This window comes from Phenylobacterium sp. (assembly GCF_036495085.1).
Classification (GTDB): Bacteria; Pseudomonadota; Alphaproteobacteria; order Caulobacterales; family Caulobacteraceae; genus Phenylobacterium.
The window spans coordinates 1-54,440 of sequence record NZ_DASXNL010000008.1; the positions used below are offsets into that span (position 1 = coordinate 1).

Genomic DNA, 54,440 nt, shown 5'->3' on the forward strand with positions numbered 1-54,440 from the left:
GGTGCCGGAAGCCCAGACGGTGATCACGGAAGCGGCGACGTACGCCACCACCGGTCACGCCACCAAGGTCGTGGTGGTCGGCCATACCGACACCTCCGGTTCGGCGGCATACAACGTCCGTCTGTCGGAACGTCGCGCCAAAGCCGTCGCCGACGCCCTGGTCGGCGGTGGTGTCCCGCAAACCGCTCTGTCGGTCGACTGGAAGGGCGAAACCCAACCGGCCGTCGACACCGGCCCGAACGTGAAGGAACCGCTGAACCGCCGTTCGACGATCGACATCAGCTTCTGATCTCGATCACCGAAGGTTCGGTGCTAAGTTGCGGAAGCCCGGCCGAAAGGCCGGGCTTCTTGCATTTTCAGACCACTCACCCGGGAGTCCTCTAGCTTGGGAGGAAAATGCGGGATCCCTTGCATCCCGCGCATGTCTTTCCCAATAGTCCCGGCGAACGTGTGGGACAGTCATGCCTTTCGACGACTTGGACGCGACAAAATTTGCGGATGAGCGGCAGGCGGTGGCGGCCGCCCTGGCGGCGCGTCCGCTGGGATCTGACGACCGCGAGGCCGTGAAGCACGAGGCCGTGGCCCTTGTCAGAGCGGCCCGGCGCGGCGCGCGCCGCCAAGGCGTCGTCGAGAGCTTCCTGCAGGAATTCAGCCTCTCCACGCGCGAAGGCCTGGCGCTGATGTGCCTGGCCGAGGCCCTGCTCCGCACGCCGGATGAGGAAACCCGCGACAAGCTGATCGCTGAAAAGATCGCCTCGGCCGACTGGGCGAGCCATGCGGGCGCCTCTGAGTCACTTCTGGTCAACGCCTCGACCTGGAGCTTGATGCTCACCGGCAAACTGATCGACCCGGACGAGGAGGCCAGGGCTGACCTTCCGGGCTTTGTCCGCAGGCTGGCCGGCCGCCTGGGAGAGCCGGTGATCCGTCGCGCGGTCGGCGCGGCGGTTCGGATCATGGGCGAGCAGTTCGTGCTGGGCGCGACGATCGAAAAGGCGATCAAGCGCGCGGCCCAGGAGGGGGTCACCTGCTCTTTCGACATGCTCGGCGAGGGCGCCCGCACCGAGGCAGACGCCGACCGGTATGAAGCGGCCTACGCGGCCGCCCTGAGTGTCGTCGCAAAGCACGGGGCGGCCAGTGTCCATGGCGGCCCGGAAGTCGGCCACGGTGTCTCCGTCAAGCTTTCGGCCCTCTCACCACGCTATGAGGCGCGTCAACCCGAGCGGGTCTGGGGCGAGGTCTATCCGCGGATCAAGCGCCTGGCGCTCCTGGCCGCCAAGGCTGACATCAACCTCACCCTGGACGCCGAGGAGGCCGATCGCCTCGCGATATCGCTGGAGATCCTCGAGCGGCTGGCAGGCGAGGCGGACCTCGGCGGATGGACTGGGCTGGGCCTCGCCGTCCAGGCCTATCAAAAGCGCGGGCCCAAGGTCATCGAAGCCGTGGCCGGCATCGCGCGGACAAGCGGGCGGCGGCTGATGGTGCGGCTGGTCAAGGGCGCCTATTGGGATTCGGAAGTTAAGCGCGCCCAGGTCGCAGGCCTCCCCGGATATCCCGTCTACACCACGAAGGCCGCGACCGATCTCTCCTACCTGGTCTGCGCCCGAGCGTTGCTGTCGGCGGCCCCGGCGCTTTACGGTCAGTTCGCCACCCACAACGCCCACACCCTGGCCGCTGTCCGGCTGATGGCGACGCAGGCCGGTCTATCGCCGGAGTTCCAGCGCCTGCATGGCATGGGCGAGGCGCTCTACGCCGGCGCCCGCGAGCGCTACGGCGCATTCCCGTTGCGGGTCTACGCACCGGTCGGCAGCCACGAGGACCTGCTGCCCTACCTTGTCCGCCGTCTGTTGGAGAACGGCGCCAACACCTCGTTCGTCCATGCCCTGCTGGACGAGCGGACGCCGGTCGAGAAGGTGGTCTCCGACCCGATCGCGGTCATCGAGGCCTCGGGCGGCGGGCCTCACCCGCGCATCCCACTGCCGATCGACATCTACGGTCCCAGCCGCCGGAACTCCGGCGGAATGGATATCTCCATCGCAGAGACACGGGCGCGTCTGGCGGGCGCCATCGTCGCGTTGCCGTTGCTGGAGGCGGCGCCCGTCGTGGCGGGCGCAACGCCGGCGCGGCCTGGCCGTGCTCGCGTCTCGCCGTCGGATATTGCACGAACCATCGGGGAGGTCGCTGACGCTACGCAGGCTGACGTCGACGCCGCCTACGCCGCCGCCGTGAAAGCTCAGCCAGCCTGGAACGATCGGGGTGGAGAAGGCCGTGCGCCCGTGCTCCGGGCCATGGCCGACGCCCTCGAAACCGATCGCGATCGGCTCATCGCCATCTGCGTGCGCGAGGCCGGCAAGACGGTGGCCGACGGCGTCGCCGAGATCCGCGAAGCGGCCGATTTCTGCCGTTACTACGCGAGCCTCGCCGAACGGCAATTCGCGCATCCGGAGACACTCAAAGGCCCGGTCGGCGAGACCAACCAGCTGTCTCTGCACGGTCGCGGCGTCTTCGCCTGCATCAGCCCGTGGAATTTCCCGCTGGCCATCTTCACCGGCCAGATCGCCGCTGCCCTCGCCGCCGGCAACGCTGTGCTGGCCAAGCCGGCCGAGCAAACGCCGCTGATCGCGGCGGCGGCCGTGCGGCTTTTCCACGCTGCGGGGCTGGACCCGGCCCTGCTGCACCTCCTGCCGGGCGATGGGGGGACGATCGGCCAGGCGCTGGTTCAGCACCGGTCCTGCGCCGGCGTCGCCTTCACTGGCGGCACTGACACTGCCTGGGCGATCAATCGCACCCTGGCCGCTCGGCAAGGCCCTATCGTGCCGTTTATCGCTGAGACCGGCGGTTTGAACGCCATGTTTGTGGACACGACCGCGTTGCGCGAGCAGGTGATCGACGACGTGGTCGCCTCCGCCTTCGGGTCCGCCGGTCAGCGCTGCTCCGCGTTGCGAATGCTGTTTGCGCCGCATGACACAGCCGACGCCCTGATCGAGGGCCTGGCGGGCGCCATGGATGCGCTGGTGATCGGCGATCCCGCCGACCCGCGCACCGACATCGGCCCGGTGATCGACGAGGACGCCAGAAAGGCGCTGGCCGCCCATCGCGAACGCTTGAGCGCCGAGGCCAAGGTCCTTCACGAACTGGCTTCGCCGGCCGGCGGCCATTTCTTTGCGCCTGTCCTGGCGGAAATCCCGTCGGCGGCTTTCCTGCAGAAGGAAGTCTTCGGACCGATCCTGCACGTCGTTCGCTATGACCCCCACGACCTCGAAGCGGCGGCGGGCCCCCTGGCCGCGGCCGGCTACGGCCTGACGCTCGGCGTGCACAGCCGCATCGAGGCCTTCGCAGATGAGGTCCGTGCTGCGGTTCCGGCCGGCAACGCCTACGTAAACCGCTCGATGATCGGCGCTGTCGTCGGCGTCCAGCCGTTCGGCGGCGAAGGACTTTCGGGGACGGGCCCCAAGGCCGGCGGCCCCCACGCTCTGCTTCGCTACGCTGTCGAACGCTCGGTCAGCGTGAATATTGCCGCTCAGGGCGGCGATCCGGCGCTGCTCAACCTCAATCCTTAAGGGCGCGGAGGGCAGTGGCGGCGCGAGATCAAGACCGCTAAGCTTGGCCTTTCTGCCGGGCACCCGGTCCAGGAGCGGCCCATGCCCATGCTATCGCTGCAGAATCCGGTCTTCGCGGCCTATGCCATCGCCGCCAGCCTGATGATCCTGAAGGCGGTCGCCATGTCCTGGCTTACCGTCGTGCGCATGATACGGTCCAACGGCGGCTTCCGTTCGCCCGAAGACATCCGCAAGACCCCGCTCAATCCCAATCCGGACCCAGCCCAGCTGGCGCCCGACGAGCGGGTCGAGCGCATCCGCCGCATTCAGATGAACGACCTAGAGAACCTGCCGTTCTTTCTCGTCGCTGGGTTTCTGTTCGTTTTCACCCAGCCGTCGCCGCTGCTCGCGCAGTGGTTATTCTATGGCTACGTAGCGACGCGCCTTGCGCATTTCCTGGCCTATCTCTCAGCGCAGACCCACGACATGCGAGCGGCCCTATGGACTCCGGGATCGCTGATCCTGATATACATGGCCGCCAAGACCCTGATTGTCGCGCTGGGCGCCTGAGCCAAGCTGCCCGACAGGATTCAAGCTAGAAGAACGGGACCTCAACCGGGTGGGGTGGTTGTCGGTGTCGCCGATTGCCTTCGGCCCAGCCGCTCCACCTTTCACAGTCTCGTGACCTGGGCTGAGGCAACGGCCGCCAAGCCCTTGATCTGTCGAGGGCGAAGCACGTCATTAACCTTTGGTTTACAAAAAAAACTGGGCGCCGATGAGCCGCCTCATTGACGAGTCATTAGGACGGGTGCCCCATATGTAGGTTGCTCGGGCGTGTCGCCCACAACATGTGGGGCTGGGAACAGGCTTTCATTGGGTCTGGTTTCTAAAGGGGCATGGGTCAGGGAATGAGTGAAGCGGCGAAAGTTGGGATTGCCGAAGGAATTGAGCCGGTTGCCGGCCGATCGGAGCGGCCGCAGCTGCAGCTGGTCCGAAAGGTCGAGGTCGATCGCTCGCGCGACGCCCTGCTGACCGATTTCGGCAAGACCACGCTGGAAGACCGCTACCTGCTGGCAGGTGAATCCTACCAGGACATGTTCGCCCGCGTGGCGACGGCCTACGCCGATGACGCCGACCACGCCCAGCGGGTCTACGACTATATTTCGAAACTCTGGTTCATGCCCTCGACGCCGGTGCTGTCGAACGGCGGTGCGGGCCGCGGCCTGCCGATCTCCTGCTTCCTGAACGCCGTGCCCGACAGCCTGGAAGGTATCCAGAGCGTCTGGAACGAGAACGTCCACCTTGCTTCCAACGGCGGCGGCATCGGCACCTACTGGGGCGGCGTGCGCTCGATCGGCGAGAAGGTGAAGGGCGCCGGCCAGACCAGCGGCATCATCCCATTCATTCGGGTGATGGATTCTCTGACGCTGGCGATCAGTCAGGGCTCGCTGCGGCGAGGCTCGGCGGCCGTCTACCTCGACATCCACCATCCGGAAATCGAGGAGTTCCTGGAGATTCGCAAACCCTCGGGCGACTTCAATCGGAAGAGCCTGAATCTCCATCACGGGATCAGCATTTCGGACGAATTCATGGAGGCGGTGCGGGACGGGGCCATGTTTGGTCTGCGCTCGCCGAAGACCAAGGAGGTCGTGCGCGAAGTCGACAGCCGTTCGCTGTGGCAGAAGATCCTCGAGATCCGGCTGCAGACCGGCGAGCCCTATCTGATTTTCGCCGACACCGTGAACCGCGCGATGCCGCAGCATCAGCGCGAGCTTGGCTTGTCGGTTCGGCAGTCGAACCTCTGCTCCGAGATCATGCTGCACACGGGCAAGGATCATCTGGGCGTCGAGCGCACCGCGGTCTGCTGCTTGTCTTCGGTGAACGCCGAGACATTCCTGGAGTGGCGCGACCACCCGACCTTCATCGAGGATGTCATGCGCTTCCTCGACAACGTGCTGCAGGACTTCATCGACCGCGCCCCGCCGGAGATGAAGAACGCCGTCTACGCCGCCAAGCGCGAGCGGTCGGTGGGCCTGGGCCTGATGGGCTTCCACAGCTTCCTGCAGGCGCAGAACGTGCCGTTCGAGAGTGCGCTCGCCAAGAGTTGGAACATGCGGCTCTTCAAGACCCTGCGCCGACAGTGCGATGCGGCCTCGCGGACCCTCGCCGCCGAGCGGGGCCCCTGCCCGGACGCCGAGGAGCGCGGGATGATGGAGCGCTTCAGCCACAAGCTGGCGATCGCGCCGACCGCGTCGATCTCGATCATCTGCGGAGGGACCTCCGCCGGCATTGAGCCGATCCCGGCGAACATCTACAGCCACAAGACGCTGTCGGGCACGTTCGCGGTCAAAAATCCCTATCTGGAACGCCTGCTCGAGCAGACTGGTCACAACACAGCTGCGGTCTGGGACTCGATCCTCGAGAATGAGGGCTCGGTACAACACCTCGAATTCTTGGGGCAGGACGAGAAAGAAGTTTATAAAACCGCGTTCGAGATCGATCAGCGCTGGGTTGTCGAGCTTGCAGCGGACAGGACACCTGATGTCTGCCAGTCGCAATCAATAAACATCTTTCTACCGGGCGATGTAGACAAGTGGGACCTGCACATGTTGCATTGGTCTGCTTGGGAGCGCGGGTGTAAATCTCTGTATTACCTCCGATCCAAGTCGGTGCAGCGAGCTTCGCACGCAGGCGGGGAGGCGCAGGTGGCGGTAGATCTGTCCGGGGCGGCCAAGACCGATTACGAGGAATGCCTAGCTTGCCAGTAAGGGTTTCAGCTGAGTTGGAAGCCTAGCGCCTCAATAAGGGTTTCAGCCGAGGGCTTTGCTCAAATGGGCGAGCTATTTCTCAGAAACCGGTAGAGGTGACTGATCCCCTCAACGGCCTGCGGCATGCCTTTTGCATCCGGAGAATTGACTCGAAAAGACGTGGGGGCATCCCTACGCTCTGGACGGGGAACCGCGGTTCGGTTTGTGGCTTTCGCTAACGCGACGTCGCAGATCAGAAGAGTCTGCGGGTGGGAGAGTGAGCGATGCGGCCGCTGGCTATTCTGGCCACCGTCCTGACAGCCGCCGCGGCGAGCTCCGCCGGCGCGCAATCGGTCTCGACCAATGCGTCTCTGATGCAGACGCCGGCCGGCCGGGGCGAGGATTCCGCCGCGCTGGCCCTGCTGAACACCGCGGCGTTTGCGCCGAAGACTGCGGGAAGCGACGTCGATCCCGTCAGCAGTCTGGTCGAGCGCGAGGGATACGAAGCCGGCGCCGGACCGATGCGCTGGACTAGCAGCGCGGTGCAGCTTTCGCCAACGTCGCGTGGCGGGCCGGTCGACCACTTGCGCATCAGCGTCGGCGGCCCTCTGCGCGGACCGGGCGGCCAGGCGCTCAGCCCGACCAACGCCCAGTATCAGCCCGACGCCTACGAGGTCGCCTTGACCCGCGACTGGCCGGCGGCCCTGGCGTTCGACACCAAGGACTTCGGTGTCGCCCTGACGCCGCATGCCGGCGTCGGCGTCACCAACCTGGGCGGATCGGCGGAAGCCGGCGCGACCCTTCAGCTGATGCAGCGCGACGCGAACGCCGCCCAGAGGCTGAAAGCGCTCGGCATCAGCGATGGCGCCAGCTTCGGCGACCAGGGGCGCTGGTACCTGTTCGCCGCCGCCAGCGGCCGCGCGGTCGGCCTGAACATGCTCCACAATGACACGGGCTGGGACCGCGCCGGCTGGACGACCGACCAGACCTCGACCCTGATCGGTGACGCTCAACTCGGCGTTGGCTGGCGCAAGGGCGCCGTACAGACCTCTGTGGGCTACATCCATCGCGAGGTGAAAGGCCAGCATATGCTCTGGGGCCAGGACACCCGTCCCGACGACCTGCTCGCCTTCTCGCTGTCTATCCGCCCGCAACGCTAGGGCCCTGCCGGCGCCGGAGCGAAATCGTCAGCTCTCCCAGCCTTCCTTGAATGGCATACGCGCGGCCCAGAGCGCCGCGAGGCGTGGCTCGCCATCGACGGCGCGCACGACGCCGCCCAGTCGCGGGGCGGCCTCGTAGAAGACCCGGCGGCGCGGCCCCCAGCGGGAAACCACGGTCATGTAGAGGTCGAGCACCGAAATCTCCTCGCCCAGCATGAAGCGCCCGACGGGCTCGATCTGGCTGCCCATGATTCGCCAGCACTCGGCGATGCGCGCCGCGGTGCGCTCGCGCAGCAGCGCCTCATGATCCAGGTCTGCGGCCAGGCGCGAGGGCGCATCGCGGATCCAATAAAGCGCGTAGATCTGGGCCGAGATGAAGGCCATCCAGCGCAAGAACCTGGGCCGCAAGGCTGAACCGATCGGCGGTCCAAGGGCCGAGCGCGGATGGCTCTCGGCCAAGTGGATCAGGATCGCCGCGCTTTCGGTCATCAGCTCGCCCGACGGCAGAATCAGCGCCGGGACCTGACGCATCGGGTTGACGCGCGCCACCTCCTCGTTGGCGGCGCCTTGGTCCCGGCTGGCCGCCTCAACCACCCGGTAGGGCTGGTCCAGCAGGGTGAGCGCCGCCTCGACGGGAACCGAGCCGGCGCCGGCCGCCCCATAGACCACGTAGCCGCCGTCCATAATCGTCCCCAGGCTTGTTAACAACATCTTGGGTAAGGGTACTAACTTGTCACTAGATATGGTTGCCGATCGGTGGCTAACTTCCTATCTCAGCATCCGCAAGCGTACGGGATTCCGCAACCGTGACCTCGTCCAACATCCGCACCCTTCCGGGCCTGCTCACCCCATCGGCGGCCTACAAGCCCTTCCGCTATCCATGGGCCTACGAGTTCTGGAAGAAGCAGCAGCAGGTCCACTGGATGCCCGAGGAGGTGCCGCTGGGCGAGGACTGCAAGGATTGGGCGACCAAGCTCAACGACCGTGAGCGAAACCTCCTGACCCAGATTTTCAGATTCTTCACCCAGAGCGACGTCGAGGTGAACGACAACTACATGGAGCGTTACGCCCGCGTCTTCAAACCCACCGAGGTGAAGATGATGCTGGCGGCGTTCTCCAACATGGAGACGATCCACATCGCGGCCTACGCCCTGCTGCTCGAGACGATCGGCATGCCGGACTCAGAGTTCACGGCCTTCCTCGACTACCAGGCGATGCGCGACAAGCACGACTACATGCAGCAGTTCGGGGTCGACACGAACGCAGATATCGCCCGCACTCTGGCCATGTTCGGCGGCTTCACCGAGGGGCTGCAGCTGTTCGCCAGCTTCGCCATGCTGATGAACTTCCCCCGCCACAACAAGATGAAGGGCATGGGCCAGATCGTCTCCTGGTCGGTCCGCGACGAGAGCCTCCACTGCGAGGGAATGATCAAGGTCTACCATGCGTTCAATGCCGAGACGCGCTGCGTGACCAAGGCGGTGGCCGACGACATCGTCGACTGCTGCAAGACGGTGGTAGGCCTGGAAGACAAGTTTATCGACCTGGCCTTCGAGGCCGGCGAGGTCCAGGGCATGACGCCGGACGACATCAAGAAATATATCCGCTTCATCGCCGACTGGCGCCTGCGCCAGTTGGCCCTGCCGGAAGTCTATGGGGTGAAGGAAAACCCGCTGCCGTGGCTGCAGTCGATGCTCTCGGGCGTCGAACACGCCAATTTCTTCGAGGCGCGCAGCACGGAATACTCGAAAGCCGCCACTCGCGGGCAGTGGCACGGCAATGAAGGCGTCTGGGCCGCCTTCGACCAGATGCAGACGAAGCGGGCGGAGAACGTGCTGCCGGCGGAGTGAGCCCTGCCGAGGTCGGCGCACGGGTCTCGGGGCGCAGATCGCCGTCGGCGCAAAATGTCGGGGCGACGGTCCTTGACCCGTCCTCGGGTCGCCGGCGCGATGGCGCGCCTTCAGGAGAGACCCATGCGCTTCATGTTCATCATCAAAGCCGCCGGCGCCGGCAGCCCAACGCCGTCCCTCATGGCCGCCATGCAAGCGATGGCGGAGCGCGAGGTGAAGGCTGGACGGATGATCAGCGACGGCGGACTGATGCCGCGCGCGACCGGCGCGGAGGTGCGGATCCGGAAGGGCAAGCTCACCGTCACCGACGGTCCGTTCGCAGAAACCAAGGAGGTGATCGGCGGCTACGCCGTCTTTGAACTTCCCGACATGGCCGCCGCGATCGCCAGCGCCCGCGACTTCATGAGCCTGCACCAGACGCATATGCCCGGCTGGGAAGGGATTTGCGAGGTCCGCCAAGTGGCCGGATCACAAGTCGAACAGATCCGCCTTGGCGCGCTGTAGGTGTCCTCCCGCACCCTAGACGTGCCGTAGATCCGTCGCACGAAGGCTCGGCGTTCGATGAGGCGTTGGCGCGGGCGCGGGGCCCTGCGCTGGCCGCACCATAAATGCGCCAGGTCAGTTGTGTCGGCGAACTGCTTTCCGAACGGCGTTCGAGTGCGCAATGTAGGGGGCTTGAGGAATCGCGCGCGCCGAACGCGCGGGCTCGGGGAGGACAGAACTATGAAGACAAGCCCCTGCATCATGGCGCCCTTGGGACTGGCGCTGGCGCTTGGGACGACCCTGGCGCCGGCTGCGCCGGCCGCGCCCTATGCGCCGCCCCGCACGGCGTCAGGCCAGCCCGACCTGGGAGGCTACTGGTCCAACTCGACCCTGACGCCGCTCACTCGCAAGCCGCAACTGGGAGAGCGGCTCACCTTTACACCTGATGAGGTGAAGAGGCTCGAGGACGAAGAGACCAAACAGGTCGAGGTCGGCAACAAGCCGACGGACCCGAACGCGCCTGTCAATGCGCCGAACGGGCTCGAGAGCAAGCCGGAGTTCGTCGCCGCCGGCGGCGATGTCGGAGGCTACAATCGCGGCTGGCTCGATCCGGGCCACACCGTGATGCGGGTCGCGGGCCAGCCGCGGACTTCGCTGATCACCACCAGGAACGGACAGCCGCCCCCGCGCAAGGGCGGCGGGGCCGATGACTCACCGTACGGCGGAGGCGGCGGCGAGGGGAGCCGTGGGCCGCTCGGGTCCTTCGACAATCCTGAGAATCGGCCGATCGGCGAGCGTTGCATCATCGGTTTTGGGCGCAACGCCGGGCCGCCGATGTTCCCGAACGGCTTCTACAACAACGATTACAACATCGTGCAGACACCTGACGCCATCGCCATACAGGTGGAGATGGTCCACGACACGCGGATCATCCGGCTAAACGCCAAGCACCGGAGCGACGGCATCAGGCCGTGGTTCGGCGACTCCATCGGCTGGTGGGAAGGCGATACCCTGGTGGTCGAGACGACGAATATACCGCAGCAGGAGGCTTTCATGGGCGCGTGGAAGGACCTCAAGGTGACCGAGCGCTTCACTCGCACCGCCAAGGACCGCCTGCGCTACCAGTTCACGGTCAGCGACCCAACGTCGTGGAACGAGCCCTGGGGTGGCGAATACGAATTCGCGCCATTGAAGGGCGTGGTTTACGAGTACGCCTGCCACGAGGGGAACTACGCTCTGCCCGGCATCCTCGCCGGCGCCCGGGCGGCCGAACGCGAGGGCGCGGTGACGAAGGGCGCCAAGGGCGCGTCCGACTAAGGCGGATCGGCTTAGCGGCCCGCGCCCAAGGGGTGCCCGCAGCTACTGGAGCTCGTCCTTGACGCTGTTCCTGAGGGCCGCCGGCACCTGCGATTCCGCCGCCTCGATCGTCTGCGGACCTGACGCGGTCGTGCGCGTAATGCGGTAGCGGAACTCGTGGGGTGCGAGGCTGGAGGCCGATCGGCCGCCGCTCCGGAACAGCGCCTCGACTGTCGCCTGATCAGCGGGCGACAGGCTCTCGAACGGCAGGCTGCCGCGGCTCGTAAGTCGGGAGCCGGGCAGGCCGAAGCCGCCTATGCCGCCAATCCGCTCGATGGACAGATCGCCCATACTCCGAGCCGCCTTCCCTGCGTCCGCCGTGGGGCGCGGCCTACAGCCCCACCTGCTTCCATCCACTGTCGACGGCTGCGCCGATAGCAGCATTGCCGGGATAAAGTTGAGCAGCAACAGCACGCGTGCGATCGGCGAAGTCCTTCATCGTCATGTTGGGGTGGGCGCCGGACCCCGTCAAAGCCTTGTACCAGACCTGGCCGACCTGCTCCCAGCTTTTGCCCCCTGCGGCCTTGCAGGCGGTGCAGAAGGCAAGGTTGGGCGGTCCGCTCGAGTAATGGGGATCCATCCCAGGCGTGATCTGGGAATACTTGGTCGGCTGCGGCGCCAGGCAGTGCGCGGCGGCGGGATCGGCCATGTCGCGTAAGCACGTCAGGCCCTTGGCGATCGCCGCCGGCCCCATGATGTCCTTGCCAATCAGCCAGTCCGCCTGAGTCACTGTCTGGCTGGCCTCCCATTGCCGGAACATCGAGCCGAAGCAGTCGGAGATGCTCTCGTTCAGGCCGCCCGAGTCGCCGGTGTAGCTGAGCTGCAGGCTGTGCTGGGTGACGCCGTGGGTGAGCTCGTGGCCGATGACGTCGTTGCCCCTGGAGAAATCGACGAAGATCGAACCGTCGCCGTCGCCATAGGTCATCTGCGAGCCGTTCCAGAAGGCGTTGTTGTACTTCTGGCCATAGTGGACCGATGAATTCAGGGTCATTCCGGCGCCGTCCACGGAGTTCCGGCCAAAAACGTCCTGGTAGAACTTCGCCAGCGACGTGGTCTCGGTGAACACGTGCTTGACCGTGACGTCGCTGGAGGCGCCAGGGTTGGCGATGTTCACGCCCGGCAGGGTCTGGGTGTGATGGCTGGTGAAGAGGGCGATCGTCGGCGCAGCGGGCGGCGGGGCCGGAGCCGGTCCCGCGATCGACTGGGCCACCTGCGAAAGCTTTGCGGCTTGCTCGCGAAGCTTGCGGAATTCGACATCGATCGCGGCGGTGTCCGCAAACGACTTGCGTTCGGCCGCGTTAAGGGCGGGGTCTTCGGCTAAGCGGCGCAGAACGTCTTGCGGGATGATGTGACAGGTGCAGGCCATGGTCATTTCCTTCCTCGCGGGCGAGCAGATTTGAGACGCGACGGAGAACTGAGCTGCAGCACCGAGCCGGAACGCATTGGGCGGGGATCGCGAAAGCGATCTCCTGCGGCATAGGCCGGCCCCGCGGGCACTACGGCCAAAGAGCGCCACTCCTGGGTAGTGTCAATTCACAAAGACTATCAGAACGTGTGATCGCGACCACGGGTCAGCGTTAGACGACTTGCCCGGCGGTCAGGCGATGATCGCCCGGACTAGGGCCTTGGCACCGGCAGAGCAGGGTCGGGGAGGTCGGAGGTGAAGGTCGAGGTCATGCCATTGCGTGCCAGGATGGCGACAGACGTCGACGAACGTGGCCCGGTGTTGGCAGTCACCGTCCAGGTCCCCTGGTAGTATGTTGCGTCAAAGGGGCCGGCGGCGCCCGGCTGTCCGGCAAGGACCGACTTGGCGACTGCGATGGCCTGGGCCTGGGTCGAAACGGTGTGCGGCGTAGCGCGACAGCCCGCAAGCTGCATCGCCAGGACAGCGCCAAGCCACGCTGTTCGTCGAAACATCGTCGGACGCCTCCCCACCTGGCCCGAGGGTGATGCGACCCTGCGGGCGAGGGCGAGTCAAGAGCAGCTTTAGAGCGTCGGGTCCGGGCTCGCGCGCACCAGCATCTTTCCAAAATTGCCGCCCTGCAGCATCTCGATGAAGGCGGCGGGCACAACCTCGAGACCTTCGCGGATATCCTCGCGGTAGCGGACGTCGCCGGAGGCGACCCAGGCCGACATGTCACGCAGGAAGGCGTGCTCGTGTTCGGCGACGAAGTCGCCGACGAAGAGGTCGCGAACGCTCACGCCGCGCTTGCGGAATATCGCCTCGCCGCGACGCATGAGAGCGGCGCGGGCGTCGACGCCCGCCTCGTCCCCGTAGTGGGCGATCAGGCCGCAGATCGTCATGCGAGCGCCCCGATTGAACAGCGGCAGGACCGCGTCGAACACCGCCCCGCCGACGTTCTCGAAATAGACGTCGACGCCCCCGGCCACGGCGGCGCGCAGGTCCTGTGGCAGGGTCGGGCTCAAGTGCGAGACACCGGCGTCGAAGCCAAGCTCTTCGACGACGAAGCGGCACTTCTCCTCGCGGCCGGCGATCCCTACGACACGAGCTCCACGCAGGCGGGCGAGCTGACCGGCGATCTGACCTACCCCACCCGAAGCGGCCGAGACCACCACAGTCTCTCCGGGCCTGGGGTCGGCCATCAAGATCATGCCGGCGTAGGCTGTGAGGCCGAGCATGCCGAGCACGCCCACCGCCTGCGAAATTCGCCCCAGAGTCGGATCAAGCTTTCGTGGGATCATGTATGCCGGCCGCTGGACGCCCTCGCCCATGAGACCGTATTCGGCCCAGCCGTTGGTGTTGAATACGAGGTCTCCGGCCTCAAATCCCTCCATTCGGCTCTCGACGACTTGGGCCACGGTGCGGGCGTGGCAGGGTGCGCCGGGCGGCTCGACGCCACGCCGCTTGTAGCCCCACTGATAAGGATCCAGCGAAACATAGATCGTTCGAGTCAGCGCCTGGCCGGGCCCCGGCTCAGGGATCGGGGCCTCGCGCAGCTCAAAGGTGTCCGGCCCAGGCCAGGCGGGGAGCGGGCGGGCCGACAGGGTCCAGTATCGGTTCACCCGCTATCCCGGCTTCTTGAAGCGCAGGAGGAACTGGTCGGTCTTTCCCCGGATGGCGGGGTCGAAGACGAACTTCGAGTGATCGTCGGCGGGGTTGGCGAGGATCTTGCTCTCGCCGTCGAGTTTGAAGCCGGCCGCCAGGACCTCGGACTTCACCGCGGCCTCATCGATCCTGTGCCTGGTGTCGGTGTCCGCCAGGCCGGAGCCGGGCGTCGCGGCGTGGTCCAGCACCACGTACACGCCGCCGGGCTTTAGCGCGGCGAAGACGTTCCTGTTGAACGCCGCCACGTCGGCAGGCCCCATGAACCGGTCGTGGAGGTCGTGGTAATTTTGCCGGATGAAGACGGCGTCCAGGCCGGGCGGCAAGGCCGGCATGTCGATCGGCGGCTCGGTGACCGTCACGTTGGCGTAGGCCGGGTCGGAGGTCAGGCGGTGCAGGATGCCGACAACCTCCGGATGGGCCTTGACCACCTCGGAGGGCATGACCGCATAGAGCTTGCCCTTAGGCCCGACGGACTGGCTCAGCGCCCGGACGAACCGGCCGGCTACGATGTCGGCCACCTTGTCGCCGGGCTTGACGCCTATGAAGGCTATGACATCGGGCCCCTTCATGGCGGGATCTGTCAGGGCGTCCGCCTGGGCCTGGACAGGTTGCTGGGCGAAGGTCGGCGGGGGTAGCCCCAGGACCAGTGTCACCGCGGCTGCGGCCGCCAGGATGGTCATGCGCGACATGGACGTGGCTCCCGGACACGGATCGTGGTGGGATGCGAGCCCGTCGCACTCCCGAAGTCAAGGACGGGACTTGCTGTCCGCCTTGCCGGGCCGCCGCAGCCACGGCGTAGCTTTGCGCCCCTTACGTGGACATCGCTTCCGGCTCCGACGCCGAGGCGCGGGCCGATCTTGTCCGGCTAGCCTTCGATGACCCACTCGGTGACATAGGCCTGGGCCTTGCGGGCGAGGGCGGCCGGCCCTGAGAAATAGAACTCGCTGCCGAACCAGCTCCGCCGCTCGTGCCAGACGAGCGGTGCGGTGTCCTCCGTCTGCAGCATTTCGAGCAGACGATCACGCTTCTTGGCGGGAACGAAGGCGACGTACGTTGCTTCAGCCATTTGGCGACTACCCGGTCTAAGGCCCCCTTGCGCAGCAGAGTGGCTGAGTCGCATCTTCGCGAAAGCCAATCATGGTCAACAGCGCGTGAGCACGCCCGCGCAAAGGGTGGCCAATCGGCGCGAATTCCTTGCGGCTTGCTCGCCTGCCTAACGCAGTTCGTCAGCTCGTTGCTGAAACCATTCGACTCGAAACGCCGTTCTTCAATGAGGGGCTGCGTGTCGCTCAGGCTCGGAAACTTACGCGCCTGGCGCACGGGTGACCGTTATCAGGGGGGGCAGTTGGTATTTTTCCTCGCACTTATCCTTGGCGCCATATCGGTAGCCCTCTTGTTCTACACCCTGCGTCGGACCCCGAAGCAGGATCTGGCGGACTTGCCCGACACGCCGCCCTTGCGGCTCCAGGGGCGGCGCTGGTGCGACTTCGAGATCGCTGGTGAGAACCACTATCAGGCCGCATTGGCTGCGATCGGCGGTGTCGCGCCGCCAGGGGATGTGCAAGGCGCCAACTACTTTTGCGACGCCCTGCTGGTTCCTGAGATGGAGAGCCCATCGGCCTCCGACGCGGTGACCGTGGTGATCGATGGCCTGCGCGTCGGTCACCTGAAGAGCAAGGACGGCGCCGATTATCTTGCGCGGCTCAAGGACCTCGGCGTCGCCTCTGCGGTGGCGGCGTGCCCCGCCTACGTGTTCGGCGGCTCCATCGACGAAGATGGCGTGCGTGCGCCCTACGTGGTGAGGCTCGGGCTGGCCTGGCCAGTCCAGCTGGAGGCCAAGGTCGAGCCGCCGCCGCCGTCGCCTAGGGTGGCGGCGCGTCTGCGCGGCGAACCGCTCAGCGAGGAGGACGCCTGGCACTATCCGCCGGTCCGGACGATCCCTGAAGCGGAGTTTCTGCAGATGATGTCCGGCGGGGTCGAGGACCACGCGGTCTGTTTCGCCGGCTGGTCGGCGGAACGGATCGACTACATGGGCGCCGTTGCTCGATCGGTTGGCCTGCGCGTCTGTGAATCGGTGGAGGACAAGCCGACGCTGATGGTTGTCGGGCCAAGCCCGCCCGACGAGGACCTCGATCGCGCCAAATCTCGGGGCGTGACCCTCATTAGCGGCGATCAGCTGCAAGAACTCGTGGCTCAGATCACGTCCGCCGCGCAGTGAGGCTCTCCGTCTAGCGACCAGCGAACGGAAAGCGTCGCGCAGGCCGTCGCCGCCGACCTTGTCTCGTGTTCCGCCGATGTGAGAAAAGCGGCGAGGGGAGCGCGACATGAAGAATCAAGAGAGCCACGACGGCCTGCGCGCGGTGACGCGCCGGAGCACGCGACAGGGACGTGAGAAACCGGGAAGCACCAGACTAGGAAGCAACAGGCTGGAAATCTTGTTGCTCGCGTTAGGCGCGGCGTTGCCATTGGCGTTCGGTGGGGCGCTGACGGCCTCGGCGCAGGGCGGTCAGCTCCCTCGTGGCGCCGCGGCGGTGGACGGCGCCCGTCAACTGGCGGCCGACAAGGAGCCGGGGACCTGGATGTCCGCCGGCCGGACCTATGACGAGCAGCGCTACAGCCCGCTGACCGGGGTCAACAAGGCCAACGTGAAAGGCTTGGGCCTGGCTTGGTACGGCGACATCGATAGCGAGCGCGGCCAGGAAGCGACACCGGTGGTGGTCGACGGCGTCCTCTACGTCACGACGGCGTGGAGCATGGTGAAGGCTTTCGACGCCAAGACCGGCGAGAGACTCTGGGAGTACGACCCCAAGGTCGACCGCGCGACCGGCCAGATCGCTTGCTGCGACGTCGTCAACCGCGGTGTCGCGGCCTGGAAGGGCAAGATCTACCTGGGGGCCCTGGACGGGCGGCTGATCGCGCTGGACGGCAAGACCGGGAAGGTCGCCTGGTCGGTGCAGACCACGGACCCGAAGGAGCCCTACACGATCACCCAGGTCCCACGGGTCGTGAAAGGGATGGTGATCATCGGTAACGCCGGGGCGGAATACACCTGCCGCGGCTATGTCTCGGCCTATGACGCCGCGACGGGCAAGTTGAAGTGGCGGTTCTACACTGTTCCCGCCAAGCCGGGCGACCCGACCAACACCCCGCTGCTCGAGAAGGCCGCTAAAACCTGGACCGGCGAGTGGTGGAAATTCGGCGGGGGCGCGACGGCCTGGGACACCATCCTCTTCGACCCCAAGACCAACCTTGTCTACTTCGGCACCGGTAACGGCCTGTCGTGGAGCCAGGAGATCCGCTCGCCTGGGGGTGGCGACAACCTGTTCGTCTCCTCGATCATCGCGGTCAACGCCGACACTGGAAAGTATGTCTGGCACTACCAGGAGGTGCCCGGCGACGAGTGGGACTATGACAACACCAACCCCTTGATGACGGCCGATCTGAAGATCGGCGGGGTGGCGCGCCATGTCCTGATGCAGGCGCCGAAGACCGGGTTCTTCTACGTCTGGGATGCGAAGACCGGGAAACTGCTGTCGGCCGAGAAATTCGCCCCGGCCAACTGGGCCACGAAGATCGACTTGAAGACCGGCCGGCCTGTGGAGAATCCGGCCGTCCGCTATACCGACACGAAGGCGGCCGTGGTGCAGCCGGCCCCGCTGGGTGCGCACAACTGGCATCCGATGTCGTTCAGCCCGCGGACCGGCCTCGTCTATATCCCGGTGACCGAGAACACGACAGGCTTCGCCAGCGCCAAGCCAGAGGGATTCAAGCTCGGCGACCGAGTCTACAACACCGGAACCGTGTCGTTCTCGGACGAGATCACCAAGCTCTACGCCCAACCGGGCGCGCCGCCGCGGGGAAACATCAAAAGCTACCTGCAGGCCTGGGACCCGGTGGCGCAGAAGGAGGTCTGGCGGGCGCCGGACACGGACTACGGACCCCACGGGACAATGGTCACAGCCAGCGACCTGGTGTTCTCGGGCGACTGGAGCGGCAGGTTCAGCGCCTACGACGCCAGGACGGGGGCAAAGCTGTGGTCCGCGCCGACCCAGGCCAATGTCGTGGCCGCTCCTTCGACCTACACGATTGATGGCGAGCAGTACGTCGCGATCCTGGTCGGCGCACGCGGCCTGCCTCCCGGCCAGGTCCGGACCAGCGCGCTGAGCGCCAACAACTCGCGCATCCTGGTCTTCAAGCTAGGCGCAAGGTCCAGCCTGCCGACTGCAGCCGTGCAGAGCGCCGACGCCGCACCGCGCACCCTGAACCCGCCGCTGCTCACCGGCACCAACGAACAGGTGATCGACGGCCAGGGGGCATATGGCCGGATCTGCGCCGGCTGCCATGGCGCGGGCGGCGTCGCTGACAAATCGATCCCCGACCTGCGCTACTCGCCGGTGCTGAAGAGCCTGGCCGAGTGGAACGAGATCGTGCTGGGCGGCTCACGGAAGTTCAATGGCATGGTCTCGTTCAAGTCGACGCTTGCCGAGGGCCAGTCCGAGGCGATCTTCCACTACATCGTCAGCCAGGCGAACAAGGACAAGGCGGCCGCGGAGGCCGCGGCGAAGGGCGGCGGCGGCCGCTAAGCAGGACTTCACCTAAGGGTCGCGGCAAACCCGCCGTGACAAAAAAGCGGAGCTGGCCGAAGTGTCACCCGTGCGCGCGGCGGCGGAGGGGCTCGGTGCAGAGACTGCGTGGCGCGGCCGCTCGGGAGGCGCGCAATTCGGTCTCCATTTGGTCGGCGGGCATGGGCTTGGCGAACCAGTAGCCCTGCATCCGCTCACAACCGGCGGCGCGCAGCAGGATCGCCTGAGCCTCTTCCTCGACGCCCTCGGCGACGATGAGGACGCCTAGCGCGCGGGCCGCGTGCAGCATGGAGCCGACCAGCTTCGCAACGCGCGCATCCTTGGCGACGTCACAAATCAGGCTGCGATCGAGCTTCACGGTCTGGATCGGCAGATGCATCAATGCGCGCAGGTTCGAATAACCGGTGCCGAAGTCGTCCAGCGCTATCCGCACGCCCTTGGCCGAGAGCCGCTCGATGTGGCGGCGCGAAAGCGCCAGGTCGCGCAGCAGGAAGGTCTCGGTGATTTCGACAGTCAGCGCCGTGGCGGGAAGATCGGTGCCGGCAAGACGGCCGATCAGCTTGCGCGAGAAGCTGGGGTCGAGGAGGTCGCGGGGCGAGACGTTGAACGAGACCACCTCGATTAGGCCCTCGGCGACCCAGGGGGCGGCCTGCGAGCAGCCGGCCTCGAAAACCGCCTCATCGATGCGCCCGATCAGGCCAAGCTCCTCAGCCATCGGCACGAAGGCGGCCGGCGTCAGCAGGCCGTGCTCGGGATGGCGCCAACGGGCGAGCACCTCGACGCCGACGATGCGTCCATCGGCTGAGTCGACCACCGGCTGGAACCAGGGCTCGATCTCGCCGGCGGGGATGGCGCGGCGAAGCTCCTCCTCCAGGGTGCGGCGATGCTGGCTTTCGGCGCGCAGCTCGGCGTCGAAAGCCGACCAACGGCGACCGCCCTGGGTCTTGACGCGATAGAGCGCCATGTCTGCGAATTGCTGCAGATCTCCGGCGTCGGAGGCGTCGTCGGGGTAGACCGCCACGCCGACCGAGGCGCCCGGCGAGACCTGGCGCCCGTAGATCAGGTGGGGCTGGGTGAACAGGCTAACCAGTCGTTGCGCGCGCTCGGCGACCTTCGGATCGTCGGAGATCACCGCGAACTCATCGCCGCCTAACCGGGCCACGAGGTCGCCGGGGCCGGCGTCGGAGCGGAGCCGCTCGCCCACTTCTGCCAGGAAGAGGTCGCCCGCGTGGTGGCCGAGCGTGTCGTTCAGGTGCTTGAAGCGATCGAGGTCGACGACGAACAGCGCAAGGCGTCCGCCCGCCTCCCTGGCCGTCTCCAGGCGTTCGCAAAGCGCTGCGGTGAAGGCGCCGCGATTGACCAGGCCGGTCAAGGAATCGGTCTGGGCAAGCCTGAGCGTCAGCTCGCGTTCAGACTCCAGTTCGGCGACCCGTGCGGTCAGTTCCGCAAGTTGTTGGACGCGATCGGGCACGGATGGAAAAGCCTCAGGCTGAAGACTATTCGCCCTTATGGCTCCGGCGCGGCGAACGCCCCGTTAAACGACATGCCTAACGGGAGATGTGCCCCCGCTCGGTTTTCCGGGCCCCTATTCAGCAGGCTCGGCCATGGCGAGTGCAGGAACTTCGATCTGATTCTCCCACTTGGCGACGACCGCGGCGGCGACGGAGTTGCCGACCACATTGGTGGCCGAGCGGCCCATGTCGAGCAGGTGGTCGACAGCCAGGATCAGGAGCAGCCCTTCCTCCGGCAGATTGAAGTAGGCCAGGGTGGCGGCGATCACCACTAACGATGCCCGCGGGACGCCGGCCATGCCCTTGGACGTGACCATCAGCAGCAACAGCATGGTGATCTGTTGGGCGATTGAGAGGTGCACGCCATAGACCTGCGCGATGAACAGCGTCGCGAAGGTGCAGTACATCATCGAGCCGTCGAGGTTGAACGAGTAGCCGAGCGGCAGGACGAAACTGGCCACCCGCTTGGAGACGCCCCACTTCTCAAGCGCCTGCAGCGTTCCGGGATAGGCCGCCTCCGAGGAGGCCGTGGAGAAGGCCAGCAGTGCGGGTTCGCGGATTGCGGCCATCAGCTTCAGCGCCCGGGCGCCGACGATCGCGCTCACCACGGCGATCAGCAGTCCCCAGAGCAGGCCCAGCGACACGTAGAAGCCGCCCACGAACCTGGCGTAGGTCGCCAGGACGCCGATGCCCTGGGTCGCGATGGTCGCCGCCAACGCCGCGAAGATCGCGAAGGGCGCGGTCCTCATGACGTAGCCGGTCACCTTCAGCATGATCGATGCGATCTGCTCAACGAGGGCCGACACCGCATGCGCCCGTTCGCCCAGCGCCGAGACGGCGGTGCCGATGAACACCGAGAAGATGACGATCTGCAGGATCTCGTTGTCGGCCATCGCCTGGATGATCGAGGCCGGCACCAGGTGGGTGACGAAGGCCTTCAGCGTGAACTTGCTCATGTCCACGGCCGAGGCGGCCCTGGTGGCGTCCGGCATCGGCAGCGACAGGCCCGCCCCCGGCTGGAGCAGGTGGACCATGATCAGGCCGATGGTGAGGGAAACGATCGAGGCGCAGATGAACCAGCCCAGCGCCTTGATCCCCACGCGGCCGATGCTGGCCGAATCCTCCATGTGGGCGATGCCGGACACCAGCGTCGAGAACACAAGAGGGGCGATGATCATCTTGATCAGGCGCAGGAAGACATCGGTGATGATCGACAGGTTCTCCGCCACCGCTTTGGCGGAGGCGGGAGACGCGTACTGGTTGACCGCCCATCCAACGGCGATGCCCAGCACCATGGCCGAGACGATGAGGATCGTGAAAACGCGATTCATGGGAGGTCCGCGGACTTTGCTTCGGGCGCCTTTGTCGCCGGGAAGCCTGGCTTCGTCCATCCCGCCGCTCCTGTGACCCGCATCACATCAACCGGCGCCGCAGACCTCTACAAAAACGGTCATCGCAACCCGCGATCGCTGAATTCGAGGACATCTGCAATGACTCGCATCGGTATCGGCGCCGCCCTCATCGCGGTCAGCCTGCTCTCCGTCACCGCCGCCCAGGCGGAAACGGACACCATGGTCGTTCACATGGGCGATCTGAATGTCGCCAGTCCGCAAGGCGCTGAAGCCGCCCTGCGTCGCATCAAGAACGCTGCGATGCTGTTCTGCGGCGACTATGACCAAATCACTTTCACCCGCCGGATCGAGCACCAGCGCTGCGAAATGCAGATGACCGACCAAGCCGTCAGTTCGCTGAACGCCCCCACGGTCACAGCCCTCTACAAGGGCCGATCGACCATTCGACTGGCCAGCCGCGACGCCCACTGAGCCCTCCCCCCAATGGGCATTGCGGTCAGGGCGTCCGTCGGCGGTCCAGCTCGTGTTAGAGTGATGGACGGCGCGCCGACGGACGCCCTTCGTCCTTCGCCGCCCCGCGATGGGTGTGGCATGCCATCTTCGTTGACCGAGGCTTTGAGGGACGTTGTGGCTGCCTTTCAGGGCAGCGAGATCCTGGCGTCGCTCCCGGAAGCGACGCTGACCGCCCTGGCCCGTTCAGGAGCCGCGGTCGACCTGGCGGCGGGCGCGATGCTCTGCCAGGAGGGAGATCCGGGCGACGCCGTCTACATCGTGCTCGAGGGCGAGATTGAGGTGCGCCGAAGCTCCGCCGGCGGCCGGGAATTGCGCTTGGCGGCGCTTGGACGAGGGGCGGTGGCGGGCGAATTCGCAGCCCTCGACGGCGGCGCCCGCTCAGCCGACATGGCCGCCACGCGTCGCAGCCGCCTGTGGCGTATCCCGCGCTCCGCCTTGCTGGACACCCTCGAGGCCGAACCCAGGGCCGCCGTGGCCCTGCTCGTGGAGCTGACCGGCCGGCTGCGACGCACCAACGCCGCCCTCGAAGATCGCGCCACACTGGACCTGGGCGGGCGGCTGGCGCGGGAACTCCAGGCCCAGAGGAACGCACGTGGGCTGGTCGCTCTGACCCAATCGGAAATGGCCCGCCGCGTCGGCGCCTCGCGTGAGCGCGTCAACCGCAAGCTCAGCGAATGGAGCGCCAAGGGTTGGGTCGAGGTGACCCAGGCCGGTGTCCGACTGCTCGACGACAATCAGCTCGCCCAGCTCGTGCGGCAGCAATTCGACGACTGACGCCGGTCGTCGCGCGGGCCGCCACGCACTCGCAAGCCGGGAATGCTGCAGCTATAAGGCGGCATGAAATCGAAGACGGACGCAGCCGGCATCGTGGATCGGCTGGAACACGAATACCGCAAGTCGGTCGAGGCCCTGAGGGGCGCCCTGAAGGATTTCCTGGCCGGAGGAGCGCCGCCAGATCCGGCGCTGCGCGCCGCCGGGGCCTTCGCTTATCCAGAACTGCGCCTGAACTGGCCGGCCGGCCAGCCCTTCCCGCGGATCGGCCGCGCCTATGCGCGGATCGGCGCGCCGGGTCGCTACGTTACGACCGTCACCAGGCCCGACCTTTATCGCGCCTACCTGATAGAGCAGCTGACCCTGCTGGCGCAGGATTTCGACGTGGAGATCGAGGTCGGCCGCTCCAACCAGGAGATGCCCTTCCCCTACGTGTTGGACGGCCAGGCCGATATCGCGCTTGCCGACATCAGTTCGGCCGAGATCGCGCGGCATTTCCCGACGACCGAGCTGGCCTACATCGGCGACGAGATCGCCGACGGCTCCTGGGCGAATGACACCCATCGGCCCAGGCCGCTCTCGCTATTCGACGGTCTGCGTACGGACTTCTCGCTGGCGCGACTGACGCACTACACAGGTACGCCTGCCGAGCACGTGCAGCAGTACATTCTGTTCACCAACTACCATCGCTACGTCGATGAGTTCGTCCGCTGGGGCTGCGAGCAGCTCACCGCCGGGGGGCCATACAAGGCCCTCTCCGCGGCGGGAAATGTGCTGGTCACCGCCGACACGCCGAACCCTGAAGCCGCAGTCGCCGCCGCCGCGTGGCGCCGTCACCAGATGCCGGCCTACCACCTGATGGCCGAAGGTCGAGCCGGGGTCACCCTGGTGAACATCGGCGTCGGCCCGTCAAACGCCAAGACCATATGCGATCACCTGGCGGTGCTGCGCTCGCAAGCCTGGTTGATGATCGGCCACTGCGGCGGCCTGCGAGGCAGTCAGACTATCGGCGACTACGTACTGGCCCATGCCTACCTGCGCGATGACCACGTGCTCGACGAAGTGTTGCCGCCGGAAATCCCGATCCCGGCGATCGCCGAGGTGCAGGTTGCGATGAACCGGGCCGCTGAGATCGTGACCGGCGAAAGCGGCGAGCTCCTGAAGCGCCGCTTGCGGACCGGCACCGTGGTGACCACCGACGACCGCAACTGGGAGCTGCGCTATTCCTCCAGCGCGCTTCGTTTCAACCAGAGCCGCGCCGTGGCCATCGATATGGAGTCGGCGACCATCGCCGCCCAGGGATACCGTTTCCGGGTTCCCTACGGGACGCTGCTTTGCGTGTCGGACAAACCGCTGCACGGGGAAATCAAGCTGCCCGGGCAGGCCAACGCCTTCTACGATCGCGCCATCGGCCAGCATCTGCAGATCGGGGTCGCGACCATGGATTTGCTGCGTGAGGAAGGTCCGCGGCTGCATTCCCGCAAGCTCCGCAGCTTCGACGAACCGCCTTTCCGCTAGATTTTCCGGGTGAGTTGACGCCGGGACGGCCGGGCGAGAACATCGCGCGAAATGCATGGCCGGGCCGACATGCCTGTTCGCAAGGCGCTGGAACCCTCCAGAGGCCGCATCTGGCTGGGCGCGGTGCTGGCGGCCGGCGGCGTCACGATTTTCGGCGCGATCCTGTTCATCGCCGACGACCGCTCCACGTTTTCCGAGTGGTTGTTCTTCCGGCTCGGTTTGGCGCTGATGGCGCTTATTTCGATGGTAGGCCAGGTCATGGCGATCCTCGGCCTGGAAATGATCTGCAGGGGCCTGGCCGCGCAGCGCGATGCGGCCTGACGGCGGCGCCTTCCCGGACTCGCCGTCGCCATTTTGTCGAGGAAGTCGGTTAGAGCAGGCGAATGGCACGGAACATCGCGTTCGAGGGCATCGATAATTTCCGCGACTTTGGCGGCTACGCCGCGGGCGCGCGGCGATTGAGGCCAGGTCTGCTCTATCGTTCGGCCCACCAGGCCAAGGCCACTGACGCCGACCTCGCCAAGCTCGCCGATCTTGGGCTGGCAGTTGTCGTCGACCTGCGCCGGGCGAACGAACGCGAGCGTGATCCGAGCCGCCGGTGGCCTGGCTTCGCCGCCAGGGTGATCGACAACGACATCGGCCAGGACACCGCCGACGAATGGTCGAGCTTCATCATGGGGTCCGATCTGACGGCCGCCTCCGTCAGGGCTTACCTGTTCGACTACTACCGCAAGGCGCCGTTCCAGCAGCGCCACATCGACCTCTACGCCCGCTACTTCCGAGCCCTGGCCGAAGCTGACGGCCCCGTCCTGGTGCACTGCGCCGCCGGCAAGGACCGCACGGGGATCCTCTGCGCGCTGACCCATCACATCACCGGCGTGCACGACGACGACATCCAGGAAGACTATCTGCTGACCAACGACGCCGAGCGCCTCGCCAAACTGCTGCCGCTGATCCGTGAGGCGATCCGCGGGGCCACCGGACGGATGGCCTCGGACGAGGCGCTGATGACCGTGATGCGGGTCGAAGCCGAATACCTCGCCGAATCCTTCGCCGCCATCCGTGAGGAGAACGGGTCGCTCGACGGCTATCTGCAGGCCGCGCTCGGGCTGGACGCCGACTTAAGGGCGCGCGTGCGCGATCGCTTGCTGGCCTAGGCGTCGGCCTGAAGCCAGGTTCGCAAGGCTTGGGGTATGGCGCTTGCAGCGGCGACTGAGCTGTCGGTTCGCACCCGTTCGTCCTCCGACCGTCGATTTGACCCCATTCCAAGAGACGAGGACTCCGGCTAGGGGAGGCCATGACCCGGCACATCGATTTCGACGCCATCGAAAACTTCCGCGACTTCGGAGGCTACGGCACAGCCAGCGGGCGGACCGTGAGGCGGGGCCTGCTCTATCGATCCGCCAACCACGCCTACGCGAGCGAGGCGGACCTGCGGCGGATGGGCGAGCTCGGCCTGGCCGCCATCATCGACCTGCGGCGCACCGAGGAGCGGACGCGCGAGCCCTCCCGGCGCTGGCAGGGGTTCAGCGCAACGGTGATCGAGAACGACATCCGCTCCGAGCACCCGGACTGGGCGGAAGCGATGCGGGGCGTGGAGATCGACGCGCAGTGGTTCCTCGACGACGGCATCGGCTACTACCGCCGCGCCCCATTCGAGGCGCGGCACATCGACCTCTTCAATCGCTATTTCCAGACCCTGGCGGGGGCCGAGGGCGCCATCGTGGTGCACTGCGCAGCGGGCAAGGATCGCACCGGTCTGATCTGCGCGCTGACGCTCCACGTTCTGGGCGTGGACGCCGACGACATCGTGGCCGACTACCTGCTCACCAACGACGAAAGCCGGATCGCGCGGAAGATGGCGTTCCTGGGCCCGTGGCTGCGCGATAACGTCGGCAAGGCGGTCGACGAGGCCGCCCTGCGCGTGGCGGTCTCGGTCAGTTCGACCTACCTGGAGACCGCGCTGGGCGTGATCTGCGCCACGCACGGTTCGATCGACGGCTATTTGACCGAAGTGCTGGGCGTCGACGCGGGCCTGCGAGACCGGCTACAAGCGCGGCTTCTTGCCTGACCAGAGATGTAAAATGCAGAGTTTCCAGCCGCCGCGGCGGATCCTTATGGGGCCGGGGCCCTCCGACGTGAGCCCTCGGGTGCTGAGCGCGCTCGCCCGCCCGACCATCGGCCACCTCGATCCCGAGTTCCAGGTGCTGATGGAGGAGATCAAAACCGCCCTGCAACGGCTGTTCAACGCGCCTGACCACGCCTGCGTCCCGCTGCCCGCGCCGGGCACCGCCGGGATGGAAGCGGCGATCATGAATCTTCTGGAGCCGGGCGAGCGGGCGGTGATCGCGGTCAACGGGGCGTTCGGCGGACGGATGGCGGACATGGCGGACCGGGCCGGCGCCGGCGTGACGACGGTCGACCATGCCTGGGGCGAGCCGGTCGATCCGGCGCGCGTCGAAGCTGCGCTCGCCGAGGCCCCCACAAAAGTCCTGGCCTTCGTCCACGCTGAAACCTCGACGGGCGCGCGCAGCGACGCCCCCGTGCTCTGCGGCCTGGCCCGCAAGCACGGAGCGCTCTCGGTGGTCGATTGCGTGACCTCTCTGGGCGGCATCGTGGTGGACGTGGCCGCCTGGGACGCCGACGTGGTCTATTCGGGAACCCAGAAGTGCCTCTCGGCTCCGCCGGGGCTTTCGCCGATCGCGCTCTCCAAGCGCGCCCAGGCGGCGATCTCCGCGCGCAAGGAGAAGGTCCGAAACTGGCTTTTGGATTTCAATCTGCTGATGAGCTACTGGGGCGGCGAAGGCGGCCGGACCTACCATCACACAGCGCCGATCAACGCCCTCTACGGGCTCCACGAGGCGCTGGTGGCGATCTTCGAGGAAGGCCAGCAGGCCGCCCTTGTGCGACACGCCCGGATGCACGAAGCGCTGGTGGCTGGGCTGGAGGCGGCGGGCCTTGCGATGCTGGTGGCCGAGCAGCACCGCTTGCCGCAGCTGAACACCGTGCGCGTGCCCGACGGCGTCGACGAGGCCGCGGTGAGGGCCCACGTGCTGAAGGCCTGGGACCTGGAGATCGGCGCGGGGCTCGGGCCGCTGAAGGGCCAGGTCTGGCGGATCGGCCTGATGGGCGCCTCGGCCACGGCCTGGCATGTGCGCCTCTGCCTTACCGCCCTTTGCGAAGCGCTTGTCGCGCAAGGGTTCGCCGCCGACGCCAAAGCTGCGTTGGCGGCGGCGGACGACAAGCTCGCCTAGCGCTGCGCACGAGAAAGCGGCTAACGTCCCCGAAGCCGCGGTCAACAGCGGGCATTCAGGGGAGGATCGGCGGTTGAACGAGGTCAAACCACTGGACGCCGATGGGCCGGCGGCCATCGTCGAGCCCACGATCATCGCGCAACTGGGCGGCGATGGGAAGTTGAAGCGGGGCGGCTACGCCTGGGCGATCCACCAAGGTGGCCGCGACCCCTTCATCATCCTCGTCACCATCTACATCTTCATGCCCTACGTGGCCTCCGTGCTGGTCGGCGACCCGGTGCGGGGCCAAGCGACGATCTCGAGCTGGGACCAGATTATCGGTTGGGTCGTGGTGTTCAGCGCGCCGTTCCTCGGCGCGTCCATCGACAAGCTCGGCCCGCGCAAGCCGTGGCTCGGACTGATCGTCAGCCTGATGGTCCCCATGATTGCGGCGCTGTGGTTCGGCAGGCCCGGCGGCGCCATGACCCTGACGATGCTGGCCGCGCTCTATATCGGCGCGCGTCTTTTGTTCGTCTACGGCGAGGTGCTGCACAACTCGATGCTGGTTCGCGCCACGGGCCTGGCCGCCGCTCACAAGGCCTCCGCCCTGGCGCTCTCCCTCGGAAACGCGGCCTCTGTTCTCGCGCTCGGCTTCACCGCCTGGGCCTTCGCGCTTCCTGGCAAGGTTCCATGGGGCTGGGTGCCTGCAGCCCCGCTGTTCGGGCTGGACCCGTTGACCCACGAGCCGGAGCGGGTGGTGACCTTGATGGCCGCAGGCCTGCTCGCCCTGGGCTCGATCCCGCTCTTCCTGTTTACGCCGGATGCGCAACGCACCGGCGTTCCGGCGCTGAAGGCCTTGCGCGATGGCGCAGGTGAGCTTTGGCGCATGCTCAAGACCGTGCGTCGCTACCGGGACGCCGTGGTCTACCTGATGTCGCGGATGTTCTTCGTGGATGGCATGAACGCCGTGCTCATCTACGCGGGGGTCTACGCTATCGGGGTGATGAAGTGGGGCCCGCTGGAGATGCTCGCTTACGGCATCATGCTCAGCGTATTCGCAGTCATCGGCGGCTTCGTGGCCCGCTGGCTCGACGGCGCGGTGGGGCCGAAGGTCGCGCTACGGATCCAGATCGCGGTGACCGCAGTCAGCCTGACCCTGATGCTGGGGGTTGCGCCCGACCGCATCCTCTACCTGTGGCCTTACGACGCCACGGCCCATGCGCCGCTCTGGAGCGGACCGGTATTCCGTCACCTTCCGGATTGGGTGTTCATCGGTCTGGGCTTCGTCAACGCCATCGTCATCACCGGCCAATATGCCTCCAGCCGCACACTCCTGACGCGGCTGACGCCGGCTGAGCAGACGGGCGCCTTCTTTGGTGTCTACGCCCTGTCCGGCGTCGCAACCCTCTGGCTCGCGCCCACGCTGGTGAACCTCGGCACAAACCTGACCCACACACAGCAGGGGGGATTCGCCAGTATCATCGTGCTGCTGGTGATCGGGCTGATCGGCCTGATGTTCGTCAGGGGCGGTGGCCGCGAACTGCGGCGCGCCCACTAGCAGACGGCGCGGGGCTTCAGACAGAAGGTGTTCCTGAACGTTATCGCGTTGGGCGGCACGTACTTCAGCGGAGAGGTGGACGTATCCTGGACGTCCGCTTGGATGACGCTGTCGCCGGGCACAAGCTGATCGGGCGGAAACCGCGCCACCGTTGAGCCCTTCGCCGACTTCGCCGCCTGTCGCGGCCTTGGCTCCAGGAGACCTTCGGACTTCCCAGGCTATCTGCGGTGACGCTGGTGAGGCGAAGCTTCAGAGGCGCGGCCGGGTAGGGCCATGATCGCGCTGGCGACGGTGAAGACGTCGCCCAACTGCGTGGTGTCCGTGGCGCCGGACTGGCCGACGAGGTCGCCGATGACCGAGGCCGAAACCAAGTTCTTGAAGTCCGCCCTGCTAATGGCGCCGCTGCTCTGGAATTCGCCCATGCTAGCGATTGCCTGAAATAATCAATATCTAATCCAAGATCAGATCGTTATCATCTTAATAATCGTAGCATAACGCGGTCATAAGATCGGCGAAATGGTACGGTTAACGGAGATTTACCAATATAGTGGTTTCATGAATACGTGTCGTTTACTGCCGATTAAGCCAGAGGTGCCATTCTACAGATGCATTTGGGGCGAGCAGGGCAAGTTGCTTGATCCCGTCATCACTGCTCGCTCAAGGAGGAGCTAGAAATGTCCAATACCTTTACACGCTTCCTGAAGGACGAATCCGGCGCGACGGCCATCGAGTATGGTCTGATCGCCGCGCTCGTGGCCGTGGTCCTGGTGACCGCGCTCGGGGCGATGGGGAACAAGCTGGTTGGCACGTTCAACAAGGTGTCGACCGCTCTGCCATAGGGCCAGATCCCCAAAACAGTCATTCCAAGAAACCCCCGGCGGGCATCTCGCCGGGGGTTTTTTGTCTAAAGGCCAGGACGGAAAATAAACAAAAGTTTCATGTCGTTGATTCCTCTATAATAATCGTCAAAGTCAGGAATTGTTAAGTACGCCTATAAATTGTGCCACCCGGTTTACTCGCGATTAAGTCACTTATGGCATTTTTATATTGCAATTTGGGCGGCAACCGAAGGGCTTGCAGCTCCAGTCTTTGGATATAGAGGAGATCAAGTCATGGGTAAGTTCGTGCAAAAGTTCGCGAGTGATGAGTCTGGCGCCACCGCCATCGAATACGGTCTCATCGCCGCCCTGGTCGCCGTGGTCCTGGTGACCGCGCTTGGCCTGATGGGCAACAAGCTGGCCAACACCTTCAACACGGTGACCAGCGACCTGCCGTAAGCCGCGGCGTTCGTTCCGTTCAAAAAGGAGCCCCGGCGATCCCTCGCCGGGGCTTTTTCCTGTTGGCTGGGTGAAACCCTCCGTTCATCTGCAGGCGCCAAGTTCGCCCGGACGGAGTGACGCGATGATTCACCTTTTGCAGACCCTCTTGCTGCTGGTCTTCCCTGCGCTGGTGATATTCGCCGGCCTGCGCGACGCGACGACCTACATCATACCCAATTGGATCTCCCTGGCGCTCGTCGCGGCCTTTCCCGTGGCGGCCCTGGCTCTTGGCCTGCCGCTGCCGACCATAGCCCTGCAGTTCGGGATCGGCGCCGCTGCTCTTGTCCTGGGCTTCGCGATGTACGCCGTGCGCTGGATCGGCGGCGGAGACGCCAAGCTGTTCGCCGCCGCGGCGCTCTGGATTGGCTGGCCGGCGGCGGTGACCTACCTCGGCCTGACCGGAATCGCAGGAGGCGTGCTGGCGGTGGCGCTGCTGGGCATCCGCTCGGCTTACGTTCGGCCCTTCATCCCATCGGGACCCCGCTGGCTTGCTCGCCTGATCGAACCCGGGGAAAGCGTGCCCTACGGCGTCGCGATCGCGGCCGGCGCCTTGGCGGCGTTCCCGGCCTCGGCGTTGTTCGCCAGGCTTTGATCACGCGCCGGCAGCGGTTGCGGGTCTGGCGCGGATACGACTAGGAGAGAATATCCTGCCCCCCTCTCGCGAAGGCGCTCCGATGTCCGACGTGATCCTCGAAAACGCGGAAGGCCCTGCGGTCCCCGTGCACGCGCTCCTCGAGAGCGAGACAGCCTCGGCGCTGAACGCCTCGCCACCGGCGGCCAAAGCCTTCGCGGCGATCTCCGATTTCAAAGGCAAGGCCGGCCAGGTTCTGGCCGTGCCGGGCGCCGACGGAGCGCTGGCGAGCGTACTGTTCGGCCTCGGCGGTGGCGGCGATCCGATGGTGTTCCGCACGCTGGCCGCCAAGCTCCCCGCCGGGACCTACCAGATCAAGCGGGCGCCTGAAGGCTTGGATGCCGGCCAAGCCGCACTGGCCTTCGCGCTCGGGAGCTATCGGTTCGACCGCTATAAAACCCACGGCGGCGAGCGCGCCAAACTGGTCGCCGACGGTGTCGACGTGGCTGAGGTCCGCCAGGTGGCGCACGCCTGCGCGCTGGCCCGCGACATGATAAACACGCCGGCCAACGACTTGGGGCCCCTGCAGCTCGAAACCGTCGCCCGCGAGATCGCCGAGCAGCACGGGGCCCAGTTCACCGTCATCGCCGGCGATGGACTGCTGGAGGCGAACTACCCTGCCGTGCACGCGGTGGGCCGCGCCGCCACTCCCGCGCGCGCGCCAAGGATGATCGAACTCACCTGGGGTGAGGCCGGCAAGCCGCTGGTCTGTCTGGTGGGCAAGGGCGTTGTGTTCGACTCAGGGGGCCTCGATATAAAGCCTTCGGCCGGAATGCGGCAGATGAAGAAGGACATGGGCGGGGCGGCGCACGCGCTGGCGCTCGGGCGCATGATCATGGCGGCCGGCCTGTCTGTTCGCTTGGCGGTGCTGGTCCCGGTCGTGGAGAACGCCATTTCGGGCGACGCCATGCGGCCGGGCGACGTCTTGGCCTCACGCAAGGGCCTGTCTATCGAGGTCGGCAACACCGATGCGGAAGGGCGCCTGATCCTGGCTGATGCGCTTACCCGCGCCGGCGAACTGGAACCTGCCCTGACGATCGACATGGCCACACTCACCGGGGCCGCGCGCGTAGCGCTCGGGCCGCAGTTGCCGCCGTTCTACACCGACGACGAGGCCCTCGCCGCGGACATCGAGCGGGCGGCCAAGGCGGCGGCCGACCCGGTGTGGCGTATGCCGTTGTGGAAGGGCTACGCCGAGGCCCTCGATAGCGATGTGGCCGAGATCAAGAATGACCCCGACGCGTGGGCGCAGGCCGGCTCGGTGACGGCGGCGCTCTTCCTGCAGCGCTTCGCGCCGGCGGGGCCCTGGGCGCACTTCGACATCTTCGCTTGGAACCCGCGGAACCGGCCAGGCTTCCCGGCAGGCGCCGAGGCGCAGGCCATCCGCGGACTCTATCGCATGATCCGGGAGCGATTTGGGTGAGCGCCTCGCTGGAGAGCGAGGATCCGCGGGTGACCCCGATGCGCGATGGCATCGCCAGCCGCGCCCTGGAGGGGCTGGTCCGCGCCGAAGTCTACCTCGATCCCAAGATCATGAGCTGTGTGGTTCCAGCCGCCGGGATTCATCGCGCGCCGGACGTGGCGTCGGAACAGATGGACCAGATCCTGTTTGGCGAGACCTTCGAGATCATCGAGGAAGAAGGCGGCTTCTTCTGGGGCCAGGCCAGGCGCGACGGCTATGTCGGCTTCGTCGTGGACGCATCGCTTGCGCCGCCGGGGCCGGAGCCGACTCACCGCGTCAGCGCTGTCCGCACCTACGCCTTCGCCGAACCGAGCATCAAGAGCCGGGCGAGCGGCCCTTTTTCAATGAACGCGCTGGTCGCCGTCGAGGCGCAGGAGGGGCGACTCAGCAAGGTGGCCGGTGGCGGCTGGACGACCTCCGATCACCTCACGCCGATTGGCGTGTTCGAGAGCGACGCTGCGGCCGTCGCCGAGCGTTTCCTAGGCGCGCCGTACCTTTGGGGCGGCCGCGAGAGCCTGGGCCTCGATTGCTCGGGCCTGGTGCAGCAGGCGCTGTTCGCCTGCGGTTTGGCCTGTCCCCGCGATGCCGACCAGCAGGCGCATATCGGACGGCCGATCGAGCGCGAGGCGTTCGGGCGTGGCGACCTGGTGTTCTGGAAGGGTCACGTCGCGATCGGGCTCGACAAGACGCGCATCGTCCATGCGAACGGCCACCACATGATGGTCGCCGTCGAGCCGCTGGAGACTGCGATCAGCCGGATTTCCCGAGCCGGCGAAGGCCAGCCGACGGCGTTCCGCCGGCTCTAGCGCGGCTACTTCGCGGCGGGAGGTTTGCCGGCGTCAGGCTTGGTCGCGGCGGGAGCCGTGGCCGGAGCCGCAGGTGCGGCGGGCGCGGCACCAGCCGCCGCGGGCTTGTCGCCCGGCGCCGCGGCGGCGCCCGCCGCCGGAGCGGCGCCCGCCGCCGGAGCAGCAGCCGCGGCGGCCGCCGGGTTCGGGGCCGGGATCGGCAGGCTGGAGCCCTGGCCGTGCAGGTAGGCGATGACGTTGATGCGGTCCTGTTGTTGCTTGAGACCGACGAAGGTCATCTTCGTGCCGTTGATGTAGGCCTGCGGGCCCTTCACGAACTCATAGATGTGCTCGTAGTCCCAAATCGGCTGCTTGGCGGCGAAGGCCTTCATTCCGTCGGAATAGGCGAAGCCCGCATGGCTGGCCGGCGCGCGTCCGACGACGCCCCAGAGGTTCGGGCCGGTGCCGTTGGGGCCGCCATTGTCGGCGTTGTGGCAGGACTTGCATTTCTCGAAGACCGCGGCGCCGGCCACGGGATCTGCGGTCTTCAACACCGTGCCCCAGTCGGGCGGAACTTCAGGTGCGGCGGCGCCGCCGCCGGCCGCTTCCTGGACCTCGACCTTGAAGCCTGGTTTGGCGACTTTTTCCTGGCTGAAGACGCCCCCTGTGAGCTGCACCAGTCCGGCAATGACAAAGCATGTCGCCAGCACAGCGCCGGCGTACTTATTGAAGGTCAGACTGTCGCTCATCGTCCCGAAATCAGCCCTCTAATCGCCAGAAGCACAAGCCGGCGAAAGCGCGGGAATCCCGCCCCTTGTTGCGTCCGGCTCTCTTACACGCTACCGGCGCTCGCGCAACCGCCCAAGCACAGCCACAAGCATTGCCCCTGCTCATCCCATGACGCCCATCGTCCTGATCCCAGCGCGCATGGCCGCGACCCGCCTGCCCGGAAAGCCGCTGGCCGATATCGGTGGTCTGCCGATGATCGTGCGTGTGCTGAGGCAGGCGGAGGCTGCGGACCTTGGTCCCGTGGCCGTGGCGGCCGGCGACGCCGAGGTCGTCGCGGCGGTAGAGTCCGCAGGTGGTCGCGCGGTGCTCACGGAGCCCGACCTCGCCTCCGGTTCCGACCGCATTGTCGCCGCGCTCGCCGTGCTCGATCCTCAGAGGCGCCATGACGTGGTCATCAACCTACAGGGCGACATCCCCTTCGTCCGGCCCGATGCAGTTGTGGCCGTGGCGCGGTTGCTCGAAGCGAGGCAAGGGTGCGACATTTCGACGGTCATGGTCGCTGAGGCGGATCCGGCGGAACGCACGAACCCTGACATTCCCAAGGTGGTGGCGGCCATGGAAGCTGACGGCCGCTCGGCGCGCGCGCTCTATTTTACCCGCTCGGTGCTTTACGGAGACGCGCCGGTCTGGCTGCACCACGGCATCTACGGATTCCGGCGCGAGGCGCTGGAGCGCTTTACAGCAGCCCGGCCATCGCCGCTGGAGCGACGCGAGCGGCTGGAGCAATTGCGGGCGCTGGAGCTCGGGATGTCGATCTGGGCTGCGGTTATCGATGAGGCTCCGATCTCGGTGGACAATCCAGCCGACCTAGCGCGCGCCCGCGCGTACGCCCGATCGATCCAGGACAGGGGGAGCTTATGAGCCAGGGACGTATCGCCTTTCAGGGCGAACTCGGCGCCAACAGCCACGAGGCCTGCATGGCGGCCTTCCCGGATCTGGAGCCGGTCCCGCACGCGACCTTCGAGGCCGCCTTCCAGGCCGTGAAGACCGGCGACTGCCAGCTCGGCATGATCCCGGTGGAAAACTCCACGGCCGGTCGCGTTGCGGACGTGCACCACCTTCTGCCGGCGTCGGGCCTGAAGATCGTCGGCGAGCGGTTCAAGCCGATCCACTTCCAGCTGATGGCCAACCCGGGCGTGAAGCTTGAGGACGTCGAGACCGCCGTGAGCATGGCCTTTGGACTGGCTCAATGCAGCAAGCTCATCCGCCAGCTTAAGCTGAAGACCGAATCTGTCGGCGACACGGCCGGCGCGGCGAAGCTGCTGGCGCAGAATCCCGATCCGACGCGGGCGGCGATTTCGCCGGCGCTGGCGGCTGAAATCTACGGCCTGAATATCCTCGCCCGCGATGTCGAGGACGAGCATCACAACACCACCCGATTCCTGGTGATGACCGCAGAGAAAACGCCGGCCCCGCCGCCGTTCACGACGCCCTGCATCACCAGCTTCGTATTCCGCGTCAGGAACCTGCCGGCGGCGCTCTACAAGGCGATGGGCGGGTTCGCGACCAACGGCGTCAACATCTCCAAGCTCGAGAGCTACATGGAGAACGGCGCCTGGACGGCCACATTCTTCTACGCCGAGGCCGATGGTCGACCCGAGGACCGCGGCTTGGCCCTGGCCTTCGAGGAGCTGCAATTCTTCTCGGAAAAATTCGAGATTCTGGGCGTCTACCCGGCCGATCCGTTCCGAACGCGCGGGTAGATCTCGGCTGGCCCTCTTCGGGGAGCCTTACTGGAGGGATCCTCCGGTTCTGAAGGGCGCGCCCTCTGTCGTTTCACGCCACACCCCGCGGGGGGCGCGATCTAACTCCCTTCCTCCACCCAGGCTTTTATGAGCTGGTGGGCGATGGCCATGCGCTGGGGCGCGAAGGTTCCGTCGAGCCTGCCGGCGATGAGTTCGCGGGCCTCGTCACGGGTGAACCAGCGGACTTCGGAGAGCTCAGTCTGGTCGGGGGAGCCCTCTTCATCCTCGACCTCGGCGATCAGGCCGATCATCAGTGACGACGGATAGGGCCAGGGCTGGGTCGAGTGGTAGCGGACCTTCACGGCGTGCAGGCCCGCCTCCTCGTTGAGTTCGCGCGCGCAGGCCTCCTCGATGCTCTCGCCAGGCTCCAGGAAACCGGCCAGCGCCGAGAACATGCCCTTGGGCCAGGCCTCCTGGCGGCCCAGCATGCAGCGCTCGCCGTGGTAGGGCAGCATGATCACCACCGGGTCGGTGCGCGGGAAGTGCTCTGACCCGCAGGCCGGGCACTGGCGCTTCCAGCCGCCGTCGGTGGCCTCACTGGGTTCGCCGCAGACCGCGCAGTGCTTGTGCCGGCGGCGCCACTCGAACATCTGCTTGGCGGTGGCGAGGATCGCGGCGTCGGGGCCGGGGACTTTGAGGGCGATTGCGCGCAGATCCTCGAATTTTCCGAACCCCTGGAGCGGTCCATCGCCCGGATCTGCGGAGTCCTCCATGTCGACCGCGAAGACCGCGGTATCTTTCCAGAGGCCCATGAACAGCAGCCGCTCGGGGCCGCCAGCCAGCTCACCGACCAGCTTGGCCGGCAAATAGGCGATCTGCATACCGCCTTCCTTGGACGGCTCCACGAAGGGCCGCCCGTTCCACATGGCCAAGCCGATCGAATCGGGCGCCGCCAGCTGCTCGGCGATCCACTCGGGTTTGGCGCGGCGGTCGCTGGCGCGATCCAGCGGATTGCCGGCGAAGGTGTTCTGGAAGGCGTCTAGTGGCATGGGCACATCTTCTAGGGCCCAAGCCTCGCTTCGTCATCCCAGGCTTTGCCGCCCCGCCGATGCTCAGGCCCGGGCGCGGACGCCGAAGCGCTGAGCGGCCCGTACCTTGGCCTTCTGCGCCTCGGTCTCGCGGTCGCGCGGCGGGGCGTGGGTCTCAAGGCCGTGCAGCAACCGGTGGCCGGCTGTGAACACATCCTCGACCGCGGCGTTGAACGCCGCCTCATTGGCTTTCGAGGGGGCATTGAAGCCGGTGAGTTTGCGTACGAACTGCAGCGACGCCGCGCGGATCTCATCGTCGCTCACGGGCGGATCGAAGTTGAACAGGGTTTTGATGTTGCGGCACATGAGGAGCCCTCCGTGGCGACAGGATAGCGCCATCGAGCCGCGGCGTGGAGCGCGGCGGCGCGATCCCGCCCAAATGGATGCGGGTACGCTGCGATAGCGTCTTACCCGTTCATCAGATTGAAATGATAGATGTTCACTTTTTGGCCGCACGGCGTAATAGTTGCCTCGCTGGTGTGGTGACGGGCGCCGGCGAGTAAGTTTTTTGGGGGCGCCCGATGCCTCAAGATGCTGCCACGATCAACCTGTCCGCCCTACGGGGGCCAGAGCTTCGGCGATTGCTCGACTCCTCCCGCGAACGCGGCCAGGCCGCGCTCTCCTATCAGATCCTGCAGGAGATGGCGTCGCGCCGCGAACGCCGCGAGAAAGGCGGGCCAAAGGCCCTCTTCACCGGGCGGCGGCCGGCCGAGCCGCGTGTAATCTCGGTCGACTTCAGCGATCCCCTGGAGCGCGAGAACGACGCGGCGCTGGATGATTTGCCGCCGCTCGCCGCCTGGCGCGCGCCGTCGTCTGAGCCGGACCCGGCCGCCACTCTGCGCCTGGAGACCGAGGCGCCGGCGCCTCGAGCATCGCGGCGAGCGGCCAAGCCACCGAAGCCCACAGCGGACCTGGGGGCAAGCCCAGAGCCCCCCGAGCCGCAAGAGGAGCCGCCGCCGCTGACCAATTGGGGGCCCTCGTCGCCCGAGCCGGACCTGGCTTCTCTCCAACTGGAGACGCCGACGCCCGCCCGGCCGCCGCGCCGATCGCGCTGGCTGGCAGCCGGCTTCGCCGCCGGTATCGCCGCCGGCGTCGCCGTCGGCTGGTGGGGCGCGGCGCTAACCCGCGGAACTCCGCCCCTCCGTGTGGCCTCGGCCGACCCCGCAGCACATACCGCCACGCCGCCGGCGCTCAGGGCTGCGCCCGCAGCGGCCACGCCGGCCAATGCGGCAGTCGCCCCGATCGCCGCCGAGCCCGAGCCAATTCCCGAGGCTCCGTCGGACGCGACCGCCAGTTCTCCGCCGCCGGAATCCCAAGAGACGACCTCAGCGTTCCCGGCCGCGTCGGACGCGGCCCGAGACACTGCGGCCACTGCGACGGCGTCCCAACCGTCTGCTGCCGCGCCCACGCCGACAGAGGTTGTGAGGATCGCGCCGGCCGGCCCCAAGGGCTGCGCAGCCAAGCCGACCCCGGCGGACCGGACGATATGCGAGGTTCCGAAATTGCAACGTCTGCAGCGGGACCTGCAGGCGTCCTATGCCAAGGCGTTGGCGGCTCACGAGGATCGCGACCTGCTGCGCGAGCACCAGCTTGCCTGGCGCGACGCCCGCAATGACGTATCCGACCCCGATCGCCTGGCCCGTCTCTACGAGCAACGTATCCAGAAGCTGAAGGCGGCGACGGCCGTTGCGCGCCAGCAACGGGAAGCCCCCCACTGAGGCTCAAGGCAGCGCACCCGCGACCTCCTTGCCCTTGCCTCCGCACTCCCGATCCGCCATATCCCCGCGCGGAGATCGGCGGCGGGCGGACGCTTCGCCAACCTGGTCAGGGCCGGAAGGCAGCAGCCATAACGAATTCCGTTCCGGGTCGCCGTTCGGTCTCCACCTCTTCCTCCTGATCTCGATATTCTCCTCGACGGTGTCCGCGGACACCGGCTTTCCCCTTTGCCGGGAGCGGACCATCCTCTTACATGAGCGCCATGGCCGACGAAGACCTCACCCGGGTGGAAGACCAACCGCCGGAACGTGATCCGAACACGGGGGACATGTTCGCAGGCGCGCCGAAGACGCCGAGCGATGGCGCCTCGGCGGCCTACACGGTCATCGCGCGCAAATACCGCCCCAAGACCTTCGACGACCTCTATGGCCAGGAGGCCATGGTTCGGACGCTGAAGAACGCCTTCGCCTCAGGGCGGATCGCGCACGCCTTCATGCTGACCGGCGTGCGGGGCGTGGGAAAGACGACGACGGCGCGGTTGCTCGCGCGCGCCCTGAACTACGAGAGCGATACGGTCCATGAGCCCACGCTTGATCTGGCCGTCGAGGGCATCCACTGCGCGTCGATCATCGAGGGGCGGCACATGGACGTGCTGGAGCTCGACGCGGCGTCCCGCACCAAGGTCGACGAGATGCGCGAGCTCCTGGACGGGGTGCGCTATGCGCCCGTCTCGGCGCGCTACAAGGTCTACATCATCGACGAAGTGCACATGCTCTCGACGCAGTCGTTCAATGCGCTGCTGAAGACGCTCGAAGAGCCCCCGCCGCACGCCAAGTTCATCTTCGCGACCACCGAGATCCGCAAGGTGCCGGTGACCATCCTGTCGCGCACCCAGCGATTCGACCTGCGGCGCGTCGAGCCCGACGTGATCGTCAGGAACCTGGAGATGGTCTCCGAGGCGGAGGGCGCCCGCGTCGATGCCGACGGGCTGATGCTGATTGCGCGAGCCGCCGAGGGCTCGGTGCGCGATGCCCAGTCGATGCTCGATCAAGCCATAGTCCAGGCCGATCCGGGCCAGACCGTCACGGCAGCGACGATCCGTGACATGTTGGGCCTCGCCGACAGAGCCCAGACAATCGCCCTCTTTGAGCAGGTGATGCGCGGTGAGGCCGGGCCTGCGATCGAGACCTTCCGCACGCTCTACGGCTATGGAGCCAACCCCGACCAGGTGATGCTGGACCTCCTGGACCACTGCCACGGGGCGTCGGTGGCCAAGGCCGTCGGCCCGCAGGCGTTGATCATGCCCAAGGACCAATCGGCCCGGCTCGCGGCCGTGGGATCGGCGGTGTCCGCCGGCGCCCTGTCCCGGCTGTGGCAACTCACGTTGAAAGCCTACGAGGAGGTGCGCCGTGCGCCTGACGCGGCCGCGGCCGTCGACATGGCGCTGATCCGCCTGGCCTACGCGGCCGATCTGCCGGGGCCGGAGGAGGCGCTGAAGCGGTTGCAGGCGGGAGATGCGCCGACTGGCGGTGGCGGCCCGGGCGGTCCCTCCGGCAGCGGAGCCGCAGCCTCGGGCGGAGGCGGGGCCCAGGCGGTGGCGCGGAGCTACGCGGCGCCTCAGCCGCAGTCCACGACGGAACCCGTCGCGACGCTGCACACCTTCGAGGAGATGCTGACGCTTATCGACCGCAAGCGCGACATTTCCCTCAAACTCGATGTGGAGCGTTTTGTCAGGCCGATCAGCTTCCGGCCCGGCGCAATCGAGTATGAGCCCGCGCCCGGGGCCCCGGCCAACCTCGCCCAACGCCTGGTCGGACGGCTGAAAGAGTGGACCGGCGAGCGCTGGCTGATCGCCGCGCAGGGCGGGGGTGGGGCGGAGAGTCTATGGGAGCGCCAAAAGCGCGAGGAGCGTGAGGTCCGCGCCCGGATCGAGCAGGATCCCTTCGTGCTGTCGGTCATGCAGGCCTTCCCCGGCGCTGAGATCGTCAGCGTTCGAACCTTGCCGCAGCCCGCCGCGGCCGAGGGCGAAGTCTCCGAGGACGATGACGATGAGGATTAGTCTCGGGACGAGCGCGATCGCCGCGGGGCTGGCACTGGCGCCCGCCGCGCTCGCCCAGGCGCCCCTGATCCATCAGGTGCTCCCCAACGACCCGCAGATGGCTCTGACGATGGCCACGGTCGACCTGCCGCCTGCCGGCGCGGGGCCGGTGACCACGGCAGGACAGGCCGGACATCGCCATCCTGCGGCCGTTTACGCCTATGTGGCGAAGGGCGCGGTGCTCTCTCGCCTGGGCGATGAGCCGGAGCGCCGGTACGGCGCTGGCGAGGCCTGGTCTGAGACGCCGCTGCAGCCGCATTATATTGTCAACGCCTCGAAGACCGAGCCCGCCCGTCTGGTGGTGGTGCTGATCTCCAAGGCGGACACCAAGACGCTTACGGAGGCGCTTCCGAAGGTGAAGGAGCTGGCGAAATGAAGGATCTCTCCTCGCTGATGAAGCAGGCCCAGGCCATGCAGCAGAAGCTGGGCGAGGCCCAGGACAAGATCGCGGCCCTGGTTCTGGAAGGAACCGCCGGCGGTGGCATGGTCAAGGTCGCAATCAAGGGCACGGGCGAGCTCAGCCGGGTGGATATCGACGAGAGCCTGATGACGCCCGGCGAAGCCGAGATGGTCGCCGACCTCGTGATGGCCGCCCACGCCGACGCCAAACGCCAGCTCGACGCCGCCCAGGCTGACCTGATGAAGGAGGCCGCGGGCCCCTTCGCCGGCATGCCTGGCATGCCGAAGTTCTGAATTGGCCGCTTCCGCCGGACCTGAGATCGAACGGCTTATCGGTCTGCTTGCCAAACTGCCGGGCCTCGGGCCGCGGTCGGCGAGGCGTGCGGCTCTGGCGCTGCTGAAGCGCCGGGAGCAACTGCTCAGCCCTCTGGCCGATGCGCTGTCCGAGGCGGCGGCGCGAGTGAAGGTCTGCTCGGTCTGCGGGTCGCTGGACACTCAGGATCCCTGCGCGATTTGCGCCGACGGCCATCGCGACGGGAGTCTGATCTGCGTCGTCGAGGAAGTCGGTGCGCTTTGGGCGATGGAGCGGGCCAGCGCATTCCGCGGCCGCTATCACGTGCTTGGCGGCCTGCTTTCGGCGCTGGACGGCGTCGGCCCCGAGGCCCTGCGGGTGAACGGCCTCGTATCCCGGGCGGCTTCAGGCGAGGTCCACGAGGTGATCCTGGCGTTGCCGGCCACCGTCGACGGCCAGACCACGGCGCATTACCTGGCGGATCGGCTGGGGCACGCAAACGTCGCGGTGACGATGCTGGCGAGGGGCGTGCCGGTCGGCGGAGAACTCGATTGGCTCGACGACGGCACGATCGCCCAGGCGATGAGGGCGAGAAGGCCGGCCTAGCAGTCCACCTCGGCGGGGACGCCAGGATGGGAACCCTGAACCCATCGGATGGGCGCCACGTCCTGGGCCTTGCGGCCTTCGGTCTCCGCGAATCCTGCTTGCCGAGCTGCTTCCTGCGCCTCTGCGGGCGGCGGATGACAATCTAGCTCCGACTCACCGTGTGCGCTAAGAACGCAACATGAACGGCTTGGTTGTCGCCACTATCGGGTTCGCGCTAACCGCGCTCGCCGCCATCGTCTGGGCGATGAAGGAGCGGCTGCGCGCAGCTGCGGCTGAGTTACGGGTCGAGATGTTGCGCGAGCAGACGGACCTGGTCCGCGCGCAGGTCACCCAGTCGGCGACCGGCGTCGCCGAGGCGATCCTCAAACGGAACGAGGAGGCGATCCACAGTCGCGAGCAGTTCGCCCAGGCGCGGCTGGAGGCGCAGCTCAAACCGGTGGCCGAGAGCCTGCAGAAATTCCAGGAACATGTGGCGCTGGTGGAGAAGGCCCGGGTCGAGGAGACCGGCGGGCTGAAGGAACAGATCGCGGCATTGCTCAACGCCTCGGCGGCGACTCAGGACGAGGCGCGCAAGCTCTCGGCGGCGCTTAGGCGTGGAGCGGGCGTGCAGGGGCGATGGGGCGAACAGACCCTGCGCAACGTGCTGGAGGCCGCCGGGCTGGCGCATCGTTTCGACTTCAATGAGCAGGCCAGCACCGACACCGAGGAGGGTCGGCGTCGGCCCGACGTCACCGTGCGCCTGCCGGGCGGCGGCGTCTTCGTGATCGACGCCAAGTGCTCGCTGAACGCTTTCCTGGAGATGCAGGACGCGGCCGATGAGGCAACCCGCGAGGCTTGTGGGTTGCGCCACGTGCAGAGCGTGCGCGGTCACGTCCAAGGGCTCTCGGCCAAGGCCTACTGGGACCAGTTCGAGAACTCGCCGGATTTTGTGGCGATGTTCGTGCCCCTGGACTCGGCGATGGCCGCGGCGCTGGAGCGCGCGCCCGACCTGATGACCGAAGCCATGGACCGCCGCGTGGTGATCGTCACGCCGACGACACTCTTCGCGCTCTGCAAGGCGGTGGTTTATGGCTGGCGGGTCGAGGAGCAGGCGGCCAACGCCCAGAAGATCGCCGAGCTGGGGCGCGAGCTTTACAAGCGCATAGCCGTGATGGGCGGCCATGCCGGCGGTCTCGGCAAGGCCCTCGAAACCGCGGTGGCGAAATACAATCAGTTCGTGGGCTCGCTGGAGACCCAGGTGCTGACCCAGGCCCGACGCTTCGAGGACCTGAAGGTCGACCATGAAGGCCGTGCGGTCACCCAACTTGAGCCGCTCGATACCGCGGTGCGTCCGCTGACCAAGCTGTCCCCCGAAACGCCGCCGCAGGTGCGCCTCGTGGCCGGTGACGAGGCCTGAGGCGCTTCGTCTCGCGTCTTGACGGTCGGCTGTAGCAATCCTACGTCCGCGCCATGGCCATCCGAGAGATCCTTGTCGTTCCCGATCCCGTCCTTAAGAAGGTCTCGGCGACCGTCGAACGCGTCGATGACGCCCTGCGCGCGCTCATGGACGACATGCTCGAGACCATGTACGCGGCGCCCGGCATTGGCCTGGCCGCGATCCAGATCGGCGTCCCCCAGCGGGTGATCGTCATGGACATCTCGCGCCAGGAAGAGCCGCCGGCGCCCCGCTATTTCGTCAATCCGGAGATACTCTGGGCGTCCGAAGAGACCCTGCCCTATGAGGAGGGATGTCTGTCGGTGCCGGAGATCTACGATGAGGTCGAACGTCCCGCGCGGGTGAAGCTGCGTTACCTGGACTATAAGGGCGAGACCATCGAGGAAGATGCCGAGGGCCTGTTCGCGGTCTGCATCCAGCACGAGATGGACCATCTGGACGGCGTGTTGTTCATCGATCATCTCTCGCGCCTGAAACGCGAGCAGGCGGTCAAAAAGGTGAAGAAGCAGGCCAAGGCGGCCTGAGAGACGACCCCGTCAGCGTCAGCCCTCGGCGCTGAAGCCCGGGATCTATCGCTTCGTGGCGTTGTCGGCGGCTTTGTCCAAGGCGTCGCTGGTCTTTTGGGCTGCGGTCTGGGCGTCCGCCTTCAGCTTGTCGCCGGCCTGATCGGCGGCCACCTTGGTCTTGGCGGCGGCTTCACTGGCGCCTTGTTTGATGTCCGAGCCGAGGTCCTTGACGGCCGGCGTCGCGGCGACGTCCTTGGCGGCCTGTCCGACCTGAGAGCCGACGGATTTGAGATCGTCTGTTGTCTTCTCCTGGGTCGGCTTTGAGCAGGCGGCGACAGCCAGCCAGAGGCCCAGAATGACCGCGAGGTGCGAGTTGCGCATACGGGGCTCCTTCGAATCGCCATTAACTAACTGTTAAGCTTATCCGAAGTTCCCGGGCTTTGCGCGCGGACTCCCCTGCAGGTAGAACCGGCGCACATGCGCATCGCTTTCCTTGGGACCCCCGACTTCGCGCTCGCCGCCCTGCGCCGCATCGTCGAGGCCGGGCATGACGTCGCCTGCGTCTATTCCCAGCCGCCGTCGCCGCGCGGCCGCGGGCAGGTGTTGAAGCTCTCTCCAGTGCACGCGTTCGCCGCCGAGCAGGGCCTGCGGGTCCGCACGCCCGTCTCCATGCGCGACCCGGCCGAGATCGACGCCTTCGAAGCGCTCGGGCTCGACGCGGCCGCGGTGGTGGCGTTTGGCCAGATCCTGCCCGGCGCGGTGCTCGACGCTCCGCGGCTGGGATCTTTCAACCTGCACGGCTCGCTGTTGCCCCGCTGGCGTGGCGCGGCCCCAATCCAGCGGGCCATCATGGCCGGCGATCCGGTGACCGGCGTCGAAGTCATGCGGATGACCGAAGGCCTGGACGAAGGCCCCGTGCTGGCGAGCGAGAGCTTGCGCATCGGCCCGCTGGACACCACCGGTACATTGCATGACCGGATGGCTGCGGTGGGGGCCGAGCTGCTGTCGCGGACCCTGGCGGACATTGAGCGCGGGGTCGCGCGCGAAACGCCCCAGGCCACCGACGGCGTGATTTACGCCAAGAAGATCCGGGCTAGGGAAGCCAGGATCGCCTGGACGAAGCCGGCCGCAGAGATCGACCGCAAGATTCGCGGGCTCTCGCCGTTCCCGGGCGCCTGGTTTCAGCTCCCCACCGACAAGGGCCCCGTCCGGGTGAAAGTCCTGCTCTCCGCCTTCGAAGAGGCAAGCGGCGAGCCCGGCGAAGTGCTCGATGACCGGCTGCTGGTCGCAACAGGGGAGGGGGCCGTGCGGCTGCTTCGAGTCCAGCGCGAAGGGCGGGGACCGCAGGACGTGGAGGCGTTTCTGCGCGGCCAGCCGGTGGCCAGCGGGACCCTGCTCAGCTGATGCCGCGCTACAAACTCATCCTGGAATACGACGGCGGGCCCTACTGCGGCTTTCAGGCCCAGGCGAATGCGCCGAGCGTGCAGGCATCCCTGGAACGGGCGGTCAAGGCGTTCTGCGGCCAAACGCTGCGCGTGGCCGCCGCTGGGCGCACCGACACCGGGGTTCACGCCACGGGACAGGTGGTTCATGTCGACCTCGAGAAGGACTGGCCGGCGGAGACGGTGCGCAAGGCCCTCAACGCTCACCTTCGGCCCGAGCCGATTGTCGTGTTGACCGCCGAAGTGGCGCCGGAGGGCTGGCATGCGCGGTTCTCGGCGATCGAGCGGCGGTACCGCTACCGCATCCTGAACCGCCCGAGCCCGCCGGGCCTGGACCAGGGTCATGTCTGGCATGTGAAGGCGCCGCTGGACGCGCAGGCCATGCACGCCGCAGCCCAGGCCCTGGTCGGTCACCACGACTTCACCACCTTCCGCGACCTGGCTTGCCAGGCGAAGTCTCCATTGAAGACGCTGGACGTGGCCGATGTGCGCCGCGAGGCCGATGAGGTTGTGCTGATCTTCGAGGCCCGCTCTTTCCTGCACCGCCAGGTCCGCTCGATGACGGGTTCGATTGCCGAGGTGGGGCTCGGCCGCTGGACAGCTGAAGACCTGAAAGCCGCGCTCAAGGCGAAGGACCGCAAGACCTGCGGCCCGGTAGCGCCGGCCGACGGGCTATATCTGACGGGCGTGAGCTATCCGCCGGCTTGAGTTCCAGCACGTCGAGGAACCCTCAGCCAGCTTCGCTGGCAGCTGCTGAACGATCAGGAGCCGGTGGTCTGCTCGGCGGAGAAGGTTTGGAAGTAGCGCTCGATCAGCCGTTCGTAGACCGCCTGCAGTTGCAGGATCTCGGCCACCGGCGCGCGTTCGTCGACCTGGTGCATGGTCCTGCCGACGAGGCCGAGCTCCACAACCGGACACAGCGCGCGGATGAAGCGGGCGTCGGACGTCCCGCCGGTGGTGGAAAGCTCCGGCGCGCGGCCGGCGGCGTCGTAGACCGCGCCCGCCACCACATCGGTGAATGGACCCGGCTCGGTCAGGAAGGCCTCGCCACTGATCTGGGGGACGACGACGACGGTCCCGGCGAAACCTTGAGCCTCCGCCGCGGCCTCGTTTTCGATCCAGCGGGCCAGGTCGGCGCCGGTGTGGCGCGGATTGAACCGGATGTTGACCCGCGCCCTGGCGATCCCGGGGATCACGTTGGTGGCCGTATTGGGGACGTCGATCTGGGTGATTTCCAGGTTCGATGGCTGGAATTCGGGATAGCCGTTGTCCAGCTGGCGCTCCTGCAGGCGCAGCAGCAGCCGCAGCAACACCGGAACCGGGTTGGCGGCGCGGTGCGGATAGGCGACGTGGCCCTGGACACCCTCGACGGTGATCTCGGCGTTGATCGAACCGCGGCGACCCACCTTGATCATGTCGCCGAAGACCTCGCTGGAGGTGGGTTCCCCAACGACGCAATGGTCAATCACTTCGTCCTCGATATCCAGCGCCTCAACGACCATTTTTGTGCCGTGAGTGGCCACGCCCTCCTCGTCGCCGGTGATCAGGAACGAAAGCGATCCCGCGACCTGGCCCGCGTCGATAGCCTTGGCGGCCGCGGCGGCGAATGCGGCGATGGCCGACTTCATATCAACGGCGCCGCGTCCGATCATGACGCCGTCCACGACCTGGGCGTCGAAGGCGCCCTGGCTCCACGCCGTCACATCCCCCACCGGCACGACGTCGGTGTGGCCTGCGAAGCAGAGATTGGGGCTTTCGGTCCCATAGCGGGCGTAAAGGTTCTCGATCTCGCCGAACAGCATACGGCGGCATGTGAAGCCAAGGCCGCGCAGGGTCTGCTCGACGATGTCCATGGCCCCGGCGTCGGCAGGGGTCACCGATGGGCGGCGGATGAGCTCGCGCGTTAGCTCGATGGCGTCGATCATGGCGGCGCTTTATCCTGCAATGGTCGTTCAGGCGAGAGGCGAGGCATGCCTAAGATCGAGGTCGAGGCGCTGGAGCTGCGCTCGGGGTGCAATTATCCGCCACCGTTTGCCGAGGTCTGCCTGGGCTCCACCTGGCGCAAGCTCGGCGACGCAGCCGATCTGACCGACTTCGGCGTGAACCTGGTGCGGCTGGCGCCTGGCAGGTGGTCGAGCCAGCGGCACTGGCATACCCACGAGGACGAGCTGGTCTACCTGCTGGCTGGCGAGGTGGTATTGGTGGAAAACGACGGCGAGCAGGTCCTGAAGCCGGGCGACTGCGCGGCCTGGAAGGCGGGCTCTCCGAACGGCCACTGCCTGCAAAACCATAGTGACCACGATGCGATCTATCTCGAGATCGGCTCCCGGCGGCCGGAGATCGACGCCTGCGACTATCCGGACATCGACATGGTGGCGCGGCCGATGGAACGCTTCTACCGCCACCGGGACGGGACGCCGTACGAGCCTTAACCTTGATCGCATCGATCAATCTCGCCGCGGGCGGGACGCAACGGTAGGCTCCGGGCCTCTCCGGAGGGAACCTGCCATGCCCAAGATCGATATCGACGCTGCGCCCACCCGCTTCGGCACAGGGTATCCGCCGCCCTATGACGCGCCGTGCCTGGATCGTAGGCGCTGGAAGCTTGGCGATGCGGCGGGCTTGACCCAGTTCGGAGTCAATCTGCAGCGGCTGGCGCCTGGCGTCTGGTCGAGCCAGCGGCACTGGCATACGGCCGAGGACGAGTTCGTCTGGGTGCTCTCGGGCGAGGTGGTGCTGGTCACCGACGAGGGCGAACAGGTATTGAAGGCGGGCGACTGCGCGGGCTTTCCGGCCGGCGCGCCCAACGGCCACCATCTGCAAAACCGCTCGGACGCCGAGGCAGTCCTGCTCGAAGTGGGCTCGCGCCGGGAAGCGGAGGACGGCTGCGACTACCCGGATATCGACCTGACGCTGGTCCCCGGCGAGACCGAGTACCGCCACAAGGACGGTACGCCGTACACGGACACACGAACGGCGCGAAGCCGGTGATGACGGGTCGGCTCGCTCTTGCCGGCGGCTCAGTCCCGGAGCAGCTCGTTGATGCTCGTCTTCGAACGCGTGCGCTCGTCCACCGTCTTCATGATCACCGCGCAATAGGTGGATGGCATGCCCTCGTGGGGGCTGGGGCGTGAGCCGGACATGATCACCGAATAGGGTGGCACCTCGCCGGTGATCACCGCCCCGGTCTTTCGGTCAACGATGGGGGTCGTGGAGGTTAGGTAGACGCCCATCGAGAGCACCGAGCCCTCGCGCACGATAACACCCTCAGCGACCTCCGAGCGGGCGCCGATGAAGCAGTTGTCCTCGATGATCGTTGGGTTTGCCTGAAGGGGCTCCAGGACGCCGCCGATGCCGGCCCCGCCGGAGATGTGGCAATGCTTGCCGATCTGGGCGCAGGAGCCGACGGTGGCCCAGGTGTCGACCATCGTGCCTTCGTCGACGTAGGCGCCAATATTGACGAACGAGGGCGTCAGCACCGCGCCCCTGGCGATGAACGAGCCCTTGCGGACAACCGTGCCCGGCAGACAGCGGAAGCCCGCAGCCTCAAAGCGCGCGGCGTCCCAGCCGGTGAATTTCAGCGGGACCTTATCCCAGTAGGGGCCGGGCGCATCAGCCTGGACAAGGCTGTTGGGCGTCAGGCGAAAGAACAGGAGGATCGCCTGCTTGGCCCACTGGTGGGTGACCCACTGGCCGTCGGCCTCGCGGGTGGCGACGCGCAGGGTCCCGGCGTCCAGACGCTCGATGGTTTCCAGGACGGCCTCACGCACGCGACCTTTGGTGGCTTGGGTGACGGCTTCGCGATCCTCCCAGGCGGCCTCGATCACGTGCTTCAGATCATCTGACATTCAACTGGCTTCCCTAAGACGGGCGCCCGCGAGGAAGGGCGCGAGCATGGCGGTCTTGTACCGGACGAAAGATGCGTTCGAGGCCTCGGCGTGCGGGCCGACCAGCACCGTGGTCATGCCCAGCTCGGCAGCCGGCGCAAGATTGCCTTCCCGATCTTCGAAGAAGGCGGTCGAGCGAGGGGCGATGTCATGGGCGGCGGCCATTCGCGCGAACGTGGCCGGATGCGGTTTTGGCACATAGTCGGCAGCGCCGATGTCGAAGACATCGTCGAACAGTTGGTCGAGGCCCAGGCGCTTCAGCACCCGCTCGGCATGGACGTCGTCTGCATTGGTGAAGATCAGGCGGCGTCCCGGCAGGCGGGCGATGGCGGCGACCAGATCTGGATCGCGCGAAAGTGCCTCAAGCGACATGTCGTGGAAGATCTTGTGGAAGTCATGAGGGTCGACCCCATGATGCTCGACAAGGCCGCCGAGCGTCAGGCCATACTCGGCCAGATACTTCTTCTGCAGCTTGTAGGCCTCGTCATGCGGCAGGCCGGTCACGCGCTCGACGTAGTCGGTCATCCGCCGCTCGATCTCGCCCATGAAGCCGGATTCGACCGGGTAGAGGGTGTTGTCCAGGTCGAAGAGCCAGGTGTCGACGTGGCGAAGGTCGGCAGGCTGGGCGTTCATTCGCAGACGAGCGTGCCCGCCCCGTGCTCGGTGAACAGTTCGACCAAGAGGGCGTGCGGCCGGCGGCCGTCCAGGATGACCACCGCGCCGACGCCGGCTTCCACAGCGGCGATGGCGGTCTCCAGCTTGGGGATCATGCCGCCAGTCGCGACACCGTCGGCGATGGCCGCCCGCGCCTCGGCCACCGTCATCTGGCGGATCAGCTCACCGTTCTTGTCCAGCACGCCCACCACGTCAGTGAGCAGCAGCATTCGCTTGGCGTTGAGCGCGCCGGCCAGCGCGCCCGCCACGGTGTCGGCGTTGATGTTGTAGGTCTGGCCATCCTCGGCGACGCCGATCGGGGCGATCACGGGGATGTAATCCTCGTCGGCGTAGATCAGGGCCTCGATCAACTTGGGATCGACCCGCTTGGGATCGCCCACGAAGCCGAGGTCGACCATCTTCTCGATCTCGCTGTCGGGGTCTTTCTTGGTTCGGGCGACTTTCTCGACGGTGATCAGCCGCGCGTCCTTGCCGGAGAGCCCGACGCCACGCACGTCGGCTTCCTTGCCCGCGAGCGTGATCCAGTTGGCGATCTCCTTGTTGATCGCCCCGGAGAGCACCATTTCGGCCACTTCCATGGTCGCCTCGTCGGTGACGCGCAGGCCATCGATGAAAGTCGACTTCACGCCGGCGCGCTCAAGCATGGCCGAGATCTGTGGGCCGCCGCCGTGCACGATGACCGGATGGACGCCCAGCATCTTGAGCAGCACCGCATCGGCGGCGAACAACTTGGCGACCTCTTCCTCGCCCATGGCATGGCCGCCGTACTTGATGACCACTGTCTCGCGGTCATAGCGCTGGATGTAGGGCAGGGCCTCGGCGAGCGTCTTGGCCGTCGCCCATCCCTCGCCTTGAGTGTCGTTCGTCACGGGCGCGCCTGGCTCTTGGAACTTCGGAGCGCTCCGATAGCGGAGAGCGCGGCCCCTGTCACCTTTGCCCGGGCCTTGCTAAGCCTGCTTTCGAGACGCGGGGGCCGGGGATGAGCACGCGTATTGCGACTGTTGTGACGGCGGCTGCGGCCGCCTGGACCTTGGCGGCGGCCGGCGCCGGGGCCGCGAGCGTGGCCGTGAGCGCCGACCGGCTGCTGGACGTGGCGAGTGGAAAATATGTCGACAAGCCGCGGGGGGTGATCACCGACGGTCGGATCTCGGCGGTGGAGCACCAGGGCGAGGCGGTTCCAGCCGGCGCCGAGCCGGTCGACCTGCCTGGCGTGACGCTGCTGCCCCCCTGATCGACATGCACGTGCACCTGACGTCCTCGCCACTCTACGCCGGCTACAACCAGCTGCAGTTTACCGACAGTTTCTGGCCGAACATCGGCGCGGCGCACGCCAAGGCGACGCCCGAGGCCGGCTTCACAACCGTGCGCAACGTGGGCTCCCAGAACTTCGACGACGTGGGCCTGCGCCAGGCGATCGACGCGGGGTATGTCCCAGGGCCGCGGATCGTGACGGCCACATACGCCATCGGCTCGACCGACGGCCACTGCGACTCGACCTTCTTCCCCCCGTCGATGAAGCAGAAGGGCGATGCGGTCATCGACAGCCCCGACGCCGGCCGACAGATGGTCCGCCAGCTCCACAAATACGGCGCCCAGGTCATCAAGATCTGCGCCACTGGCCGGCATTGGGTAGCAGACACAACCAAGCCGACGCGCGCGTAATTTACTGCTCATCCTTCAGCGTTGGGCGGGGGCGGTCGGTCGCCGGCACTGCCCGCCGACCGCGACCGGTTGTGACTGAGGCTGTGTGGAAACGCGCAGGCTAGGTCGAACGCGGTCTTGCGCTGCACGCCAACAACCCGACATTCCCAAGGTCAGTGCAGGGTGGTTTTCCATCGTTCGGAACGCCGCTTTCGGCGTTTCTCGGCATCGGCTTTTAGCCGGACAATCCCTTTGTCGCCGCTTCGCATGACCTCGGCTTGACGGCAAAGCTTGAAGAGCGCGCAATGGTTGCGTCCGATCCAAATACAGCGCAGGCGGCAGTAGGGGCACCGATGATACGACGAGTGATGACTTGGGGCCCGGTGGTGGGAACGGTCGCGGCAGGGACCCTGCTGATCGGCGCCGAGCCTGTCACGCCTAGGCCCTTCCCGCCCTTGCCGGTACCGCCCATCCCGCACCAGGCCGTGCCGCCATACCTCGCGCGGATCACAATTTCCGGCGATGCCAAGATGACCGGCGTGTTCGAGAGTTGCGTGGACCCGGCGGCGATTATCAGGACCGCGCAGGCGCGGGCGAAGGCTCGAGCGGCGGATGCGCCGTCGCCTGTAGCCGGGTGCAGCCATACGAGCGAGGTGCGGGCGGATGGCTCCGTCCATACCGAGATGAGCTGCGACCGGGCGAAGGGCGCGAACGCCAGCTTCCGCATGATCAGCGATGGGACGCCGAACGACCTGCGCATGCATTTGGAGCGGTACGAACCCGCGACGGGGGCTCCGAAGACGACCATCTCCGACAGCCACATCGTCCGCCTGGGGCCGTGTCCAGCCGACCTTGAGCCAGGCCAGATGCGGCGGCCCGGCGGGTCCATCATCGACAGGGGCGAGGCGGCGCGGCTTCTTGAGGACGCCCGAGGCACGGCTCCCTAGGGAGCGACACCCTGTCCGGCCGCATTGGGTCGTCAGCACGCTTTGGCTTCCTGCCCGAAACTTGCCGTTCACGGGGGTTGGCCGCCGGTTAGCTGAATGTCTCGAATCCGGCGCCATCCCGGCGGCAGCTCGTGGCGCGTCACGGCCTACAGCCGTCCAGCCGCCTTTAGTGAAGCTTCGATCTCGGGAAGGGACCGAAATAGCAGATACGGATCGGACGGAGAGGACAGGAAGCCGTGCCGTTTCCAGAACTCGATCGCCTCCTCATCGATGGCCCGCACCAAGACGGCGCGCCCGCCGGTAAGACGAGCACCGAGCACCGCGCGCTCCAGCGCATGGCCGAGGAGAGCTGCGCCGAGACCATGGCCGGCGTAGGCCAGGTCAATCGCGAGCTGCCCGAGCAGCAGACAGGGTATGGGGTTCGGAGGCTGGCCGGTCCGGATTTTCCTCGGCAGGACTGCGGCCTCGATGGCGGTCGGCGACAGCCCGTAGTAGCCGACGACCCGCTGCTCATAGTGAACGACGACAACCACGGTGAAGCCGTTCCGTTGGTTCGCCACTGCGCGGCTCTTCAGCCACGCGTTCAGCGCGGGCTTGCCGCAGTCGAAGCTTGTGAGGTCGTGGTTGGAGGTAAGGACCTCGGGCGCGGAGAACGACAACTACTGTTCCCAGGGCGTCCGGCGCTTCAGTAGCTCCACCATCTCAGGCACGGCCGCTGGTGACGCATCGAGGGCGGCCTTGAACGCTTCGAAATCAGCGGGATCCAATCGGACAACCGATTGTTCCAGCAAGACCTCTTCAGCGGCTCGTACGGCGGCCTCGCGCACGAAGTCGGTCCGCGAGCGGCCGCGCAGATCGGCTGCTCGGTCGATGATCGCCAGGTCCTGTTCCGGCAGGCGCATGGAAAGTGGCGTGGTCATCGGACTACCTCCAGGGCCCTAAATTAGTTTGATGTAGCGCATTTTGCAATACGGACCGGGGTCCGGGCCATGGCTTCAGCCTGCGCGCCGCTGAAGGACTGTGCGAATGTCGGGTTGCTGCACATGATCCAATTTCCGCTTGTGGCGCTAAGGAGCTGAGGGCGCGCGGCCTGTCTTGTCTCAAGCTGAGGCGTTGGCCGATGTCGCTGGAGTTTGAGACTCCCTTTATGCCTGCGATTTGGGGCCGCGATCGATGCGGATCGCGAGACGACAGCAGGATCAACTCGTGACGGTCAGAACAACGCCGCGTAGAGCATCGCCGGCCAGGCCGATGAAGGTTCGCGATCGGGCTTTCGATCTGCACAAGACCGGGGTCGAGCGGTTTGACTGGCGCGACCCGTACCACGTGGCCGTGACGATCTCCTGGCCAGTATTCGCCGGACTCGCCTTTGGCGGTCTGCTCGCGCTCAATGCGGTTTTCGCGGGGCTTTATGTGCTCGAGCCGGGAGCCGTCCAGAACCTGCCGCCAGGCGACCTGGCCCGGGCATTCTTCTTTTCGCTCGAGACGCTAGCCACCGTGGGCTACGGGGAGATGGCGCCCCAGAGCCTCTATGGACACTCCGTGGCTGGGATCGAGATCGTGGTGGGCATGGCCTGGGTCGCGATCTTCACGGGCCTGCTGTTTGTCCGATTCTCCCGTGCTCAGTCCAAGATCCTGTTCGCCGACAAGATCGTGGTCGCGCCCCACAACGGCGCGCCAACGCTCATGGTCCGGATCGCCAACGGCCGCATGACCATGCTCACGCACGCCTCGGCCCGCCTCACAGTCTTGATCCCGGAGATCTCATCGGAAGGCTATTCGTCGCGGAGCGTTCATGA

General features: G+C 66.7%; 60 protein-coding genes and 1 other RNA gene (1 of these 61 running past the window's edge). 41 read left to right on the top strand and 20 right to left on the bottom strand.

The window, feature by feature from the left end; all coding sequences use genetic code 11:
- The 5 genes from VGI62_RS00835 to VGI62_RS00855 all read left to right on the top strand — a co-directional run.
- A partial coding sequence (locus VGI62_RS00835; RefSeq protein WP_331502489.1) for an OmpA family protein occupies positions 1–289 on the top strand: 289 nt, incomplete at its 5' end.
- A gap of 172 nt (positions 290–461) precedes the next feature.
- A complete protein-coding gene (putA, locus tag VGI62_RS00840; protein WP_331502490.1) occupies positions 462–3,557 on the top strand; it encodes a bifunctional proline dehydrogenase/L-glutamate gamma-semialdehyde dehydrogenase PutA in 3,096 nt (1,031 codons plus the stop codon).
- An 81-nt stretch (positions 3,558–3,638) separates the two neighbouring features.
- Positions 3,639–4,106, top strand: a complete 468-nt coding sequence (locus tag VGI62_RS00845) for an MAPEG family protein (protein ID WP_331502491.1) — start codon at positions 3,639–3,641, stop codon at positions 4,104–4,106.
- 326 nt (positions 4,107–4,432) lie between these two features.
- Complete coding sequence (locus VGI62_RS00850; protein WP_414695611.1) at positions 4,433–6,304, top strand: ribonucleoside-diphosphate reductase subunit alpha; 1,872 nt, start codon at positions 4,433–4,435, stop codon at positions 6,302–6,304.
- A gap of 263 nt (positions 6,305–6,567) precedes the next feature.
- Entirely contained in the window at positions 6,568–7,443 is an 876-nt protein-coding gene (locus VGI62_RS00855) for a lipid A-modifier LpxR family protein (protein WP_331502493.1), read from the top strand.
- A 27-nt stretch (positions 7,444–7,470) separates the two neighbouring features.
- Here VGI62_RS00855 and VGI62_RS00860 read toward each other — a convergent pair whose 3' ends face one another.
- Positions 7,471–8,127: a glutathione S-transferase family protein gene (locus VGI62_RS00860; protein ID WP_331502494.1), complete on the bottom strand. Its 657-nt coding sequence runs from the start codon at positions 8,125–8,127 to the stop codon at positions 7,471–7,473.
- Between the two features lie 122 nt (positions 8,128–8,249).
- On the opposite strand from VGI62_RS00860, the gene VGI62_RS00865 reads away from it, so the two are divergent.
- From VGI62_RS00865 to VGI62_RS00875, 3 genes are all read left to right on the top strand, one after another.
- Positions 8,250–9,293, top strand: a complete 1,044-nt coding sequence (locus VGI62_RS00865; protein ID WP_331502495.1) for a ribonucleotide-diphosphate reductase subunit beta — start codon at positions 8,250–8,252, stop codon at positions 9,291–9,293.
- Positions 9,294–9,416: 123 nt separating this feature from the next.
- Complete coding sequence (locus VGI62_RS00870; protein WP_331502496.1) at positions 9,417–9,797, top strand: YciI family protein; 381 nt, start codon at positions 9,417–9,419, stop codon at positions 9,795–9,797.
- A 219-nt stretch (positions 9,798–10,016) separates the two neighbouring features.
- On the top strand, positions 10,017–11,093 hold the full coding sequence (locus tag VGI62_RS00875) for a hypothetical protein (protein WP_331502497.1): 1,077 nt from the start codon (positions 10,017–10,019) through the stop codon (positions 11,091–11,093).
- A gap of 42 nt (positions 11,094–11,135) precedes the next feature.
- Here the strand turns inward: VGI62_RS00875 and VGI62_RS00880 are convergent, their stop codons facing one another.
- From VGI62_RS00880 to VGI62_RS00905, 6 genes are all read right to left on the bottom strand, one after another.
- Positions 11,136–11,423, bottom strand: a complete 288-nt coding sequence (locus VGI62_RS00880) for a protealysin inhibitor emfourin (RefSeq protein ID WP_331502498.1) — start codon at positions 11,421–11,423, stop codon at positions 11,136–11,138.
- A 40-nt stretch (positions 11,424–11,463) separates the two neighbouring features.
- Positions 11,464–12,498, bottom strand: a complete 1,035-nt coding sequence (locus VGI62_RS00885) for a M4 family metallopeptidase (protein WP_331502499.1) — start codon at positions 12,496–12,498, stop codon at positions 11,464–11,466.
- Positions 12,499–12,749: 251 nt separating this feature from the next.
- A complete protein-coding gene (locus VGI62_RS00890; RefSeq protein WP_331502500.1) occupies positions 12,750–13,049 on the bottom strand; it encodes a hypothetical protein in 300 nt (99 codons plus the stop codon).
- A gap of 69 nt (positions 13,050–13,118) precedes the next feature.
- Positions 13,119–14,156, bottom strand: coding sequence for an NADP-dependent oxidoreductase (locus tag VGI62_RS00895; RefSeq protein WP_331502501.1), 1,038 nt, complete (start codon positions 14,154–14,156; stop codon positions 13,119–13,121).
- 3 nt (positions 14,157–14,159) lie between these two features.
- Complete coding sequence (locus VGI62_RS00900; protein ID WP_331502502.1) at positions 14,160–14,888, bottom strand: methyltransferase; 729 nt, start codon at positions 14,886–14,888, stop codon at positions 14,160–14,162.
- 176 nt (positions 14,889–15,064) lie between these two features.
- Complete coding sequence (locus VGI62_RS00905; protein WP_331502503.1) at positions 15,065–15,265, bottom strand: hypothetical protein; 201 nt, start codon at positions 15,263–15,265, stop codon at positions 15,065–15,067.
- 279 nt (positions 15,266–15,544) lie between these two features.
- Here VGI62_RS00905 and VGI62_RS00910 point away from each other — a divergent pair, with 279 nt between their 5' ends.
- A complete protein-coding gene (locus VGI62_RS00910) occupies positions 15,545–16,417 on the top strand; it encodes a hypothetical protein (protein ID WP_331502504.1) in 873 nt (290 codons plus the stop codon).
- 220 nt (positions 16,418–16,637) lie between these two features.
- A complete protein-coding gene (locus VGI62_RS00915; protein WP_331502505.1) occupies positions 16,638–18,782 on the top strand; it encodes a PQQ-dependent dehydrogenase, methanol/ethanol family in 2,145 nt (714 codons plus the stop codon).
- Positions 18,783–18,846: 64 nt separating this feature from the next.
- Here VGI62_RS00915 and VGI62_RS00920 read toward each other — a convergent pair whose 3' ends face one another.
- Together VGI62_RS00920 and VGI62_RS00925 are read right to left on the bottom strand one after the other, a co-directional pair.
- A complete protein-coding gene (locus tag VGI62_RS00920) occupies positions 18,847–20,253 on the bottom strand; it encodes a putative bifunctional diguanylate cyclase/phosphodiesterase (protein WP_331502506.1) in 1,407 nt (468 codons plus the stop codon).
- A 114-nt stretch (positions 20,254–20,367) separates the two neighbouring features.
- Positions 20,368–21,624 (bottom strand): dicarboxylate/amino acid:cation symporter, encoded by a 1,257-nt coding sequence (locus tag VGI62_RS00925; RefSeq protein ID WP_331502507.1) that lies wholly within the window; start codon positions 21,622–21,624, stop codon positions 20,368–20,370.
- 159 nt (positions 21,625–21,783) lie between these two features.
- Between VGI62_RS00925 and VGI62_RS00930 the strand changes: the two genes are divergently transcribed.
- From VGI62_RS00930 to VGI62_RS00965, 8 genes are all read left to right on the top strand, one after another.
- Positions 21,784–22,116, top strand: a complete 333-nt coding sequence (locus tag VGI62_RS00930; protein WP_331502508.1) for a UrcA family protein — start codon at positions 21,784–21,786, stop codon at positions 22,114–22,116.
- A gap of 156 nt (positions 22,117–22,272) precedes the next feature.
- Positions 22,273–22,932 (top strand): Crp/Fnr family transcriptional regulator, encoded by a 660-nt coding sequence (locus tag VGI62_RS00935; protein ID WP_331502509.1) that lies wholly within the window; start codon positions 22,273–22,275, stop codon positions 22,930–22,932.
- 63 nt (positions 22,933–22,995) lie between these two features.
- The gene (locus tag VGI62_RS00940; RefSeq protein WP_331502510.1) at positions 22,996–24,447 is read left to right on the top strand and encodes an AMP nucleosidase; all 1,452 of its coding nucleotides are present in this window, start codon (positions 22,996–22,998) and stop codon (positions 24,445–24,447) included.
- Positions 24,448–24,516: 69 nt separating this feature from the next.
- Entirely contained in the window at positions 24,517–24,768 is a 252-nt protein-coding gene (locus VGI62_RS00945; protein WP_331502511.1) for a hypothetical protein, read from the top strand.
- A gap of 62 nt (positions 24,769–24,830) precedes the next feature.
- A complete protein-coding gene (locus VGI62_RS00950; RefSeq protein ID WP_331502512.1) occupies positions 24,831–25,604 on the top strand; it encodes a tyrosine-protein phosphatase in 774 nt (257 codons plus the stop codon).
- 140 nt (positions 25,605–25,744) lie between these two features.
- Positions 25,745–26,518 carry a tyrosine-protein phosphatase gene (locus VGI62_RS00955; RefSeq protein WP_331502513.1) on the top strand — a complete coding sequence of 258 codons (774 nt, stop codon included), beginning with the start codon at positions 25,745–25,747 and terminating at the stop codon, positions 26,516–26,518.
- Between the two features lie 13 nt (positions 26,519–26,531).
- The gene (locus VGI62_RS00960; protein ID WP_331502514.1) at positions 26,532–27,701 is read left to right on the top strand and encodes an alanine--glyoxylate aminotransferase family protein; all 1,170 of its coding nucleotides are present in this window, start codon (positions 26,532–26,534) and stop codon (positions 27,699–27,701) included.
- A 73-nt stretch (positions 27,702–27,774) separates the two neighbouring features.
- Positions 27,775–29,238 carry an MFS transporter gene (locus VGI62_RS00965; RefSeq protein ID WP_331502515.1) on the top strand — a complete coding sequence of 488 codons (1,464 nt, stop codon included), beginning with the start codon at positions 27,775–27,777 and terminating at the stop codon, positions 29,236–29,238.
- A 218-nt stretch (positions 29,239–29,456) separates the two neighbouring features.
- On the opposite strand, the gene VGI62_RS00970 is transcribed toward VGI62_RS00965, so the two are convergent.
- A complete protein-coding gene (locus tag VGI62_RS00970) occupies positions 29,457–29,660 on the bottom strand; it encodes a hypothetical protein (protein ID WP_331502516.1) in 204 nt (67 codons plus the stop codon).
- 252 nt (positions 29,661–29,912) lie between these two features.
- On the opposite strand from VGI62_RS00970, the gene VGI62_RS00975 reads away from it, so the two are divergent.
- The 5 genes from VGI62_RS00975 (at position 29,913) to VGI62_RS00995 (ending at position 33,456) form a co-directional block, all read left to right on the top strand.
- Positions 29,913–30,077 (top strand): Flp family type IVb pilin, encoded by a 165-nt coding sequence (locus tag VGI62_RS00975; protein ID WP_331502517.1) that lies wholly within the window; start codon positions 29,913–29,915, stop codon positions 30,075–30,077.
- A gap of 273 nt (positions 30,078–30,350) precedes the next feature.
- Positions 30,351–30,515 (top strand): Flp family type IVb pilin, encoded by a 165-nt coding sequence (locus VGI62_RS00980; protein ID WP_331502518.1) that lies wholly within the window; start codon positions 30,351–30,353, stop codon positions 30,513–30,515.
- Positions 30,516–30,639: 124 nt separating this feature from the next.
- Entirely contained in the window at positions 30,640–31,149 is a 510-nt protein-coding gene (locus VGI62_RS00985; RefSeq protein WP_331502519.1) for an A24 family peptidase, read from the top strand.
- An 82-nt stretch (positions 31,150–31,231) separates the two neighbouring features.
- Positions 31,232–32,611, top strand: a complete 1,380-nt coding sequence (locus tag VGI62_RS00990) for a leucyl aminopeptidase family protein (RefSeq protein WP_331502520.1) — start codon at positions 31,232–31,234, stop codon at positions 32,609–32,611.
- Positions 32,612–32,649: 38 nt separating this feature from the next.
- Positions 32,650–33,456, top strand: a complete 807-nt coding sequence (locus VGI62_RS00995) for an NlpC/P60 family protein (protein WP_331502586.1) — start codon at positions 32,650–32,652, stop codon at positions 33,454–33,456.
- Between the two features lie 5 nt (positions 33,457–33,461).
- Here the strand turns inward: VGI62_RS00995 and VGI62_RS01000 are convergent, their stop codons facing one another.
- Positions 33,462–34,184, bottom strand: coding sequence for a cytochrome c family protein (locus tag VGI62_RS01000; RefSeq protein WP_331502521.1), 723 nt, complete (start codon positions 34,182–34,184; stop codon positions 33,462–33,464).
- A gap of 148 nt (positions 34,185–34,332) precedes the next feature.
- Between VGI62_RS01000 and VGI62_RS01005 the strand changes: the two genes are divergently transcribed.
- Positions 34,333–35,085 carry a 3-deoxy-manno-octulosonate cytidylyltransferase gene (locus tag VGI62_RS01005; protein WP_331502522.1) on the top strand — a complete coding sequence of 251 codons (753 nt, stop codon included), beginning with the start codon at positions 34,333–34,335 and terminating at the stop codon, positions 35,083–35,085.
- The gene (locus VGI62_RS01010; protein WP_331502523.1) at positions 35,082–35,927 is read left to right on the top strand and encodes a prephenate dehydratase; all 846 of its coding nucleotides are present in this window, start codon (positions 35,082–35,084) and stop codon (positions 35,925–35,927) included. The genes VGI62_RS01005 and VGI62_RS01010 overlap by 4 nt, the downstream gene beginning before the upstream one ends.
- A gap of 101 nt (positions 35,928–36,028) precedes the next feature.
- On the opposite strand, the gene nudC is transcribed toward VGI62_RS01010, so the two are convergent.
- Positions 36,029–36,958, bottom strand: a complete 930-nt coding sequence (gene nudC / locus VGI62_RS01015; RefSeq protein ID WP_331502524.1) for an NAD(+) diphosphatase — start codon at positions 36,956–36,958, stop codon at positions 36,029–36,031.
- A 63-nt stretch (positions 36,959–37,021) separates the two neighbouring features.
- On the bottom strand, positions 37,022–37,303 hold the full coding sequence (locus tag VGI62_RS01020; RefSeq protein ID WP_331502525.1) for a DUF2277 domain-containing protein: 282 nt from the start codon (positions 37,301–37,303) through the stop codon (positions 37,022–37,024).
- A gap of 215 nt (positions 37,304–37,518) precedes the next feature.
- Here VGI62_RS01020 and VGI62_RS01025 point away from each other — a divergent pair, with 215 nt between their 5' ends.
- The 8 genes from VGI62_RS01025 (at position 37,519) to VGI62_RS01060 (ending at position 44,067) form a co-directional block, all read left to right on the top strand.
- Positions 37,519–38,715 (top strand): hypothetical protein, encoded by a 1,197-nt coding sequence (locus tag VGI62_RS01025; RefSeq protein WP_331502526.1) that lies wholly within the window; start codon positions 37,519–37,521, stop codon positions 38,713–38,715.
- A gap of 69 nt (positions 38,716–38,784) precedes the next feature.
- An RNA gene (ffs, locus tag VGI62_RS01030) (signal recognition particle sRNA small type) lies at positions 38,785–38,883 on the top strand.
- A gap of 92 nt (positions 38,884–38,975) precedes the next feature.
- A complete protein-coding gene (locus VGI62_RS01035; protein ID WP_414695612.1) occupies positions 38,976–40,772 on the top strand; it encodes a DNA polymerase III subunit gamma/tau in 1,797 nt (598 codons plus the stop codon).
- On the top strand, positions 40,762–41,187 hold the full coding sequence (locus VGI62_RS01040; protein WP_331502528.1) for a cupin domain-containing protein: 426 nt from the start codon (positions 40,762–40,764) through the stop codon (positions 41,185–41,187). Before VGI62_RS01035 ends, VGI62_RS01040 begins: the two co-directional genes overlap by 11 nt.
- Positions 41,184–41,504: a YbaB/EbfC family nucleoid-associated protein gene (locus tag VGI62_RS01045; protein WP_331502529.1), complete on the top strand. Its 321-nt coding sequence runs from the start codon at positions 41,184–41,186 to the stop codon at positions 41,502–41,504. Before VGI62_RS01040 ends, VGI62_RS01045 begins: the two co-directional genes overlap by 4 nt.
- Before the next feature lies 1 nt (position 41,505).
- Positions 41,506–42,108 (top strand): recombination mediator RecR, encoded by a 603-nt coding sequence (gene recR / locus VGI62_RS01050; RefSeq protein WP_331502530.1) that lies wholly within the window; start codon positions 41,506–41,508, stop codon positions 42,106–42,108.
- Positions 42,109–42,286: 178 nt separating this feature from the next.
- Positions 42,287–43,504 (top strand): DNA recombination protein RmuC, encoded by a 1,218-nt coding sequence (locus VGI62_RS01055; protein ID WP_331502531.1) that lies wholly within the window; start codon positions 42,287–42,289, stop codon positions 43,502–43,504.
- A 53-nt stretch (positions 43,505–43,557) separates the two neighbouring features.
- Complete coding sequence (locus tag VGI62_RS01060; RefSeq protein ID WP_331502532.1) at positions 43,558–44,067, top strand: peptide deformylase; 510 nt, start codon at positions 43,558–43,560, stop codon at positions 44,065–44,067.
- 45 nt (positions 44,068–44,112) lie between these two features.
- Here the strand turns inward: VGI62_RS01060 and VGI62_RS01065 are convergent, their stop codons facing one another.
- A complete protein-coding gene (locus tag VGI62_RS01065) occupies positions 44,113–44,430 on the bottom strand; it encodes a hypothetical protein (protein WP_331502533.1) in 318 nt (105 codons plus the stop codon).
- 96 nt (positions 44,431–44,526) lie between these two features.
- Between VGI62_RS01065 and fmt the strand changes: the two genes are divergently transcribed.
- Positions 44,527–45,453 carry a methionyl-tRNA formyltransferase gene (gene fmt / locus VGI62_RS01070; RefSeq protein WP_331502534.1) on the top strand — a complete coding sequence of 309 codons (927 nt, stop codon included), beginning with the start codon at positions 44,527–44,529 and terminating at the stop codon, positions 45,451–45,453.
- Positions 45,453–46,199, top strand: coding sequence for a tRNA pseudouridine(38-40) synthase TruA (truA, locus tag VGI62_RS01075; protein ID WP_331502535.1), 747 nt, complete (start codon positions 45,453–45,455; stop codon positions 46,197–46,199). Before fmt ends, truA begins: the two co-directional genes overlap by 1 nt.
- A 53-nt stretch (positions 46,200–46,252) precedes the next feature.
- Here the strand turns inward: truA and dapE are convergent, their stop codons facing one another.
- Positions 46,253–47,416 (bottom strand): succinyl-diaminopimelate desuccinylase, encoded by a 1,164-nt coding sequence (gene dapE, locus VGI62_RS01080; protein ID WP_331502536.1) that lies wholly within the window; start codon positions 47,414–47,416, stop codon positions 46,253–46,255.
- 45 nt (positions 47,417–47,461) lie between these two features.
- On the opposite strand from dapE, the gene VGI62_RS01085 reads away from it, so the two are divergent.
- Together VGI62_RS01085 and VGI62_RS01090 are read left to right on the top strand one after the other, a co-directional pair.
- Positions 47,462–47,923 (top strand): cupin domain-containing protein, encoded by a 462-nt coding sequence (locus VGI62_RS01085; RefSeq protein ID WP_331502537.1) that lies wholly within the window; start codon positions 47,462–47,464, stop codon positions 47,921–47,923.
- A 76-nt stretch (positions 47,924–47,999) separates the two neighbouring features.
- On the top strand, positions 48,000–48,482 hold the full coding sequence (locus VGI62_RS01090; RefSeq protein ID WP_331502538.1) for a cupin domain-containing protein: 483 nt from the start codon (positions 48,000–48,002) through the stop codon (positions 48,480–48,482).
- A gap of 29 nt (positions 48,483–48,511) precedes the next feature.
- On the opposite strand, the gene dapD is transcribed toward VGI62_RS01090, so the two are convergent.
- The 3 genes from dapD to argB are packed head-to-tail and all read right to left on the bottom strand — an operon-like array spanning position 48,512 to position 50,922.
- Positions 48,512–49,339, bottom strand: a complete 828-nt coding sequence (gene dapD / locus VGI62_RS01095) for a 2,3,4,5-tetrahydropyridine-2,6-dicarboxylate N-succinyltransferase (protein WP_331502539.1) — start codon at positions 49,337–49,339, stop codon at positions 48,512–48,514.
- The gene (locus VGI62_RS01100) at positions 49,340–50,011 is read right to left on the bottom strand and encodes a pyrimidine 5'-nucleotidase (protein WP_331502540.1); all 672 of its coding nucleotides are present in this window, start codon (positions 50,009–50,011) and stop codon (positions 49,340–49,342) included.
- Positions 50,008–50,922 carry an acetylglutamate kinase gene (gene argB / locus VGI62_RS01105; protein WP_331502541.1) on the bottom strand — a complete coding sequence of 305 codons (915 nt, stop codon included), beginning with the start codon at positions 50,920–50,922 and terminating at the stop codon, positions 50,008–50,010. The genes VGI62_RS01100 and argB overlap by 4 nt, the downstream gene beginning before the upstream one ends.
- A gap of 110 nt (positions 50,923–51,032) precedes the next feature.
- Here argB and VGI62_RS01110 point away from each other — a divergent pair, with 110 nt between their 5' ends.
- The 3 genes from VGI62_RS01110 (at position 51,033) to VGI62_RS01120 (ending at position 52,641) form a co-directional block, all read left to right on the top strand.
- Positions 51,033–51,284, top strand: coding sequence for a hypothetical protein (locus tag VGI62_RS01110; protein WP_331502542.1), 252 nt, complete (start codon positions 51,033–51,035; stop codon positions 51,282–51,284).
- Between the two features lie 5 nt (positions 51,285–51,289).
- Positions 51,290–51,715 (top strand): amidohydrolase family protein, encoded by a 426-nt coding sequence (locus VGI62_RS01115; protein WP_331502543.1) that lies wholly within the window; start codon positions 51,290–51,292, stop codon positions 51,713–51,715.
- Between the two features lie 344 nt (positions 51,716–52,059).
- On the top strand, positions 52,060–52,641 hold the full coding sequence (locus VGI62_RS01120) for a hypothetical protein (RefSeq protein ID WP_331502544.1): 582 nt from the start codon (positions 52,060–52,062) through the stop codon (positions 52,639–52,641).
- Positions 52,642–52,787: 146 nt separating this feature from the next.
- On the opposite strand, the gene VGI62_RS01125 is transcribed toward VGI62_RS01120, so the two are convergent.
- Positions 52,788–53,300, bottom strand: a complete 513-nt coding sequence (locus VGI62_RS01125) for a GNAT family N-acetyltransferase (protein ID WP_331502545.1) — start codon at positions 53,298–53,300, stop codon at positions 52,788–52,790.
- Complete coding sequence (locus VGI62_RS01130; protein ID WP_331502546.1) at positions 53,301–53,561, bottom strand: DUF1778 domain-containing protein; 261 nt, start codon at positions 53,559–53,561, stop codon at positions 53,301–53,303.
- A 286-nt stretch (positions 53,562–53,847) separates the two neighbouring features.
- On the opposite strand from VGI62_RS01130, the gene VGI62_RS01135 reads away from it, so the two are divergent.
- Positions 53,848–54,440: the 5' portion of an ion channel gene (locus VGI62_RS01135; RefSeq protein WP_331502547.1), read on the top strand. Its footprint extends 301 nt past the window's final position; only the first 593 of its 894 coding nucleotides appear in the window; its start codon is at positions 53,848–53,850; its stop codon lies beyond the right edge, outside the window.

What these genes read in the sequence shown, in the direction of transcription:
- VGI62_RS00885 (WP_331502499.1), bottom strand. Translation starts at nt 12,498, where the DNA reads ATGGCCTGCACCTGTCACATCATCCCGCAAGACGTTCTGCGCCGCTTA.
- VGI62_RS00870 (WP_331502496.1), top strand. Translation starts at nt 9,417, where the DNA reads ATGCGCTTCATGTTCATCATCAAAGCCGCCGGCGCCGGCAGCCCAACG.
- VGI62_RS00930 (WP_331502508.1), top strand. Translation starts at nt 21,784, where the DNA reads ATGACTCGCATCGGTATCGGCGCCGCCCTCATCGCGGTCAGCCTGCTC.
- VGI62_RS00945 (WP_331502511.1), top strand. Translation starts at nt 24,517, where the DNA reads ATGCCTGTTCGCAAGGCGCTGGAACCCTCCAGAGGCCGCATCTGGCTG.
- VGI62_RS00925 (WP_331502507.1), bottom strand. Translation starts at nt 21,624, where the DNA reads ATGAATCGCGTTTTCACGATCCTCATCGTCTCGGCCATGGTGCTGGGC.
- VGI62_RS00955 (WP_331502513.1), top strand. Translation starts at nt 25,745, where the DNA reads ATGACCCGGCACATCGATTTCGACGCCATCGAAAACTTCCGCGACTTC.
- VGI62_RS01060 (WP_331502532.1), top strand. Translation starts at nt 43,558, where the DNA reads ATGGCCATCCGAGAGATCCTTGTCGTTCCCGATCCCGTCCTTAAGAAG.
- VGI62_RS01025 (WP_331502526.1), top strand. Translation starts at nt 37,519, where the DNA reads ATGCCTCAAGATGCTGCCACGATCAACCTGTCCGCCCTACGGGGGCCA.
- VGI62_RS00985 (WP_331502519.1), top strand. Translation starts at nt 30,640, where the DNA reads ATGATTCACCTTTTGCAGACCCTCTTGCTGCTGGTCTTCCCTGCGCTG.
- VGI62_RS00970 (WP_331502516.1), bottom strand. Translation starts at nt 29,660, where the DNA reads ATGGGCGAATTCCAGAGCAGCGGCGCCATTAGCAGGGCGGACTTCAAG.
- VGI62_RS00960 (WP_331502514.1), top strand. Translation starts at nt 26,532, where the DNA reads ATGCAGAGTTTCCAGCCGCCGCGGCGGATCCTTATGGGGCCGGGGCCC.
- VGI62_RS00875 (WP_331502497.1), top strand. Translation starts at nt 10,017, where the DNA reads ATGAAGACAAGCCCCTGCATCATGGCGCCCTTGGGACTGGCGCTGGCG.
- VGI62_RS01045 (WP_331502529.1), top strand. Translation starts at nt 41,184, where the DNA reads ATGAAGGATCTCTCCTCGCTGATGAAGCAGGCCCAGGCCATGCAGCAG.
- VGI62_RS01000 (WP_331502521.1), bottom strand. Translation starts at nt 34,184, where the DNA reads ATGAGCGACAGTCTGACCTTCAATAAGTACGCCGGCGCTGTGCTGGCG.
- VGI62_RS00850 (WP_414695611.1), top strand. Translation starts at nt 4,433, where the DNA reads ATGGGTCAGGGAATGAGTGAAGCGGCGAAAGTTGGGATTGCCGAAGGA.
- VGI62_RS01110 (WP_331502542.1), top strand. Translation starts at nt 51,033, where the DNA reads ATGAGCACGCGTATTGCGACTGTTGTGACGGCGGCTGCGGCCGCCTGG.
- VGI62_RS01055 (WP_331502531.1), top strand. Translation starts at nt 42,287, where the DNA reads ATGAACGGCTTGGTTGTCGCCACTATCGGGTTCGCGCTAACCGCGCTC.
- VGI62_RS00980 (WP_331502518.1), top strand. Translation starts at nt 30,351, where the DNA reads ATGGGTAAGTTCGTGCAAAAGTTCGCGAGTGATGAGTCTGGCGCCACC.
- dapE (WP_331502536.1), bottom strand. Translation starts at nt 47,416, where the DNA reads ATGATCGACGCCATCGAGCTAACGCGCGAGCTCATCCGCCGCCCATCG.
- dapD (WP_331502539.1), bottom strand. Translation starts at nt 49,339, where the DNA reads ATGTCAGATGATCTGAAGCACGTGATCGAGGCCGCCTGGGAGGATCGC.
- VGI62_RS01065 (WP_331502533.1), bottom strand. Translation starts at nt 44,430, where the DNA reads ATGCGCAACTCGCACCTCGCGGTCATTCTGGGCCTCTGGCTGGCTGTC.
- VGI62_RS00995 (WP_331502586.1), top strand. Translation starts at nt 32,650, where the DNA reads ATGCGCGATGGCATCGCCAGCCGCGCCCTGGAGGGGCTGGTCCGCGCC.
- VGI62_RS01100 (WP_331502540.1), bottom strand. Translation starts at nt 50,011, where the DNA reads ATGAACGCCCAGCCTGCCGACCTTCGCCACGTCGACACCTGGCTCTTC.
- putA (WP_331502490.1), top strand. Translation starts at nt 462, where the DNA reads ATGCCTTTCGACGACTTGGACGCGACAAAATTTGCGGATGAGCGGCAG.
- VGI62_RS01035 (WP_414695612.1), top strand. Translation starts at nt 38,976, where the DNA reads ATGGCCGACGAAGACCTCACCCGGGTGGAAGACCAACCGCCGGAACGT.
- VGI62_RS00890 (WP_331502500.1), bottom strand. Translation starts at nt 13,049, where the DNA reads ATGTTTCGACGAACAGCGTGGCTTGGCGCTGTCCTGGCGATGCAGCTT.
- VGI62_RS00950 (WP_331502512.1), top strand. Translation starts at nt 24,831, where the DNA reads ATGGCACGGAACATCGCGTTCGAGGGCATCGATAATTTCCGCGACTTT.
- VGI62_RS01005 (WP_331502522.1), top strand. Translation starts at nt 34,333, where the DNA reads ATGACGCCCATCGTCCTGATCCCAGCGCGCATGGCCGCGACCCGCCTG.
- truA (WP_331502535.1), top strand. Translation starts at nt 45,453, where the DNA reads ATGCCGCGCTACAAACTCATCCTGGAATACGACGGCGGGCCCTACTGC.
- VGI62_RS01010 (WP_331502523.1), top strand. Translation starts at nt 35,082, where the DNA reads ATGAGCCAGGGACGTATCGCCTTTCAGGGCGAACTCGGCGCCAACAGC.
- VGI62_RS01090 (WP_331502538.1), top strand. Translation starts at nt 48,000, where the DNA reads ATGCCCAAGATCGATATCGACGCTGCGCCCACCCGCTTCGGCACAGGG.
- VGI62_RS00855 (WP_331502493.1), top strand. Translation starts at nt 6,568, where the DNA reads ATGCGGCCGCTGGCTATTCTGGCCACCGTCCTGACAGCCGCCGCGGCG.
- fmt (WP_331502534.1), top strand. Translation starts at nt 44,527, where the DNA reads ATGCGCATCGCTTTCCTTGGGACCCCCGACTTCGCGCTCGCCGCCCTG.
- VGI62_RS00905 (WP_331502503.1), bottom strand. Translation starts at nt 15,265, where the DNA reads ATGGCTGAAGCAACGTACGTCGCCTTCGTTCCCGCCAAGAAGCGTGAT.
- VGI62_RS00990 (WP_331502520.1), top strand. Translation starts at nt 31,232, where the DNA reads ATGTCCGACGTGATCCTCGAAAACGCGGAAGGCCCTGCGGTCCCCGTG.
- VGI62_RS00900 (WP_331502502.1), bottom strand. Translation starts at nt 14,888, where the DNA reads ATGTCGCGCATGACCATCCTGGCGGCCGCAGCCGCGGTGACACTGGTC.
- VGI62_RS01115 (WP_331502543.1), top strand. Translation starts at nt 51,290, where the DNA reads ATGCACGTGCACCTGACGTCCTCGCCACTCTACGCCGGCTACAACCAG.
- VGI62_RS00975 (WP_331502517.1), top strand. Translation starts at nt 29,913, where the DNA reads ATGTCCAATACCTTTACACGCTTCCTGAAGGACGAATCCGGCGCGACG.
- nudC (WP_331502524.1), bottom strand. Translation starts at nt 36,958, where the DNA reads ATGCCACTAGACGCCTTCCAGAACACCTTCGCCGGCAATCCGCTGGAT.
- VGI62_RS00845 (WP_331502491.1), top strand. Translation starts at nt 3,639, where the DNA reads ATGCCCATGCTATCGCTGCAGAATCCGGTCTTCGCGGCCTATGCCATC.
- VGI62_RS01020 (WP_331502525.1), bottom strand. Translation starts at nt 37,303, where the DNA reads ATGTGCCGCAACATCAAAACCCTGTTCAACTTCGATCCGCCCGTGAGC.
- VGI62_RS00940 (WP_331502510.1), top strand. Translation starts at nt 22,996, where the DNA reads ATGAAATCGAAGACGGACGCAGCCGGCATCGTGGATCGGCTGGAACAC.
- VGI62_RS01040 (WP_331502528.1), top strand. Translation starts at nt 40,762, where the DNA reads ATGAGGATTAGTCTCGGGACGAGCGCGATCGCCGCGGGGCTGGCACTG.
- VGI62_RS01085 (WP_331502537.1), top strand. Translation starts at nt 47,462, where the DNA reads ATGCCTAAGATCGAGGTCGAGGCGCTGGAGCTGCGCTCGGGGTGCAAT.
- VGI62_RS00880 (WP_331502498.1), bottom strand. Translation starts at nt 11,423, where the DNA reads ATGGGCGATCTGTCCATCGAGCGGATTGGCGGCATAGGCGGCTTCGGC.
- VGI62_RS00860 (WP_331502494.1), bottom strand. Translation starts at nt 8,127, where the DNA reads ATGGACGGCGGCTACGTGGTCTATGGGGCGGCCGGCGCCGGCTCGGTT.
- VGI62_RS01130 (WP_331502546.1), bottom strand. Translation starts at nt 53,561, where the DNA reads ATGACCACGCCACTTTCCATGCGCCTGCCGGAACAGGACCTGGCGATC.